This is a genomic window from Phenylobacterium sp., assembly GCF_031181185.1.
Classification (GTDB): Bacteria; Pseudomonadota; Alphaproteobacteria; order Caulobacterales; family Caulobacteraceae; genus Phenylobacterium.
Genome location: NZ_JAPSKZ010000005.1, coordinates 1 through 45,658 on the forward strand (window position 1 = coordinate 1; position 45,658 = coordinate 45,658).

At 69.4% G+C, this 45,658-nt stretch carries 48 protein-coding genes, 1 tRNA gene and 1 riboswitch; of the genes, 17 read left to right on the top strand and 32 right to left on the bottom strand.

The window, feature by feature from the left end:
- On the top strand, nt 1-921 hold a 921-nt coding region (locus tag RIF93_RS01040), incomplete at its 5' end, for a serine hydrolase domain-containing protein (protein WP_309087563.1).
- Here RIF93_RS01040 and pgsA read toward each other — a convergent pair.
- The 3 genes from pgsA to RIF93_RS01055 all read right to left on the bottom strand — a co-directional run bounded on the left by pgsA (nt 918) and on the right by RIF93_RS01055 (nt 5,422).
- Nucleotides 918-1,538 carry a CDP-diacylglycerol--glycerol-3-phosphate 3-phosphatidyltransferase gene (gene pgsA / locus RIF93_RS01045; RefSeq protein ID WP_309087564.1) on the bottom strand — a complete coding sequence of 207 codons (621 nt, stop codon included), beginning with the start codon at nt 1,536-1,538 and terminating at the stop codon, nt 918-920. The two genes, RIF93_RS01040 and pgsA, sit on opposite strands and share 4 nt — an antisense overlap.
- A 65-nt stretch (nt 1,539-1,603) precedes the next feature.
- The gene (gene uvrC, locus RIF93_RS01050) at nt 1,604-3,463 is read right to left on the bottom strand and encodes an excinuclease ABC subunit UvrC (protein WP_309087566.1); all 1,860 of its coding nucleotides are present in this window, start codon (nt 3,461-3,463) and stop codon (nt 1,604-1,606) included.
- A gap of 117 nt (nt 3,464-3,580) precedes the next feature.
- Nucleotides 3,581-5,422 (bottom strand): long-chain-acyl-CoA synthetase, encoded by a 1,842-nt coding sequence (locus RIF93_RS01055; protein WP_309087568.1) that lies wholly within the window; start codon nt 5,420-5,422, stop codon nt 3,581-3,583.
- A 336-nt stretch (nt 5,423-5,758) separates the two neighbouring features.
- Between RIF93_RS01055 and RIF93_RS01060 the strand changes: the two genes are divergently transcribed.
- The 3 genes from RIF93_RS01060 to RIF93_RS01070 all read left to right on the top strand — a co-directional run bounded on the left by RIF93_RS01060 (nt 5,759) and on the right by RIF93_RS01070 (nt 8,002).
- Nucleotides 5,759-6,712 (top strand): hypothetical protein, encoded by a 954-nt coding sequence (locus RIF93_RS01060; protein WP_309087570.1) that lies wholly within the window; start codon nt 5,759-5,761, stop codon nt 6,710-6,712.
- A gap of 149 nt (nt 6,713-6,861) precedes the next feature.
- Nucleotides 6,862-7,566, top strand: a complete 705-nt coding sequence (locus RIF93_RS01065) for an aspartate/glutamate racemase family protein (protein WP_309087572.1) — start codon at nt 6,862-6,864, stop codon at nt 7,564-7,566.
- Between the two features lie 214 nt (nt 7,567-7,780).
- Nucleotides 7,781-8,002 carry a hypothetical protein gene (locus RIF93_RS01070; RefSeq protein WP_309087574.1) on the top strand — a complete coding sequence of 74 codons (222 nt, stop codon included), beginning with the start codon at nt 7,781-7,783 and terminating at the stop codon, nt 8,000-8,002.
- A 79-nt stretch (nt 8,003-8,081) separates the two neighbouring features.
- Here the strand turns inward: RIF93_RS01070 and RIF93_RS01075 are convergent, their stop codons facing one another.
- The 5 genes from RIF93_RS01075 to thiC all read right to left on the bottom strand — a co-directional run bounded on the left by RIF93_RS01075 (nt 8,082) and on the right by thiC (nt 12,802).
- Nucleotides 8,082-8,519 carry a calcium-binding protein gene (locus tag RIF93_RS01075; protein ID WP_309087576.1) on the bottom strand — a complete coding sequence of 146 codons (438 nt, stop codon included), beginning with the start codon at nt 8,517-8,519 and terminating at the stop codon, nt 8,082-8,084.
- A gap of 286 nt (nt 8,520-8,805) precedes the next feature.
- A complete protein-coding gene (locus RIF93_RS01080) occupies nt 8,806-9,864 on the bottom strand; it encodes an acyltransferase (protein ID WP_309087578.1) in 1,059 nt (352 codons plus the stop codon).
- A gap of 65 nt (nt 9,865-9,929) precedes the next feature.
- Nucleotides 9,930-10,232, bottom strand: coding sequence for a hypothetical protein (locus RIF93_RS01085; RefSeq protein WP_309087580.1), 303 nt, complete (start codon nt 10,230-10,232; stop codon nt 9,930-9,932).
- A 190-nt stretch (nt 10,233-10,422) separates the two neighbouring features.
- On the bottom strand, nt 10,423-10,947 hold the full coding sequence (locus tag RIF93_RS01090) for a hypothetical protein (protein WP_309087582.1): 525 nt from the start codon (nt 10,945-10,947) through the stop codon (nt 10,423-10,425).
- A gap of 19 nt (nt 10,948-10,966) precedes the next feature.
- On the bottom strand, nt 10,967-12,802 hold the full coding sequence (gene thiC / locus RIF93_RS01095; protein ID WP_309087584.1) for a phosphomethylpyrimidine synthase ThiC: 1,836 nt from the start codon (nt 12,800-12,802) through the stop codon (nt 10,967-10,969).
- Nucleotides 12,803-12,856: 54 nt separating this feature from the next.
- Nucleotides 12,857-12,964: riboswitch (TPP riboswitch) on the bottom strand.
- A 102-nt stretch (nt 12,965-13,066) separates the two neighbouring features.
- Here thiC and RIF93_RS01100 point away from each other — a divergent pair.
- The 4 genes from RIF93_RS01100 to RIF93_RS01115 all read left to right on the top strand — a co-directional run bounded on the left by RIF93_RS01100 (nt 13,067) and on the right by RIF93_RS01115 (nt 15,925).
- Nucleotides 13,067-13,492, top strand: a complete 426-nt coding sequence (locus RIF93_RS01100) for a DUF6491 family protein (protein ID WP_309087586.1) — start codon at nt 13,067-13,069, stop codon at nt 13,490-13,492.
- A 24-nt stretch (nt 13,493-13,516) separates the two neighbouring features.
- Nucleotides 13,517-14,533, top strand: coding sequence for a D-cysteine desulfhydrase (locus RIF93_RS01105; protein WP_309087588.1), 1,017 nt, complete (start codon nt 13,517-13,519; stop codon nt 14,531-14,533).
- Entirely contained in the window at nt 14,530-15,240 is a 711-nt protein-coding gene (locus RIF93_RS01110) for an amino acid racemase (protein ID WP_309087590.1), read from the top strand. Before RIF93_RS01105 ends, RIF93_RS01110 begins: the two co-directional genes overlap by 4 nt.
- A gap of 112 nt (nt 15,241-15,352) precedes the next feature.
- On the top strand, nt 15,353-15,925 hold the full coding sequence (locus tag RIF93_RS01115) for a PAS domain-containing protein (protein WP_309087592.1): 573 nt from the start codon (nt 15,353-15,355) through the stop codon (nt 15,923-15,925).
- A 3-nt stretch (nt 15,926-15,928) separates the two neighbouring features.
- On the opposite strand, the gene RIF93_RS01120 is transcribed toward RIF93_RS01115, so the two are convergent.
- From RIF93_RS01120 to RIF93_RS01160, 9 genes are all read right to left on the bottom strand, one after another.
- A complete protein-coding gene (locus tag RIF93_RS01120; protein WP_309087594.1) occupies nt 15,929-16,765 on the bottom strand; it encodes a neutral zinc metallopeptidase in 837 nt (278 codons plus the stop codon).
- A gap of 59 nt (nt 16,766-16,824) precedes the next feature.
- Nucleotides 16,825-17,178 (bottom strand): hypothetical protein, encoded by a 354-nt coding sequence (locus RIF93_RS01125; RefSeq protein ID WP_309087596.1) that lies wholly within the window; start codon nt 17,176-17,178, stop codon nt 16,825-16,827.
- Nucleotides 17,179-17,209: 31 nt separating this feature from the next.
- Nucleotides 17,210-17,770, bottom strand: coding sequence for a hypothetical protein (locus tag RIF93_RS01130; protein ID WP_309087598.1), 561 nt, complete (start codon nt 17,768-17,770; stop codon nt 17,210-17,212).
- Between the two features lie 65 nt (nt 17,771-17,835).
- On the bottom strand, nt 17,836-18,792 hold the full coding sequence (locus RIF93_RS01135; RefSeq protein WP_309087600.1) for a DMT family transporter: 957 nt from the start codon (nt 18,790-18,792) through the stop codon (nt 17,836-17,838).
- A 13-nt stretch (nt 18,793-18,805) separates the two neighbouring features.
- A complete protein-coding gene (locus RIF93_RS01140; protein ID WP_309087602.1) occupies nt 18,806-19,897 on the bottom strand; it encodes a histidine kinase in 1,092 nt (363 codons plus the stop codon).
- Nucleotides 19,898-20,063: 166 nt separating this feature from the next.
- The gene (locus RIF93_RS01145; protein ID WP_309087604.1) at nt 20,064-23,144 is read right to left on the bottom strand and encodes a TonB-dependent receptor; all 3,081 of its coding nucleotides are present in this window, start codon (nt 23,142-23,144) and stop codon (nt 20,064-20,066) included.
- Nucleotides 23,145-23,325: 181 nt separating this feature from the next.
- Nucleotides 23,326-24,075 carry a LytTR family DNA-binding domain-containing protein gene (locus tag RIF93_RS01150; RefSeq protein WP_309087650.1) on the bottom strand — a complete coding sequence of 250 codons (750 nt, stop codon included), beginning with the start codon at nt 24,073-24,075 and terminating at the stop codon, nt 23,326-23,328.
- Between the two features lie 157 nt (nt 24,076-24,232).
- Nucleotides 24,233-24,307 (bottom strand) — tRNA-Gly (locus tag RIF93_RS01155).
- Nucleotides 24,308-24,366: 59 nt separating this feature from the next.
- Nucleotides 24,367-24,765, bottom strand: coding sequence for a hypothetical protein (locus tag RIF93_RS01160; protein WP_309087606.1), 399 nt, complete (start codon nt 24,763-24,765; stop codon nt 24,367-24,369).
- Nucleotides 24,766-24,840: 75 nt separating this feature from the next.
- On the opposite strand from RIF93_RS01160, the gene RIF93_RS01165 reads away from it, so the two are divergent.
- Nucleotides 24,841-25,632 (top strand): tryptophan 2,3-dioxygenase, encoded by a 792-nt coding sequence (locus tag RIF93_RS01165; protein WP_309087608.1) that lies wholly within the window; start codon nt 24,841-24,843, stop codon nt 25,630-25,632.
- Complete coding sequence (locus RIF93_RS01170) at nt 25,608-26,789, top strand: aminotransferase class V-fold PLP-dependent enzyme (protein WP_309087610.1); 1,182 nt, start codon at nt 25,608-25,610, stop codon at nt 26,787-26,789. Before RIF93_RS01165 ends, RIF93_RS01170 begins: the two co-directional genes overlap by 25 nt.
- On the opposite strand, the gene RIF93_RS01175 is transcribed toward RIF93_RS01170, so the two are convergent.
- The 6 genes from RIF93_RS01175 to RIF93_RS01200 form a co-directional block, all read right to left on the bottom strand.
- Nucleotides 26,786-27,673, bottom strand: a complete 888-nt coding sequence (locus RIF93_RS01175) for a TraB/GumN family protein (RefSeq protein ID WP_309087612.1) — start codon at nt 27,671-27,673, stop codon at nt 26,786-26,788. The genes RIF93_RS01170 and RIF93_RS01175 overlap by 4 nt on opposite strands.
- Nucleotides 27,674-27,707: 34 nt before the next feature.
- Nucleotides 27,708-27,905: a helix-turn-helix transcriptional regulator gene (locus RIF93_RS01180; RefSeq protein WP_309087614.1), complete on the bottom strand. Its 198-nt coding sequence runs from the start codon at nt 27,903-27,905 to the stop codon at nt 27,708-27,710.
- The gene (locus RIF93_RS01185; protein ID WP_309087616.1) at nt 27,902-28,027 is read right to left on the bottom strand and encodes a hypothetical protein; all 126 of its coding nucleotides are present in this window, start codon (nt 28,025-28,027) and stop codon (nt 27,902-27,904) included. The genes RIF93_RS01180 and RIF93_RS01185 overlap by 4 nt, the downstream gene beginning before the upstream one ends.
- Nucleotides 28,024-28,446, bottom strand: coding sequence for a hypothetical protein (locus RIF93_RS01190; protein ID WP_309087618.1), 423 nt, complete (start codon nt 28,444-28,446; stop codon nt 28,024-28,026). The genes RIF93_RS01185 and RIF93_RS01190 overlap by 4 nt, the downstream gene beginning before the upstream one ends.
- Nucleotides 28,447-28,530: 84 nt before the next feature.
- On the bottom strand, nt 28,531-29,406 hold the full coding sequence (locus RIF93_RS01195) for a TraB/GumN family protein (protein ID WP_309087620.1): 876 nt from the start codon (nt 29,404-29,406) through the stop codon (nt 28,531-28,533).
- A 49-nt stretch (nt 29,407-29,455) separates the two neighbouring features.
- Nucleotides 29,456-30,475, bottom strand: a complete 1,020-nt coding sequence (locus tag RIF93_RS01200) for a 2'-deoxycytidine 5'-triphosphate deaminase (RefSeq protein WP_309087622.1) — start codon at nt 30,473-30,475, stop codon at nt 29,456-29,458.
- A gap of 132 nt (nt 30,476-30,607) precedes the next feature.
- Here RIF93_RS01200 and metZ point away from each other — a divergent pair, with 132 nt between their 5' ends.
- A complete protein-coding gene (gene metZ / locus RIF93_RS01205; RefSeq protein ID WP_309087623.1) occupies nt 30,608-31,792 on the top strand; it encodes an O-succinylhomoserine sulfhydrylase in 1,185 nt (394 codons plus the stop codon).
- Here the strand turns inward: metZ and RIF93_RS01210 are convergent.
- From RIF93_RS01210 to RIF93_RS01235, 6 genes are all read right to left on the bottom strand, one after another.
- Nucleotides 31,789-33,171: a cytochrome P450 gene (locus tag RIF93_RS01210; protein WP_309087625.1), complete on the bottom strand. Its 1,383-nt coding sequence runs from the start codon at nt 33,169-33,171 to the stop codon at nt 31,789-31,791. The genes metZ and RIF93_RS01210 overlap by 4 nt on opposite strands.
- 79 nt (nt 33,172-33,250) lie before the next feature.
- The gene (locus tag RIF93_RS01215; protein WP_309087627.1) at nt 33,251-34,147 is read right to left on the bottom strand and encodes an Hsp33 family molecular chaperone; all 897 of its coding nucleotides are present in this window, start codon (nt 34,145-34,147) and stop codon (nt 33,251-33,253) included.
- 54 nt (nt 34,148-34,201) lie between these two features.
- Entirely contained in the window at nt 34,202-35,788 is a 1,587-nt protein-coding gene (locus tag RIF93_RS01220) for a serine hydrolase domain-containing protein (protein WP_309087629.1), read from the bottom strand.
- A gap of 52 nt (nt 35,789-35,840) precedes the next feature.
- The gene (gene argF, locus RIF93_RS01225) at nt 35,841-36,779 is read right to left on the bottom strand and encodes an ornithine carbamoyltransferase (protein ID WP_309087631.1); all 939 of its coding nucleotides are present in this window, start codon (nt 36,777-36,779) and stop codon (nt 35,841-35,843) included.
- Nucleotides 36,776-37,960, bottom strand: a complete 1,185-nt coding sequence (locus RIF93_RS01230) for an aspartate aminotransferase family protein (RefSeq protein WP_309087652.1) — start codon at nt 37,958-37,960, stop codon at nt 36,776-36,778. Before RIF93_RS01230 ends, argF begins: the two co-directional genes overlap by 4 nt.
- 299 nt (nt 37,961-38,259) lie before the next feature.
- On the bottom strand, nt 38,260-38,760 hold the full coding sequence (locus RIF93_RS01235) for a hypothetical protein (RefSeq protein ID WP_309087633.1): 501 nt from the start codon (nt 38,758-38,760) through the stop codon (nt 38,260-38,262).
- A gap of 166 nt (nt 38,761-38,926) precedes the next feature.
- On the opposite strand from RIF93_RS01235, the gene RIF93_RS01240 reads away from it, so the two are divergent.
- On the top strand, nt 38,927-39,778 hold the full coding sequence (locus RIF93_RS01240; RefSeq protein ID WP_309087635.1) for an AraC family transcriptional regulator: 852 nt from the start codon (nt 38,927-38,929) through the stop codon (nt 39,776-39,778).
- 6 nt (nt 39,779-39,784) lie between these two features.
- Here the strand turns inward: RIF93_RS01240 and RIF93_RS01245 are convergent, their stop codons facing one another.
- Entirely contained in the window at nt 39,785-40,606 is an 822-nt protein-coding gene (locus RIF93_RS01245; protein ID WP_309087654.1) for an ABC transporter permease, read from the bottom strand.
- A 249-nt stretch (nt 40,607-40,855) separates the two neighbouring features.
- Between RIF93_RS01245 and RIF93_RS01250 the strand changes: the two genes are divergently transcribed.
- The 3 genes from RIF93_RS01250 (at nt 40,856) to RIF93_RS01260 (ending at nt 43,204) form a co-directional block, all read left to right on the top strand.
- Nucleotides 40,856-41,359: a GcrA family cell cycle regulator gene (locus RIF93_RS01250; RefSeq protein WP_309087637.1), complete on the top strand. Its 504-nt coding sequence runs from the start codon at nt 40,856-40,858 to the stop codon at nt 41,357-41,359.
- Between the two features lie 137 nt (nt 41,360-41,496).
- The gene (xseA, locus tag RIF93_RS01255; RefSeq protein WP_309087639.1) at nt 41,497-42,954 is read left to right on the top strand and encodes an exodeoxyribonuclease VII large subunit; all 1,458 of its coding nucleotides are present in this window, start codon (nt 41,497-41,499) and stop codon (nt 42,952-42,954) included.
- 28 nt (nt 42,955-42,982) lie between these two features.
- Nucleotides 42,983-43,204, top strand: a complete 222-nt coding sequence (locus RIF93_RS01260) for a DUF2093 domain-containing protein (RefSeq protein ID WP_309087641.1) — start codon at nt 42,983-42,985, stop codon at nt 43,202-43,204.
- Here RIF93_RS01260 and RIF93_RS01265 read toward each other — a convergent pair.
- Entirely contained in the window at nt 43,201-44,112 is a 912-nt protein-coding gene (locus RIF93_RS01265) for a lysophospholipid acyltransferase family protein (protein WP_309087643.1), read from the bottom strand. The genes RIF93_RS01260 and RIF93_RS01265 overlap by 4 nt on opposite strands.
- An 89-nt stretch (nt 44,113-44,201) precedes the next feature.
- Between RIF93_RS01265 and RIF93_RS01270 the strand changes: the two genes are divergently transcribed.
- Both RIF93_RS01270 and hisN read left to right on the top strand, forming a co-directional pair.
- On the top strand, nt 44,202-44,576 hold the full coding sequence (locus tag RIF93_RS01270; RefSeq protein WP_309087645.1) for a helix-turn-helix transcriptional regulator: 375 nt from the start codon (nt 44,202-44,204) through the stop codon (nt 44,574-44,576).
- Between the two features lie 32 nt (nt 44,577-44,608).
- Entirely contained in the window at nt 44,609-45,436 is an 828-nt protein-coding gene (gene hisN / locus RIF93_RS01275) for a histidinol-phosphatase (protein ID WP_309087647.1), read from the top strand.
- Between the two features lie 6 nt (nt 45,437-45,442).
- Here hisN and RIF93_RS01280 read toward each other — a convergent pair.
- Nucleotides 45,443-45,658 (bottom strand): hypothetical protein (locus RIF93_RS01280; RefSeq protein ID WP_309087648.1); only part of this gene is annotated, 216 nt, incomplete at its 5' end.

A 45,658-nucleotide genomic window follows, 5' to 3' on the forward strand; every position in this document is an offset into this window, starting at 1 on the left:
AAACTGCGGCTCAACGAGCCGGTGGACCGCCTGCTGCCCGAACTCGCCGACCGGCGCGTGCTGAAGACCATGGCTTCCCCCATCGACGACACCGTGCCGGCCCGGCGGCCGATCACCGTCGATGACGTGCTGACGTTCCGCCTCGGCTGGGGGGTGGTCTTCGAACCGACGCCGATCGGCCAGGCGGTGGCCGACCTGCCCGGATTCGGCATGCCCAATCCGGCCGCGCCGTTCACGACCGACAGCTGGCTGTCCCGCCTCGCCAAGCTGCCGCTGATGGCGCAGCCCGGCGAACGCTGGCTCTACACCGCAGGCTCCAACGTGCTGGGCGCGCTGATCGAACGTGCGTCCGGCCAGACGCTGGATGTCTTCTTCGAAGAACGCATCTTCAGGCCGCTGGGCATGAAGGACACCGGCTTCGCGGGGCCCGCCGACCGGCTGCCGACCGGCTATCTCGCCCAGGGGGGCAAGCTCACCGTCTACGACCCGCCGGACGGCGCCTACGCGCGCAAGCCGTCCTTCCCCGCGGGCGACTCGGGCCTCGTCTCTACGGTGGACGACTTCGACGTGCTGGCGCGGTTCCTCACGACCGGGACAGCGCAGGACGGACGACGGCTGCTGTCGGACGCGGCGCTCCGCCGGATGACCACCGACCAGCTCACCTCCGAGCAGCGCAAGGGCGGCCAGCTCATCCTCGGGCCGTATCGCGGCTGGGGCCACATCGGCGTCTATGTCGAGCCGAGTCCAGAAGGCATTCCCAAGGGCGCCTACGGCTGGGGCGGCGGCTTCGGCACGAGCTGGTTCAACGACCCCTCGCGGGATTTGACCGCCATCCTGATGACCCAGCGGTTCTTCGACGGTCCCGACGAGCCCAGGATACACAAGGACTTCTGGCGAACTGCGATCGCTGCGGCTGCCTAGTCGGTCAGCGCCTTCCGGGTCTGCTCCCAGTACTGGACGCCGGTGATCAGGGTGACGATCGCCGCCAGCCAGAAGAGGCCGTGGGCCGCCAGAGCAAAGCCGCTGCGGACTGCGGTCTCCTCGGGCAGGGAGAACGCGCCCCAGGCGGCGACGAACAGCTCCATGGCCAGCGCCGTCAGCTGGAGGGTGGTCTTCCACTTGGCGAGCAGGGTGACGGGCAGCTTCACGCCGCGGCCGGCGCCCACCTCGCGCAGCGCGCTTACGGTGAACTCCCGGAACAGGATGAGGCCGGCGGGCAGCACCACCATCGGCTGCGGGCCCAGGGACAACAGGCCCAGCACGGCGCCGCAGACCAGCACTTTGTCGCCGATCGGATCCAGGATGGCGCCCCAGACGCTGGTGGCGTCCATCTTGCGGGCCAGCCAGCCGTCAAAGAAGTCGGTCACGGCGGCGACAACGAAGGCGTAGACCGCCCAGCGCTGCAGGGCGAACTGCTGCAATGGCTCGAGCCGCTCGGAGATGTAAGGGACCGCGCCCGCCGCGGCGGCGAGCGCCACGAACATAAAGAGCGCCAGCGCCAGGCGCAGCGAGGTCAGGATGTTCGGCAGGGCTTTCATGGCAGAATCGAGCGTCCCGTCTCGAGCTTCGTTCCCGCCAGCTTAGCCTTACGACGCGTTCCGCGTCAGGCCTTGTGGAAGTGATCGTAGATGCGTTGCGCCAAGGCCTCGGACACGCCCTCCACCTTGGCCAAGTCGGCCACGGACGCCCGCGACACGCCGCGCGCCGAGCCGAAGGTGTGAAGCAGCGCCCGTTTGCGGCCAGGTCCCACGCCGTCGATCTCGTCCAGCGGGTTCTTCTTCATGTCCATGGCGCGCCGGGTTCGATGGCTGCCGATGGCGAACCGGTGGGCCTCGTCACGCAGGCGCTGGAGATAGTAGAGCACGGGGCTCTTCGGCTCGAGCATGAAGGGCTCCTTGCCCGGCATGAAGAACCGCTCGAGGCCCGCATCGCGATCGGGCCCCTTGGCCACGCCCACCACCGCAATGTCGTCCACGCCCAGGTCGGCCATGACCTCCATCGCGGCGTCCAGCTGCCCGCGGCCCCCGTCGATCAGGACGAGGTCGGGTCGGATCGCCTCGCCACCCTCCTCCTCTTCCTTCACCAGGCGGGAGAACCGCCGGCGCAGCACCTCCTTCATCATCCCGTAGTCGTCGCCCGGCGTGAGCTCGGTCGAGCGGATGTTGAACTTGCGGTACTGGCTCTTCTGGAAGCCCTCGGGACCGGCGACGATCATGCCGCCGACGGCGTTCGTCCCCATGATGTGACTGTTGTCATAGACCTCGATGCGCTCAGGCCGAGCCTCCAGGCCGAAGGCCTCGCAGACGCCGTCCAGCAGTTTGGACTGGGCCGAGCTCTCCGCCATCTTGCGGCCCAGCGCCTCGCGGGCGTTCGTCAGTGCATGCTGCACCAGCTGGCGCTTCTCGCCTCGCTGCGGCTGGCTGATTTCAACCTTGCGTCCGGACTTCTGGCAGAAGGCCTCTGCCAGCAACTCGCATTCGGACGGGGTGGTGTTGACGAGGATCAGCTTGGGAATGGGCTTGTCGTCGTAGAACTGCCCGAGGAAGGCGCTCATCACGTCCGCATCCTCGTCCGACTTGTCCACGCGCGGGAAGTAGGCGCGGTTGCCCCAGTTCTGACCGCCGCGGAAGAAGAACACCTGCACGCATGCCTGACCGCCTTCCGCGTGCAGGGCGAAGACGTCGGCCTCTTCGACCGTCTCGGGATTGATCTGCTGCTCCTGCGCGACCGAGGCCAGGGCGCGGATGCGGTCACGCAGGCGCGCGGCCCGCTCGAACTCCAGGTCCTCGGACGCCGCCTGCATTTCCTTGGCCATGCGGGCCATGACCGCCCGGCTCTTGCCCCGCAGGAAGGCGCCGGCCTCGTCGACCAGGGCGTTGTAGTCCTCGAGGCTGATCAGGCCTGTGCAAGGCGCCGAGCAGCGGCGGATCTGGTGCAGCATGCAGGGCCGCGTGCGGGTCTCGTACACGCTGTCCGAGCACGAGCGCAGAAGGAACGCCTTCTGAAGGGTGTTCAGCGTACGGTTCACCGCCCAGGCGCTGGCGAAGGGCCCGAAGTAGTCGCCCTTGATCGCATGGGCGCCCCGGTGCTTGCGCAGCTGCGGCGCGGCGTGGTCGCGCCGGATGACGATCTCGGGGAAGCTCTTGTCGTCGCGCAGCAGGACGTTGAAGCGCGGCTTCAGCTGCTTGATCAGGTTGATCTCGAGCAGCAGGGCGTCCGTCTCGGTCCGGGTGGTGACGAACTCCATCGCCCGGGTGAGGTCCACCATGTGGGCGATGCGCTGGGTGTGGAACCGCCCCTGCGCGTACTGCAGAACCCGCTTCTTGAGCGAGCGGGCCTTGCCCACGTACAGCACCTCGCCGTCCTCGCCGATCATGCGATAGACGCCGGGCCGGTCAGGCAGGCGCTTGACCTCGTCCTTGATGAGCTGGGCGCCCTTCAGCGGCGCCTCGGTGTCGAGCATGGCCTCCCATATAGGCTTCTTCGAGCCCGCTGGCAGTGCGGCGAAGGAACGAGCGGAACTCTGCCGCGTCGACGGCAGACGTTCGGGGCAGATCGGCCTGCCGCTCTCTGGCGCGATCTAGACCTTCACCGCGCCGGTCGCGATCTTCTCGAACACTGACTTGGTCACCTTCACATACCCTTTCTTCGGGTCGTGGAAGTAGAGCGGACCCTTGATCTTCGCCGGATCGTATCCGTCAGCCACCAGGTCCATCTTCCGCACCTTGAAGGTGCCGGTCGTGTCGATGGCCGGCAGGATGCGTACGAACAGCGGCTGGGCGTAGCCGGGCAGCTCACGCGCCACGTGCTCGCCGAACAGCTTGATGTCGAAGTCGGCATCCACGACCAGCGCGGCCATGCCGGCCCGGCCGTCCGCGCCATCCACTGCGACGCCGTACACCGTGGCCTGGGCCACGCCGGGACAGGCCTGCAGCCGCTCGGCCACCTCGTTGGTGGACACGTTCTCGCCCTTCCAGCGGAAGGTGTCGCCGATGCGGTCCACGAAATACAGATAGCCGTCGGCGTCCATGCGCATCAGGTCGCCGGTCGCGAACCAGGCGTCGCCACGTTCGAAGACATCGCGCAGGACCTTCTTCTCGGAAGCCTGGCGGTCGAGGTAGCCGGAGAACTCGGCGCGGGCGTCGCCGCCGATCTTGCCGATGCATTGGCCGATCTGGCCCGGTCCGCACTCGACGCAGAAGCCGTCAGGCCCGCGGACCACCTGCTCCTTCTCCACGTCGAACTGGACCAGCCGGACGTTGAAGCGGTTGCGTAGCCACTTGGGCGCACGCCCGATGGCCCCCTCGCGGCCGTCGAAGTTGAACAGGCTGACATTGCCCTCGGTCGAGCCGTAGAATTCGAGGATCTCCGGGACACGGAAGCGCTGCTTGATCACCGGCCAGACGTCGGGCCGCAGGCCGTTGCCGAACGCCAGCCGGATCTTGTGCTGGGTCTCCTCCGGAACTTCCTCGTGGTTGATGAGGTAGCGGCATAGCTCGCCGATGTAGACGAACATCGTGCAGCCTTCGGCGACCACCTCGGGCCAGAAGTGGCTCCCCGAGAACTTCCGGCGCAGGACGACCGAGCCGCCGTTCAGCAACGCCGCGCCCATGGCGCAGAGGCCGCCAGTGGCGTGATAGAGCGGCAGGGCGACGTAGATGCGGTCCGACGCCTTGGCCCCGGTCGAGCCCGCAAAGCCCCGCATGTAGAGTTGGGCCCGCATGTGGGTGATGCGGGCGGCCTTCGGCATGCCGGTCGTGCCCGACGTAAAGATCAGCAAGGCGGTGTCGCCGGCCGTCATGTCGTCGCGCACCGATCGGTCCGGCGGCAGCTGGCTGCAGCTCTTGAGGGCTTGGGCCAAGTCCCGCTGCCCGCCGTGCGCCGGGCCCAGGATCCACTGCTGAGGCGGCTTCTCGATCAGCGCCTTGGCCTGTTCGAACACGGGCGAGGTCTCCGAATCGACGATGACGTGGGCCGCGCCCGAGATGTTCAGGCAGTGCGCCAGCGGCAGGCCCGACAGCTGGTTGTTGATTAGGGCGGTGACGACGCCGACCTTCGAAAGGCCGTACCAGACGGCGAGGTACTCCAGCCGATTCGGCATGAAGAGCGCGACCGTCTGCCCGCGCCGGAGGTTCACGCCCTTGGCCCAATGGGCGTAGCGGTTGGCCATGGCGTCAAGCTCGCCATAGGTGACCGTCCGGCCCTCGAAGGTGATGGCGGGGCGGTCGCGGTGCGCGTCGACGGCCGCCTGGATGTCGTCGCAGATGAGGTTCGGGCTCTCCTTGGAGATCGACTTCACCCGGCGCAGCGTCCGGTTCAGCCCCTGCAGGAAACGCCACTCGCGCTGGAGCTTGGCCTTAAGGCGCATCAATTCCTCCGACTTGCGGGCGCGAGCTTGGGGACCAGCCCCCTCGCGGGTCAAGCGAGGCCTTGGGCGCGGATGGCCGCACCGTGTGCATAGCGCGCCGCCGCGGCGTGGCTGCAACAGACGAACCCTACGCCTCTGGGCGGCGGGCTGCGGCGATTGGGGCAGAATCTAGGCAGCGCCTAGTCGAGATCTATCAAGTTGGTCGATGAATAGGGCGACTCTTCACGGGGCTTGGACTCTGCGCCACCAGTAATAAACCCCCTTTAGGCGCGTCCGAATTCGGGTACGCCTTGCCATTATTTCGCCACGGCGCAGCTTCCTCTCGCTCCTCTCGGAACCGTTGCCAGGATGCATCGTTTTGACTTCGCGACACTTCCTTGGAGGGACACTATGTCCATGGATCATACCGGACAGCGGGGCGACGGCGCCCAGGGTTCCGGTTCAACGAATTCCGTCACCGAAGCGCCCCTGATGGCGGCGACGCCGATTTGGGAAACCCGTGGCAAGAAGCGCCGGGGCCTCGGCCGCGCCAGCACGACCGGCGCTGCGGCCCCGACCGCCACGCCCGCGGCCGCCGAGCCGCGCAGCTTCGATGCGCCGATGAGCGCAGGTCACGAGCGGCCAATCAGTGAGACCCGCCCCATGACCGACATGCGCCCGAGCGAGCCCAGCATGGCCTCGAGCGCCGCCGTCACCGATCCGATGACTGGCCGCCCCGACATGACCGACCATACGGCCGGCCATGAGGCGGACTCCGGCCTGGTGGCGCCGATCGGCCGCGGCCACACCCGCGCCGAGCCCGGCCGCAGGAGCGGCATGCCCGCAGCGGCGATCGCCGCCGGCGTCGTGGCGCTGGGCGCCGTCGGCGCCGCGGGCTGGTACGCCAGCCGCTCGAACGACGGTGTGGCCGAACTGACGCCGGGCGCTGCCCAGGAAAGCCTGGCCGTGGCCCAGGCGCCCACGACCCCGGCCGCGACCACCACGGCCGCCGCTACCGCGAACAGCGAGCGCCGCGCCACGGTGCGTACGGCGAGTACGTCGCGCACCCGCCCCGCGGCGGCGATGTCGGCGCCCAGCGCGACTGAAGCCGGCATCAACGCGAGCGGCACGGCCACTCTGCCCACCGGTCCGCAGCCCTACTCCGCCCTGAACCCGGGCGCCTCGACCGACACCGCCACGACCGGCGCGACCGGCTCGTCGGGCGTCACGACCACTCCGTCGGTCACGCCGGCGCCGATTCCGAGCACGCCGCCGATCGCTTCGGATCCGTCGCCGACGACGTCTTCGCCGGCGACCCCGGACGCCGGTTCGGCCACGCCTCCGACCGGCGCGGCGCCGCAGTAGAAGCCTAGAGTTCCGTTGGGGCCCCTCGGCTGAGGGGAACAGAGGGCGGCGCTTCGGGAGAGACGCCGCCCTTTCGGTTGGCCGCACCTTTCGATGATGACCAACGCGCGCCCGTGGCGGAGCCGCAGCGGGATGCCTAGCTTGAGCGCATGACCCGTCACATCGGCATCGTTGCCTGCTCGGCCGAAGGCGCCGCGCTCTGCTACCGAACCATCGTCCACGAAGGCGCCGGACGGCTCGGCGTGGCGGACGCCCACCCGGAAATCTCGCTGCATGGCCATTCGTTGGCGGCCTACGTGGAGCGGCTGGAGGCCCCCGACGGCCCCGACTGGGCCGGTGTGGGAGAACTCATGCTCGACTCCGCCCGCAAGCTCGTGGCCGGCGGCGCCGAGGTGCTGATCTGCCCCGACAACACGATCCACCAGGCCCTGCCGTTCATTCGCGACCGGGCGCCTGCGCCTTGGCTGCACATCGCCGAGGTCGTGGCCGAGGAGGCCGCGCGGCGCGGCTTCCGCCGCATCGCGATCACCGGCACCCGCTGGCTGACGGAAAGCGACGTCTATCCAATCGCCCTCGAGGCGCGGGGCCTCGAATGGCGCCGGCCGGAAGAGGCGGACCGCGCCGAGATGGGTCGGGTGATCATGGAGGAGTTGGTCCGAGGCGCCTTCAGTCCCGGGGCCATGGCGTTCTTCCAGCAAGTGATCGGGGAGCTGGCCAGCGAAGGCTGCGACGCCGTGGTGCTGGGGTGCACGGAGATCCCCCTGATCATCGACGACGGGAACTCGCCGCTGCCGACGCTGGACTCCACGCGGCTGCTCGCGCGGGCGGCGCTTGAGTGGGCCGCCGACCCGTAAAAAAACGCCCGGAGTTCCTGGGGGACGCTCCGGGCCAGTACCATTTCGACAGCACCAGTAAATTCTACTTTCGGTGGAATTTCCAGTGCGTCCTAGCGCCACACGATAGTAACGACTGCAACCATTCGATGCGCGCTCGCGTCGCATCGCGCCGGCGCCGGTCTTTTGCCATTGAAGGGGCTCATCCGAACCAGTCGAAGTGGGGGCTTTCCGCATGCCTGAACAGATCACCAAGCAGCTTGTGGCCGAATGGACGTCGGCGGGCCTGGTGCTGCTCTCGGGCGCGACCGCGGGCCACTTCGCGGCGACCGGCATGAACCTGGTGCAGTGGGCCGGCGCGGCCGCCGCGGTGCTGGGATCGATCACCGTCGCGGTGGCCGTTCGGGTGTGGCCCGCGCCGCAGAAGGTGGAAGCGGAGGCTAAGAGCCGAGATTAGGCGGGTCGCCAGACCTGGAGAGGTTCGCCCGAAGGCGAGTTCGAGAGCCGCCACGTCGGACGTGGCGGCCCTCTTCACATCAGTAGAAGTTCAGTTCGCTGAGCTGGAAGTCGGTGACGCCTACCAGCACCACACCGTCGCCCTGGCCGAAGTCGATGTAGGTGTCGCCGTCGTCAACCACGACCGTATAGTCGTTGGTTCCGGCCTTCTTCACCCAGAGCTCGTCGCCCTGCTCGCGGTGGTAGTCGTAGATGATGTCCCACCCGCCGTTCGCGCCCACAACGAAGGCGTCGGCTCCGAGGCCGCCGGTCAGGTAGTCGGTTCCAGTGCCGCCATCCAGCGAATCGTTGCCGTCGCCGCCATCGAGGATGTCGGTGCCGTGCACGCCGTCCGCGGTGTCATCCCCCCCGTTGGCCCAGATCGTGTCGTCGGACGAGTAGCCGACCAGCCATTCGCCCTGATCCGTGCCGTATAGGGTGTGTTTCCAGCTTCCTTGCTGCGGTTGGAACTTGGCCATGTAGTTACGTCCTCCAGTGTTGGGGATCCCTCGCGGCGTCCCAACCAGCGAGGTCGGCCAAAGCTTCCTTCACATTTCCGGGAGTCCGGCCAAGCACGGCGCAGCCGCGTGAACCGCCGGAACATGCCGCGCCTCGGCCGGGTTCCTGATGTATCGGCAAGGAGGCCGTCATGCCGAAGCCCAGCGACAAGACGCCGGCGTCGTGGAGAGCCGCCCTCGGCGGCGTGCTGACGATCGTCGCGCTGATCGTCGGCTGGGGTGTCGCCGCCCTGCAGTAGGCCGCGGACTATCGCGCGGCCTCCGGCGCCTCGCTCCCGCGCCGGGCCGGTGTGGGCAACCCAGGCAGGCGCAGACGCAGCAGGACTTTCAGCATAGGACGTTCGAGCCAACGGTGGACGGCGACGCCGGCCAGCGTCGACAGCCCCATGCCTAGCGCCATCAGGGTGAGGAACTGAGGCCACCCCTCCAGGGGCAGCTTCCGGCCCAGCCACATCACGATGGCGAGCACCAGCGTGTGGAAGAGGTAGATGGCGTAGCTGGCGTCGCCGAGCGCCTCCATGGTGCGCCAGCGGCGCGCGCGCAAATGGGTCTCGAAGCCCAGGGCGCCGGCCACCACCGCGGCGCTGGCGGCGACGACCCACACCTTCTTCAGGTCCACCCACGGGGAAGCATGGACCAGCAGGATGGCTGCGCCAGCCAGCGCCAGCGGCCAGGCGCGGGTGAACAGGTCGGCCCAGCGGGCGTGCGCCCAGGCGATCAGCACGCCCGCCAGAAAGGCGAGCAGGATGGGTCCCGTGAAAGCGCGCGCCACCGTCTCATCGGGCTGGAAGACGAAGCCGGCGGCGACCAGCGACACGATGCTGACGGTGGTGACCGCCACCACCCGCCGGACGGCCAGGCCAACGGCGAAGAGAGCGTAGAACGCCATCTCGAACGTCAGCGTCCAGCCCGGCACCAACACCGGCCAGACGGTCTCGGGGTGGCCGGGACTGGCGTGGGGAACGAGTCCGAGCGACAGCCAGAGGTGAGAGGCGTGCGGCGTCGGCAGATCGCGAAAGGCGAGCCATGCCACCCAGGTGAGGGTGGCTACCCAGTAGAGGGGCGCGATGCGAACGACACGTCGGCGCACGAACTCCGCCGGCGCTTCATGACGGGCGGCCGCGTACATGATGAAGCCGCTGATCACGAAGAAGATGTCGACGCCCGTCGTGAAGTTCCAGCCGGCCATCGGCGCGAACATCCCCGGTCGCGGATTGCGCGCATGGTGCAGCAGCACCATCAGGCACGCGACAGCGCGGAGCACCTGGATCGAGACAAGGGTTGCGGGGCGCGGCGCAGGCTGCATCAGCGCCCCTTAGCACGACGCCGCCCGGATCACAGGCCCGTGATGTCGCCGCAGGGCGCGCGGCGTCAGTTGCGGTACCGCGCTGCGATGCGCTGGGCCTCGGCCGGACCGAGGCTGGGCGGCCAGGCGAACTGCATCCGCCACCGGATGCGCGAGCAGGCCGGGCAGTTCCACCCCACCCGGCGGGCGCAATCCACCAGCCGCGTGGCGTGCCCGCCAGCCTTCAGGTCCTGCAATCGCGCGATGATCCGCTCGGGGTCATAGACCTTCCCCCAGGAACAGAACGCGCAGCTGAGCAGCACACGGCAACCGGGATAGCGGCGGAAGTCGCCGATGGAATCCTCCGGCGCGGCGGGGATCGGACGCATCTTCCAGGCGGGCGCAGACGACATATGAGAACAAAAACAGAACTTATCTTGAGGCGCCACGATCCAGAAGTTGCGTTCGGCCATTCGTCGCCCCGGCGTTGGCGCGGGAGCTGACGTGCGCTAACGCGGGCCCGACGGGCCAGGCCTCCAGCGCGAACCTTTGGAAACAGGTCGGCGACGTGACAACGGCTCACGCGGCGATGCGCGACTGTTCGGCAAGGGCGGCCAGAACCTGCTTAGGGACGAGACGACCGCGGATGCCTGGCGCCCAGAGCTCGCCCTTCAGCGGCACGTCCCTCAGCCCCATCGCGTCGAGCAAGGTGGCATAGTAGCTGTTGGAGTTGCCGCGCCGGATCGCCGGCCACGGATAGCGCAGGGCCGCGGCGTTCACGGCGGCGCGCACGGCTTCAGCACGCAGCAGCTTCTCGGCGACCCCCGCCGCTGAGCCGTCGAACAGCACCCCTTGCGGATGGGCCTCGTCATAGAAGCCGGTCCGGTGGGGAAAGTCCTCGCCCCAGACGACCTCGCGCCGGAACGGCGCCAGTCCGCCCAGGAACGGCAGCTGGGCGCCGCCGGGACCACGGGCGATGCCGTGCAGCTCGCGCACGATGCGGCCCGCCTCATCTTGGATCGCGATGAAGGTATGAGCGCCGAAGCGCCAGCGCCCGCAGCGGACGGCGGGCGTCTGGACCTTCAGCAGGCGACGCGTGTCCACGCCGTGTCGGATGGCAAGCCTACTCCGCCGGCGCGAGCGGCACCTGGATCTCGCCCCCGGTCTCCCGGAATTTCTTCGACATCTCCTCCATGCCGGTAGCGACCTCGTTCTGGCCACGGGCCGCGTCGCGGATGTCCTGGCTGATCTTCATCGAGCAGAACTTCGGCCCGCACATCGAGCAGAAGTGGGCGGTCTTGAACGCCTCCTTCGGCAGGCTCTCGTCGTGGTACTCGCGCGCCGTCTCGGGATCCACGCCCAGGTTGAACTGGTCCTCCCACCGGAACTCGAAGCGGGCGCGGCTGATGGCGTCATCCCAGGCGCGGGCCGCCGGATGGCCCTTCGCCAGATCGGCGGCATGGGCGGCGAGCTTGTAGGTCATCACGCCGACCTTCACGTCCTCGCGGTTCGGCAGGCCCAGGTGCTCCTTAGGGGTCACGTAGCAGAGCATGGCGGTGCCGAACCAACCGATCATGGCCGCGCCGATGGCCGAGGTGATGTGGTCATAGCCAGGGGCCACGTCGGTGGTGAGCGGGCCAAGGGTGTAGAACGGCGCCTCGCCGCAGACGGCCAGCTGCTTGTCCATGTTGGCCTTGATCTTGTGCATCGGCACGTGACCGGGGCCTTCGATCATCACCTGGACGTTGTGCTTCCAGGCGATCTGGGTGAGCTCGCCCAGGGTTTCCAGTTCGCCGAACTGGGCTGCGTCGTTGGCGTCGGCGATCGAGCCCGGGCGCAGGCCATCGCCCAGCGAGAACGAGACGTCGTACGCCTTCATGATCTCGCAGATCTCCTCGAAGTGCTCGTAGAGGAAGTTCTCGCGATGGTGGGCCAGGCACCACTTGGCCATGATCGAGCCGCCGCGCGACACGATGCCGGTGACGCGGTTGGCGGTCAGCGGGACATAGGCCAGGCGCACGCCGGCATGGATGGTGAAATAGTCGACCCCCTGCTCGGCCTGTTCGATCAGTGTGTCGCGGAAGACGTCCCAGGTCAGGTCCTCGGCGACGCCGCCCACCTTCTCCAGCGCCTGGTAGATCGGCACGGTGCCGATCGGCACGGGGCTGTTGCGGACGATCCAGTCGCGGATGTTGTGGATGTTGCGACCGGTGGAAAGGTCCATGACCGTGTCGGCGCCGCAGCGGATGGCCCAGACCATCTTGTCCACTTCGTCCGAGACGTGGCTGAGGACGGCCGAATTGCCGATGTTGGCGTTGATCTTCACCAGGAAGTTCCGGCCGATGATCATCGGCTCGAGTTCGGTGTGGTTGATGTTGGCCGGGATGATCGCACGGCCGCGGGCGATCTCGTCGCGCACGAACTCGGGCGTCACGAAGTCGGGGATCGAGGCGCCGAAGTCCTCGCCGTCGCGGACGAACGCCTCCGTTTCCTTCCGTCGCATGTTCTCGCGGATGGCGACGTATTCCATCTCGGGCGTGATGACCCCGCGGCGCGCGTACTCCAGCTGGGTGACGTTGCCGCCGGGCTTGGCGCGGTAGACGCGACGCGGGGCGGTGAATTCTGGCGCCAGGTGCTCGCCGCGGGCGAAGCCGTTGTCCTCCGGCTTCACGGCGCGCGGATGTTCCACGACCTCGACGTCGCCGCGGGACACCACCCAGGGCTCACGCGTGCGCGGCAGCCCCCTGTCGATGTCGATGCGGACGGCCGGGTCGGTGTAGGGTCCGGAAGGATCGTAGAGCGTCAGCGGCGGCTCGCCCGCCGACGGATGCACCGCCACCTCGCGGAACGGCACCCGGATGTCCGGCCAAAGCACGCCAGGTTGGTACACCTTCTTCGAGCCCGGGCGCTCCCCGGTCGGGATGATGGCGGCTTCGAGGGTTCCGGCAGGCTTGTTCATCGCGTAGCTCCGTAGCGGCACGGATCGCGGGCGACGCCGAAGGACTCGGGGCGGGTCGTGTGAATGGCCCTTCCCTTCGCCGGCATGACCCGGATCAGGTTCGACGGGTCGTGGGCTCACCCACCTCTCAGCCGCTTGCGCGCGGCCCCCCGAGGATTGCCGCGGACGCTACGCCCGAACCAACGCCAGGGAAAGGCTCAAAAGCGAAGACGCGGAACGGGCGGAACCTTATTAGGTTGTGGGGTGGACCTCCGGAGGAACGCCATGAAGCCTGCGTCCTTGTCGTTGCTGGCGGCGGCAGGCCTGGCCGCCTGCAGCGCCTATCCCCTCTCTCCGCCGCCGGAACCGCTGCTGCCGCCGGCGCCGGCGGGCGCCTCCCTGGCGGGCGGCGACTGCTTTCGCACCAGCGACATCCGCAACCACACCATCCTGAACTCCCGCACCCTGTTGCTCCGGGTGAACCGCGGAGAGGTCTACCGGGTCACCATGGCCGGCGCTTGCCTGGCGGGCGCCATCTCGTCGGACCCGCTGGTGATGAACCAGCCGCCGGGTTCGCCCATCGTCTGCCGACCCCTCGACTTCGACGTCGGCGTCAGCAAGGGCGGCATCCCGAACCGGTGCATCGTGGAGTCGATCGACCGCCTGCCGCCCGAACAGGTGGATGCCCTGCCGCGGAAGTTGAAGCCCTAGGCATAAGCCTATAGCGGGTGGGGCATGCACTTCGCCCGCTACAACCCCGTCCGCTTCGCCCATCTTCCCACGCCGCTGGAGCCCCTGCCCGGCCTGGCGGAGGCGCTGGTCACACCGGGCGGCGGCGGCCCCACGCTGTGGATCAAGCGCGACGACTGCACCGGCCTCGCCGGCGGCGGAAACAAGACTCGCAAGCTCGAATTCCTGCTGGGCGACGCCCTGGCCAACGACGCGGACACGATCGTGACCCAAGGGGCGGTCCAGTCGAACCACGTCCGGCAGGCGGCCGCGGCGGCGGCGCGCTTCGGGCTGAAGTGCGAGGTGATCCTCGAGCATCGCACTGGAAGCCAGGCGCATGACTACAACCGCTCGGGCAACGTGCTCCTGGATGAACTGCTGGGCGCCAGGATCCGCCATGTGCCGGCCGGGACCGACATGAACCAGGCGCTGGGCGACGTGGCCCAGGAGGTCGCCGACGCCGGCGGCCGGCCCTATGTCATCCCGGGCGGCGGCTCCAACTGCGTGGGCGCTTTGGGCTATGCGGAATGCGCTCTGGAACTGGTCGCCCAAGCGAACGAACTAGGCCTCGAGATCGACCGCATCGTGACGGCGACCGGTAGCGCCGGCACTCACGCGGGCCTTGTGGCGGGCCTGGCGGTGATGGGGGCGGACATTCCGGTGCTGGGCATCGGCGTACGCGCCCCGAAGGACGTGCAGGAGGCCAACGTATTTAAGCTGGCGCGCGAGACGGCGGCCCTGCTGGGCTTCGAAGAGCGGGTCAAGCGCGACATGGTCGTCGCCGACTGCGACTACGTGGGCGAGGGCTACGGTCTGATCGACCATGTTGTGATCGAGGCGCTGAAGCTGGCCGCGCGCGCCGACGGGATCCTGCTGGACCCCGTCTATACCGGCAAGGCGATGAAGGGGCTGATCGCGCTCAGCCGCGCCGGCGCCTTCGACGGGGAGACGGTGGTGTTCCTGCACACGGGGGGCGCGCAGGGTCTGTTCGGCTACCAGACTGAGTTGGACGGCAAGCTATGACTGAGGACGCCGAGACCCTGACGCTGGGCGTTCTGGGGGGCATGGGGCCCGCGGCGACCCTGGAGTTCCTGGCCCGGCTCCAGGCCTATACGCCGGCCGAACGCGACCAGGACCACATCCGCGTGGTGGCCGACATCAATCCGCGCGTGCCCGATCGCAACACGCCGGGCTCCAACGCCGGCGGCGTGCTGGCGGAGATGGCCGGCGCGCTGCGTGGCGCGGGCGCCGAGGTGCTGGCGATGCCGTGCAATACGGCGCACGCCCACGCCGACCTGATCCAGCGGGCCTCGGGCCTGCCGCTGATCGACATGATCGACCTGGGCGCCGAAGCGGCCCAGCAGAGCGGCGCGCTGCGCGCCGGCGTCCTGGGCACGAAGGGCGCGCTGAAGCTCTATCGGGAGTACTTGGCCGCCCGGGGCATGGGCCTCGTCTCCCTCCCGTCCGAGCGGCAGGAGGCCTTTATGGAGACGCTCTACCGGATCAAGGCGGGCGACGACGGCGAACAGGCGGCCGCGGCGATGCAGGGCTTCGCCGCCGAGCTGGTCAAGGCCGGAGCAGAGGTCGTGGTGGCCGGCTGCACCGAAGTGCCGCTGGTGCTGGCGCCCGAAGACGTCAGGGTCGAACTCGTCGATCCTGGCGACCTCCTCGCCCGTCGCTGCGTGGCCGTTTGCCTGGGCTATGAGCCCACGCCGCAGGTGGGCGGCTGAGACGGCTACCTTCCGAGGGGGCGCCTGTGTTAATGAGGCTGCCCGTGGAGCGAACGCGCTCGCCAGCCGTTCCACTCAAGCTTCGATCTTCCGGAGCCAGTACGAAGACCGAATGCACGCCTCTCCCGCCATAGCCGACGAGATCCTGAAGCGCGCGGTCAAGGCCGTGCCGAGGGGCGTCGACGAGCTGCGGCGGGTACTCGCCGACGAGCCCTTGCCGATCTACGTCACCGATGCCGAGGGGCTGGTCACCTACTTCAATAGGGCCTGCGTCGACTTCGCGGGCCTCACGCCGCAACTGGGGCAGGCGCGCTGGTGCGTGACTTGGAAGCTCTACACCGACGACGGCGCATTCTTGCCGCACGCGGACTGCCCGATGGCGGTGGCGATCAAGACTCGGCGCCCGATCCGCGGTGTGACGGCTCTGGCCGAGCGTCCCGACGGCGTCCGTGTCCGTTTCATGCCGTTCCCCACGCCGGTGTTCGACGAGGACGGCGAACTGGTGGGCGCTGCCAATGTGCTGATCGACCTCAGCGATGCGCAGCAGGCGGAGTTGCTGCTGGCTCAGGCCCGCCGCTGCCGCTGGCTGGCCGGCACGGTGAAGGACGCCCAGACCGCCCTTACCCTGAACCGGATGGCGGAAGAGTACGAGCAGAAGGCCTTCCTCCTCGGAAGGAAGGCCTGAGCGTCACAGCGTCCTGGCGCTGAAGGTGTCGCAGGCCGCCGGATCGCCAGCCTCCACGCCCCTGCGGAACCAGCGCATGCGCTGCTCGGAGCTGCCGTGGGTGAAGGCGTCGGGCATGACCCGGCCCTGCGACTTGCGCTGGAGCGTGTCGTCGCCGACCGCGCTGGCGGCGCGCAGGCCATCCTCGATGTCGCGGGGATCGAGCGCCACCTGACCGTTCGAGACGCGCGCGGCGTGGGCGACCCAGACGCCCGCGTAGCAGTCGGCCTGCAGCTCCAGACGCACCGAACCGCTCGTCGGTCCCTTGGCGCCCATGCGCTGAGCCTCTTCCGAGGCGCCCGTCAGGTTCTGAACGTGATGGCCGATCTCGTGAGCGATGACGTAGGCCCGCGCCGCTTCGCCTCCGGCGCCGAACTTCGTCTCGAGTTCCTGCCAGAACGAGAGGTCCAGATAGACCCTACGGTCGGCCGGGCAATAGAACGGCCCCATCGCCGCCTGGCCCATGCCGCAGCCGGTGCCGGTGGCCTGATCGTAGATGACGATGGCGTCCGCCGGCCGGTAACCCTGCAGCTGGGTCTTCCAGACGTCGTCAACGTTGGTGGCCACTACGTCGACGAAGCGGCCGGCCTCATCGGCGGGGCCGCCGCGCACGCCTTCCTGCTGTTGCACCTGGCCGCCGCCCAGCACCTGAGTGGTCGTCGAAGGATCTATGCCGAAGACGAAATAGCCGATCAGCGCCAGGATCACCCCGCCTGCGCCGAGCCCCCCGACGGCGCCGGCCGGGCCAAGGCCCCGACGGTCCTCGATATTGCCGGAGCCCCGGCCGCCGGACCAGCGCATAGGTTCGCCTCCTAGATGATCTCAGGCGACGCTAACGCGACCGGGCGCACGGAAGTTCGTCAGCGGCGGTTCTGGGAAATCTCGCGAACGCGGCGGTCCGAGTCGGCCAGCGTCTTGTCAGGGATGCTAGGCAGCTTGGACGTGTCGATGTTCCCCACCGGCGCCGGATAGGGCAGCCGCGGCAGAAGGACCGGCGCGCGTTCCGCCTGGATCCGCGCTGCATGCTGCTCCGTACGCAGCCGGGCCTCCATCGCAACGAGTTCGTTGTGCTGCGCGACCTGCTGCTGTTGCAGAAGCTGCTGCTGAGCCCGCAGTTCGTCCATGCGGAGTTGATACTGGGCGGACTGGCCGAAATCCTGGGCGGCGGCTGGAGCGGCCGCGGCGGCAGCCAGGAGCATGAGGAGCGCGCGCATCCGGTCCATATGGGTTGCGCCGGTCAGAACCCTAGCGCCGCTGTACCGTGAACCGGGCGAGTTCGCGGCGCGGCGCGTCCCACTCGGGGCTGAGCTCGACGGCCTTCTGGTAGTCGAAGTAGGCCGACTTCATGTCGTCCAGGCCTTCGTGCGCCAGGGCGCGGTTGTAGTAAGCCTTCTCCGGTTCATCGACGCCCAGCTCCAGCGCCCTGTTCAGGTCGGAGAGCCCCGCAGCGTACTGGCGGGCGCCGACGAGGGCCGCGCCCCGATTGACATAGGCTTCCGCCAGGTCGGACTTGAGCTCAACGGCGCGATCGAAGTCGGCGCGGGCGGGTCCGAACTCCGAACGGCGGAGCTTCATGATCCCGCGGTTGACGAAGGTGCCGGCGCGGTCGCGCTGCGACAGCATCTCGGTCTCGATGGCCAGGGTGCACATGGCTTCGAACCGGCGCTCGGACTCTCCGGCGAGGGCGGCGTTCGAGCACTGACGGGCCATGCCGCCCCCGAGAACCGTCACCGATTGAGCGGCCGCCACCGACCCGGCCAGCAGGGCGCCGGCGGCGAAGCTGAGAAGCATCAGGGCGTTGCGCATCGGACCAGCCTTTCGCGTCCGGCGACAAGGCTCCGCCCGTAGCGCCGTTCTGTCAACGCGGGCGGTCAGGCCGGTTGTCGGAACCGGCGCAACTCGCGGTGAAGAATGTAGACCCCGCTGGCCGCCACCACGACCGCGCCTGCGATGGTCGCCGGATGCGGCAGCTCGCCCCAGATCACCAGGCCCAGCAGGGCGGCCCAGACCAGCTGGGTGTAGTCGAACGGCGCCACGACGCCGATCGGTGCGCAACGCAACGCCTCGGTCAGGAACAGCTGGCCCACGCCGCCGATAAGGCCCGCCAGCACGAGGAGGCCGAGCGTGGGCAGGTCCGGAACCCTCCAGCCGAAGAGCAGCGATCCGGCGAGGCCCAGCACCGTCCCGCCCAGAGTGAAATAGAAGACGATCGTCGGCCCGCGCTCCGTGTCGGCGATCTGGCGGATGGCGACCATGGCCCCGGCAGCCCCCATGGCGGACAGGAGCCCCAGCGTGACCCCCACGACGTTCATGTGGCCGGGGACGGGCCTGGCCATGATCATCACGCCGACGAAACCCACGATCACGGCGGCCCAGCGGTGCCGCCCCACCTTCTCCGCCAGCAGCAGGGCCGAAAGTGCGGTCATGAACAGGGGCGAGGCGAACTGCAGGGCGGTCGCTTCGGTGAGCGGCAGGTGCTGGACGGCGGAGAAGCCGCAGACCATCCCGGAAAGGCCGACGGCGGATCGCAGCAGATGACCGAGCGGGCGGCGCGTCTTCAGTACCTCGAACCCCGTCGTTCGCCAGATGTAGAGGCCGAGCGGGAGGAAGGCGAAGGCGTTGCGGAAGAAGATGATCTCGAAGACCGGCACGCCGCGGTCACCGCACCATTTCACCAGCGCCGAGAGCAGCGCCATGCAGGCCATCGCCAGGACGCGCAATGTGATGCCCAGGAGCGGGCGGTGGACGGGCGCGTGCGGATGGGCGGAAGACACGCCGGCGGTTTGAGCGGATGCGCCGCCCCGGTCAACGACCAGTTGCCGGGGCATGGCCCGGCCAATCTCAGGCCGCGCGGCGGGCGTCCTCGAACATCAGCGGAAGGCGCACCTGAGCCTCGAACCCTGGCGTCATCGGCTGGGTCGTGAGCCGGCCATCCGCCCCGAAGAGGGTTTCGAGACGGGCGGCGACGTTGGCGAGGCCGATGCCAGCGCCGGGCGCGGCCGGCGTGACCGCGGCCCCGTCGTCGCGAACCGTCAGCACAAGGCTGCGCCCGTCGGCGTACGCCGAGACGCGCACGGTCACGCGACGCTTCGAGGCCGCGACGCCGTGCTTGACGGCGTTCTCCACCAGCGGCTGCAGCAGGAAGTGGGGGATCAGCGCCGGATAGAGCGCCTCGGGCGCGTCGATCTCGACGGCCAGCCGCTCGCCGAAGCGCGCCGCCTCGATCTCCAGGTAGGAGCCCACGACGTCCAGTTCCTCCTGCAGCGGCAGCATCGCGCCGGCGGGGGCGCTCAGGGAGGCGCGGAAGAAGCTGGAGAGGCGGCTGACCACCGCCACCGCCTCCGGATTGCGCCCCGCGCCGACCAGCGAGGTCACGGCGTTCAGGGCGTTGAACAGGAAGTGCGGATTGATCTGGAAGCGCAGCGCCGCCAGTTGCGCCTCCTGGGCGGCGGCCCGCGCGGCCGCGAGGGTCCGCTCGCGCTCCTCGGCCTGGATGCTGGCGAGCGTCAGCGCCACGGCGCAGGCGAAGATCACGTGCACCGCCGCCAGCGAGGTGAAGTTGGTCAGCAGCACCAGGTCCCAGTCGCTGACGAAGCCGGGTTTCGCCCCTCCAGGCGAGCCTGGGCCCATCATCGCCATGAACAGCATCGAGTCGGTGATGGTGTGTCCGATGAGCGAGGCCAGGGTCGAGCCGATCGCCGCGGCGACGCGGGGGGCCTTCGGCAGGCCCCGGGCCTTCCACTGGCCGAGGAAGATGCTGAAGCAGAAGATGACGCCCAGGGCGGCGCAGCCGACGAAGTAGAGCGCCGTCAGGCGATCGATGCCGCGGGTCGTCAGCATGGGCGCCAGATAGAAGCTCTGGTTGACGACCCAGAGCACGATGCACCAGAGCATGGCCTGCCCGGCCAGGCGAACGCCCTGTCGGTCTCTCACGCGCAGATCCTCGCGCCGCGGAAAGCGCGAGCTTAGCACGGGCCTGCGGCGGAGGTCCGCCGCTCGTCGCAGAAAATCGGCCGCTCGTCGCCGAACGCGCGCATTCGTCGCGAAAGTGGGAGGGCCGCCTTCGGGGCGAGCGGCCCTCCCTTTCGCCCTAGCTAGCCTAGAAGGCGTAGCGCAGGGTGAACCGAACGCTGCGCGGCGTCTGGTACGAGCGCGGCAGGCCGTAGGATGGCACCGCCAGCCCCGGCGCGCCGCCCGTCTCGCCCTGCTCGACGACGCGGGTGACGTTCTTCTCGTCGAACAGGTTGAACACGTCGACGGCGGCGCTGACCGATCCGAAGCCCTCGCGCTCCTGGACGATGTCCCAGGTGACGTTCAGGTCGGTGTTGGTGACCCAGCCCGTGCGGCCGGCGGAGCCGCGCGGCGTCAGAGTGCGCGTGCCGTTGATGTTGCAATACCAGGCCGACGGCGAGTTGCCGGGGGTCGGGTCATCGGGGTGGTAGCCGATGCATCCGTAGGGGCGGCCCGACTGGGCGTAGAAGTTCGCGCCGATCCGCAGCCGCTCGGTCGCCTGCACGAAGCCGTACAGCTTGAAGGTATGACGGTGATCGTTCGGCAGGTAGCCATAGGCGCCGTCTTCGAGGAAGAAGGCGTCGAAGTCCTGGGTGATCGAGGCGTCGGTCTGCCCGGTGTCGGACTTCACCGCGCCTTCGTAGTTGCCCTTTGACTTCGCCCAGACGTACGAGCCCTGCAGCGCCCAGCGGCCGTCGAACGGACGCTCGAAGGTGAACTCCAGCGCGTCGTACTTCCGCTTGGCCTTGGAGAAGCCGAGGTCCTCTTCGGTGAAGGTGATCTCGCGCAGGTTCGTGCCGGCCGGGCCGCCCAGCAGGTCCAGCATGATCCGCATCTCGCGGCCGGGGTTGAACATCACGTAGTGGCCGGAGAAGCGGTCGTTAGCCGTCGCGCCATCGACGACCGCGCAACCCGCGTCGTTGGTGCGGGCGCAGTAGCGGTCCAGCACGGCGCCGTGACCGAGGTCGGTATCCTCGATCGTCGAGGCCAGGTTGCGGCGCACGTAGCGCAGGCCGGCCCGCCAGCCGTCGAACATGCCGCCGTCGAATTCATGCTCGTAGCCGAGGATGAACTCCTCCTCGTACATCGGCTTGATGTTCTGGCTGACGATCGAACCCGGATTGGGCGGCGTAGCCTGAGAGAGGATCGCGTCGGGCTGCAGGCGCTCGCCGAGGATCGGGATGCCGTTCGCGTCCCGCGCGATGCTGCCGTCGGGGTTCACCGTCACTCGCCGGTAGGTGATGCGGAAGTCCTCGCCCGAGACCGCCCGGATCGAGGTGTTCGTGGCGATCGGCAGGTAGTAGCGGCCAAACGAGCCATAGACCTTGTCGCGCCCCTCGCCGCGCGGGTCCCAGGTGAAGCCGAGGCGCGGCGCCAGCTGGTTATCGAGCTTGATGTAGCTGTCGCCGTCCCGGTTCTTGTAGTTGTAGGTGTCGAGACGGAGGCCCGCCTGGATCGTCAGGGTGTCGGTGACGTCCCAGGAGTCCTGGATGTAGGCGGCGCTCTGCTCGGCGTCGAACTCGCCGGCTGAACCCAGGTAGGTGCTCTGGGCGTAAACCGCGCGCGGCAGGGACGTGCCCGGGATCACCCGGTCGAAGATGTCCATGACCACGCCGCCGTTGTACCCGTGCGTGTCGGTGGACACGAGGTCCTCGCGGTCATAACCCACGCGGATGTGGTGCGAGCCGAAGAAGTTGGCGTAGAAGTCCGCGTCCACCCGATAGGTCTTGCGGGTGTCGAGGCCGGTGGGCTGCAGCGCCGCGGCCACGTTGGCCGGGGTCAGGAACACGGTGGTGGTGGTGCGGCGGTCACGGATGCGCGGCACGCCCACCAGATCACCCTCATCCTGCTGATCGGACTTCACCTCGCCGTAGAGGGCCGAGAGCGTGAACCAGTCGGTGAACGCTCCGGTGTACTTGTAGATCTGGTTGAAGCCGCCGGCGTTCTCCGTATAGCCGAGGCCCTCGCCGATGATCCCGCGGCGCGCGTCGAAGTCGAAGAACCGCTGCTCGTTCTGGGCCTCGTCCGAGAACAGGGTCGCCTCGAGCCGCTGACGGTCCGTGATGTTCAGGTCGAACTTGGCCAGCCAGCGCGGGCTGTCGCTCTTCGTATGCTGCTGCGTGCCGCGGTAGAGGTTCTCGCCGGTGAGGCCCAGCGAGGTCACGCCGAAGTACTCTTCGGTCTTGCGGTGATTGTAGAGGCCGAAGAAGAACAGCCGGTCCTTCAGGAGCGGGCCGCTCAGATAGACCGAAGTGTCGAGCGCCTCGTAGCTGGCGGCGTTGTTGTAGACGCGCGCGCCAGAGACGCCGACGCCGCCGGCCGAATAGGCGTCCGGCACGTTGGTCGCCAGGCTCTTCGGCGTGTAGGCGACGGTCGCGCCGCCGTGCCATTCGTTGGACCCCGACCGGGTGACGATGTTGACCACGCCGCCGGTCGCGCGGCCGAACTCGGCCTGATAGCCGCCGGTCTTCACGTCGATCGACTGGAGAGCGTCGAATGGCAGGTCCGCGTACCCGAGGAGGTGCCGCACGTCGGTGACGTTCAGGCCGTTGATGTAGTAGACGCTTTCGGCCGCCGAGGTGCCGCCGACCACCAGCGTCGACTGGTTGCGCCGCGAGCTGGCCGCGATGGTCGCGTCGGGACGCGACACGCCGGGGGCGAGCAGGGCCACGTTTGCGATCGAGCGGCCGATCGGCACCTGCTGGGCCAGTTCCTGGACGTCGATCACCTGCCCGATGTCGGTGCGCGCGAAGTCGCGCGTCTGGCGGGCGCCGGTGACCACCAGTTCGTCCACGGTGCCGCCGCCGCCCAGGGTGAAGTTGAACGACGAGCCGCCGGGCTGGACGCTGATCCGCTGGTTCGACAGCGAACCGGCGGGGCTGCTGATGGTGGCGGCGTAGGGCCCCACCGGCAGAGCGTTGATCTGATAGCGGCCGTTGGCGTCGGTGGTCGCCTCGCGCGAGACCCCCTGCCCGGAAACCACCGTGACCGTGGCGCCAGCGACAGGCGCGCCGTCCGCGGTCTCCACGCGGCCCGACAGATTACCCGAGGTATAGTCCTGCGCCGTTGCGGCGGTCGGCAGCAGCGCCGGAACGGCCAGCGCCAGCGCGCTCGCGCTGGCATACAGCGTCGAGGCCAGCAGGCGGCCCCGGATCGTCGAACTTTTCACGTGTTTGCACTCCAGCCCTGCGGAGGCGGCCGTCTTCGCGGCCCGCGCTCGCAAATCCCCAGGCGACGCCTCTGCGGCGCCGCTCCCTGGCTGGAACCTGGCAGCGCTGCGGCTCTTACGGTGGCGCTTTGCGACGAATGTGCCGGGGCATGCGGCGAACGGCGCCGCAGCTGGAGAGCGATCAGTCCAGCCCGAGGGCCTCGGTGACGCGCTTGACGTAGCTCACCCCGACCTCGACCGCCGCGCCGTCTTCTGTGTGCAGGCGCATGACGTTGCGCCCTGAACGCTCGACCCGCGCCACCGCGTCCGGGCGCACGAATGCCGAGCGATGGACGCGAAGCAGCTTGGCCGGATCCAGCCGCTCGGCCAGTTCGGTCATGGTAGCCCGGAGGATGTAGGTCTTGGTCGCCGTATGGATGAGGGCGTAGTCGCGTGCGGCTTCGATGCGGCGGATCTGATCCACCCGCACCCGCACATAGCCGTCGCGGCGCCGGATCCACAGCTCCTCGTCGTAGCCAGCCTTCTCCGCCGTCGGGCGAGCCGCCGCGTCGCGCTCGATCTTCTCGTAGGCGTCCAGCATCTCGCGTCTGCGGCGCGCGCGTCGGACAGCTTCGGCGAGGCGGTCCACCTGGACCGGCTTCAGAAGATAGTCGACCGCCTCGAGTTCGAAGGCCTCGGGCGCATGTTCGGCGAAGGCGGTGACGAAGACGACCTCGGGCCCTTCCCCCCGGTCGATGGCGCGCGCGACGGCCAGGCCGCTGCGCCCGGGCATCTGGATGTCGAGCAGCACCAGGTCGGGGCGCGCCGATGCGATCCGCTCCACGGCCTCGTCGCCGTCGGCCGCGACGCCGACCAACTCCACGCCCGGCAGATCACGAAGGCAGCGCGCCAGCCAGTCCGCGGCCAGCGGTTCGTCGTCGACAACAAGCACACGCAACGTCAGGCGACCCGCAAAGTACGGCGCAGGAACGGAACTCCCATTCCCGAGCTTCGAAATTCCCAACGCCAGCCTAGCAGCGTTGGTCGCCCGTCAAAGCAGGATCCGTCGCACCGAATCCGGTGTCCGTCGCAAGAAGGTGGGGCGAGACTGGAGCGGGTGAGGGGAATCGAACCCCTGACATTCAGCTTGGGAAGCTGACGTTCTACCTCTGAACTACACCCGCGGCGCTCCGGAGAGGCGCTCCCCCGATAGCCGTCTTGCCAGCCCCGGGCAAGGCTGGCGTCAGCGTCGCCGACGCGTGAGCTTCTGAGGCGGCATGATCGGCGGCTCGATCTGGACGATCTCCAGGTCATCGCCGACGACGCGCCCGCGGAAGTCGGTTCGGATCTGGAAATCCCGCCCACCGGTGACGTCGATCAGCGGCTCGATGGTGTGGAACGCCACCTCACCGCGCTCCCAACGGATGGGGCCGGAGACCGCCACGCGGCATTCGCCCTGGCAGATCAGCACCTCGGCCCAACCGGCGGCGCGAATGTCCACCGAAAGGCCGTCCCGCTCTCCGGTGAGAGGATCCTGGACGATGCTCGAAAACAGCGCGGCCGGCGGCCTCCCGACGTTGGGCTGAGCGTGCGCCTCAGCGGCGAAGAGCAGGACGGCGACCGCGGCGGGGTTGCGGAGCATCGGAGGGACTGTGGCACGAGCGCTGTGAACAGGCGACGCTTCTTCAGGCGCACGGTTCGGCCTAGGTTCCCCGCCATGTCCGAACCCATGACTTATGCGCGCTACCTGGCGCTCGACGAGTTGCTCGCCTGCCAGAGGCCGCTCAGCGACCGTCACGACGAAACCCTGTTCATCGTCATCCACCAGGCCAAGGAGCTATGGCTCAAGGAGATCATCCACGAGGTCGGCCTGGCCAAGCGGCTGGTGGCCGCGGGCGACGTCGAACCGGCCTACAAGGCCCTGGCCCGGGTGTCGCGCATCCAGACCATCATGACCCTATCCTGGGACGTGCTGGCGACGATGACGCCCGCCGACTACCTGAGCTTCCGCGAGAGCCTGGGGACCAGCTCAGGCTTCCAGTCCCACCAGTTCCGCACCCTGGAATATCTGCTGGGACTGAAGGACGAGAGCTTCCTGCGGTTCCACGCTGAACGCCCCGAGGCGCTGGCCCAGCTCAAGGCGGCCCTCGAACAGCCCAGCCTGTACGACGTGGCTATCGCACAGCTGCCCAAGCATGGGCTGGCCGTCCCCGATGCGGTGCTGCACCGGGATTTCTCCGCGCCCTACGAGCCCTCGCCAGCCGTGGAGGCCGCGTGGCTCGAGGTGTATCGCGACACGAAGCGCTACTGGGAGCTCTACCAACTGGCCGAGAAGCTCGTGGATCTGGACGACGCCCTCGTCACCTGGCGGCACAAGCACGTGCTGACGGTCGAGCGGATCATCGGCGGCCGCCCGGGCACCGGCGGCACCGACGGGGTCGGCTACCTGGCCCGAACGCTGCAGCGGCGCTGCTTCCCCGAGCTTTGGAGCCTGAGGACCAAGCTGTGAAAGCGCGGAAGGACCTCTTCTCCCGTGCGCTGGCCGCGGCGCCCTGCCGGCTGCACCTGGCGGCCCACAGCCATCACCTGTGGCCGGACGTCACCTTCGACGCCCAGCTCGAGGCCTGGCAGGACGCCGCGGCCCTCGCCGACCGCAAGTGGGACAAGGCGCTGGGCGAGATCTATCCGGCAGCCCAGGCGCTGGTCGCGCGCGAGCTCGGCCTCCCCTCGCCCGAAACGGTGGTGTTCGCGCCGAACACCCACACGCTGCTGACGGTGCTGAGATCCGCCTTCGAGACGCGTCCGCTTCGGGTCATGTCGACCGACGGGGAGTTCCACTCGTTCCGGCGGCAGGCGCAGCGCTGGGCCGAAGCCGGCGAGATCGAGCTGACGCTGATCGACAGCGAGTCGCCGAATTTCGTCGAGCTCTTCCTCGCAAGCGCCCGGAGCGGCGACTTCGACCTGATCTTCGTGAGTCACGTCTTCTTCAAGACGGGCCTGGTGTTCGACCGCGTGTGGGAGCTGGCCGAGCTCGCGAGGCCGCAGGGACCGTGGGTAGTCGTCGACGGCTATCACGGCTTCCGCGCCGTTCCGACCGACCTGTCCGAGGTCGCCGACCGGATGTTCTATATGGCCGGAGGCTACAAGTACGCCATGGCCGGCGAAGGCGCCGCCTTCCTGCACGCACCGCCGGGGTTCGGTCCGCGGCCGGCGCTGTCCGGCTGGTACGCCGAGTTCGGCGATCTGGAGGGGCCGCCGGGCGGGATCGGCTACACGCGCGACGCCGGCCGCTTCCTGGGCGCCACCTTCGACCCGTCAGGCCTCTACCGCTTCGTGGCGGCGGGCCAAATGCTGGAAGCCGAGGGGCTGAACACGGCGGCGGTCGCGGCGCACGCGACCGAACTGCAGACCCGACTGCTGGCGATGATCGCCGCAGGCGAGGCCGGGGCCCTTGCACAGGCCGTTCCGGTGAACCCGCCGGGAGACGGGCCGCAGGCCCGCTTCCTGGCGCTGCGGCATCCGAGGGCGCTGGCCTGGAAGCAGGCTCTTATGGAGCGGGACGTCATCGTCGATGTCCGCGACGACGTCCTGCGGATCGGGCTTTCGATCTACCACGATGCGGACGACCTCGCGGCGTTCTGCGAGGCCGCCGGCGCGCTGGACTAGCGGCGCTCGACCTTGAGGCCGCGTTTGGCGAGCTCGGCCTGGACGCTGTCGGGGCCCACGAGGTGGCCGGCGCCCACGGCGACGAAGCTCACGCCCGAGCCGGCGAGCTTGGCTTTGAGCTGGTCGGCCCAGGCGCGGTTCCGCTCGATGACGGCTACTTGGTACAGGGCCGGGTAGTCGCGGCGGGTCTCCTCGACGAACGCGGCTTCGAGGGCGGCGAGGTCGCCGCTGCGCCACGCCTCCACCATGCGGTCGAGCTGGGCGGCGCCGTCCTCCACGTCGTCGAGGGTGGCCGACAGGAAAGCCTTCTGCGTCTCCTCCGGCATGTCCGCGAAAAAACGGATCTGCTGCTCCGCGGTCTCCAGCGCCGTGATCTGACGGCCGGCCTTCTTGGCCTCGGCGGTCAGCACCAGTTCGACGCCGGACTGCGGGTCGTAGCCGGCCTTCACGATGGGCGCCATCGTCAGCGTGAGCGCCGCCAGCCAGGGGCGCATGGGCTCCAGCGCTGCCGGCGGCAGGCCCACCGTCTGGGCTGCGGCGGCGAGTTTCCGCCGATCGTCGTCGTCGAGCTTCGCGGACAGGGACGCCCCGGGATCGACGCCATAGGCCTTCAGGAGAGGCGCGAGCGCCTGCGGATCGTCCATGCCGACCACCTCGAGCACCAGTTCCGAACTCTCGCCCAGCGCGCGGTCGATCTTGGCGGAGCGCCACTGCGCGCCGGGCCGCAGCACATGGACCGTGCCGAACAGATAGATGGTGGAGTCCTCGTCGTTCAGGACCCACAGCGCCGGCTCGGCCGCGGCAGGTGCGGCCGCGGCGAGGGCGATCAGCGCGCAGGCTGCCGCCAGGGTCCGGCGGGCGAGCCGGAAGAGCTTGGAGATCATCTTGGAAGTCCTTCTAGGTCTCGGGCGCGCCGTTTCAGGCATCCTCGTCGTGGAAGATGTCCTCGATCGACAAGCCGAAGACGCGGGCGATCTTGAAAGCGAGCGGCAGGCTGGGATCGTACTTGCCGGTCTCGATGGCGTTGACGCTCTGGCGCGAGACCCCCAGCCGTTCGGCGAGGTCGCCCTGGCTCCAGTCGCGCTCGGCGCGGAGCACCTTGAGGCGGTTCTTCACGAGAGGAACCCCGCGATCAGCGTCTGCGGCGCGACGATCTGAGCGGCGGCGAAGCCTGCGCAGAACAGGCCGACGATCAAGGCGGCGACCACAAGGGCCAGGTTGGCGGCGAAGTCGCTCATCGCTTGCTCCACCACCAGAAGGCCCAGGCGAGGAGGAAGCCGGCGAACTGGGCGATCACCACGCCGAAGGCTCCGGCGTGGACGAGCTCGGCCGGCGTCGCGTTCGGCGGCAGAAGACCCAGGAAAGTCGGGTCGCGAACGGCGACGTACATCGAGGCGGCGAAGCCCACCCCCAGCCCGGCGCTGCCGCCCCAGAACCAGGCGGTCTTCTGGGCGTCGCGGGCCGCCTCGTCGATCCGGCGCCAGTAGAGCCACGTCAGCCACAGCGCCGGGATCAGCGACGCGAGCAGGATGAGCCCCCGATACTCGCGGAGCGCTTCAACGTCCTCGGCGCGCCCGATCAGGAGGCCCGCGATGGCGGCCAGCGCCCCGACGCCCGCGAGGATCAGTACCGGGCTGCGCGTGCGAGGTTTCCACATTGGCAAGCTCCTTTGTCTCTATGACAAGGAAACATGACAGCCCAGAGCTGTCAAGCATCCTGGACAGAATGTCGTGTGTGCTTGCTACTGGACGCGTGTGACGGTGAAGCCGCGCGCCGCCATCAGCGCCGGAAGGCCGTCGTCGCCGACGAGGTGAAGGGCGCCCACGTTCACGAGGTCGACGCCGGCGCCGTCCATCGCCTCGGCCAGCGCTTGAGCCCAGGCGACGTTCCGACGTTTCAGCAACGCCTCGTAGAAGGCCGGATTGGTCAGCTTCATCTCGCCGACCAAACCGGGCCCCAGGCGAGCGAGGTCGCCGGCGAGCCAGGCGGATTCCAGGTCCGGCTTCTGAAGCAGGCTGGGGAGCGGCAGCCGCGGCTGGCCGCGCTCGCGGATCACGTTCGTCAGGTACTTGACCTCGGCCGGCTCGGGCAGGCTCGCGAACATGCGCGCCTGATCCTCGAGCGTCTCGAAGGCGCGCAGGCGCTTGCCGCCCGCACGGGTCGCTCGGGTCATCGAAAGGTCGGCGCCTGCGTCCAGGGTGGCGCCTCGACTGGCTACGGGCTGCATCGAAAGCATCATCGCCGCGGCCCAAGGCCGGAGGTGGTCGATCCGGGCGAGGTCGGCATGCCTGGACAGCGCCTGCAGGTCGGCCGGAGCGAGCTTCTGAGACAGCCGCCGCTCGGGATCGACGCCGTAGCGCTGGAGGATGGACATGATCCGCGCGGGGTCGGCGCCGCCCATGTCGGCCTCGAACCAGACGGTCTCGGCCCGGGCGTAGGCGGCGTCGTAGGCCGGCGTCCGCCACTTGGCCGCCGGACTCAAGGCATGCAGCGTGCCGAACAGATAGATTTCGGAATCAGCGTCGGCGACCTTCCAGAGCGCGGGAGCGGCCCCCGCCGCTCCCGCCGCTCCTACCCCCAGGAAGAACGCAGCCGCGAACCCCGCGGCGCGACGCACCCAGCCCAAGATCCCCCCGATCTAGGCGCCGGCGGAACTCTCCGGCCGCCTACTCGCCCCAAACCTTGAAGTGCTTGGATAGCTTTAGACCCTGGCGCTGGTAATGCGACCCGAGGTCGCCGTAGAGCCGGGTGGGACGGTCCGTCAGCGGCTCGTAGACGAGGCGGGCCACGGTCTGGCCGTCCTCCAGGATGAATGGCGTCTCGTGGCTGCGCACCTCGAGCACGCCTTTCGAGCCCTTGCCATGCGCCTCGTCGGTGCCGAAGCCGGGATCGAAGAAGCCGGCGTAGTGAACGCGGAACTCGCCGACCGACGGATCGATGGGCGTCATCTCGGCGGCCTCGAGGACGGGGATCTCCACCGCCTCCTTGGACGCCAGAATGTAGAACTCGCCCGGATCGAGCAGAAGCTGACCATTGCGCGGGATCAGAGGCTCCCAGTAGTCGCGCGGGTCATGCCCGTCCTCGTGGTCGAGATCGACGACGCCGGCATGACGACGGCCGCGGAAGCCAGCGATCTCGCCGGTGAGGTCCACGCCCACGCTCTCGATCCGCAGGCGCTCGGGGACGCCCCGCTTCAGGCGCAGCTGGTTCAACCGCGTACCCGAGCGAACCAGCACGGAGAAGGTCTGCGGCGCGATCTCGATGTAGGTGGGACCGGCGTAGCCCTCGGACACGTCATCGAAGGCGCCGCCGGCATCGGTGAGCAGGCGGACGAAGACGTCGACCCGGCCCGTCGAGCTCTTGGGATTCGCGCGGGCCGACACGCCCGGCGGCAGGGTCAGCCGCTCCTGCAGCTCGGCGATGTAGACGCAGCCTCGCTCGAGCACCGCCCCCTTGGTGAGGTCCAGCTCGTGCATGGCCACCTCGCGGATGCGCTCGCGCACCGTGCTGCGGCCGGGCAGGAACGAGGCCCGCACGCGCCAGGCGCGGCCGCCAAGCCGCAGGTCCAGGCTGGCCGGCTGGACCTGGTCGGCGTCGAAGGGGGTCTCGGAGGCGATCGCGCCGTTGGCGATCAGGCTCTCGATGGATTGGCAGGGCAGGATGCCCGGGCGGTTCGTTTCGCTCATGGGCGGCGAAGACTTAGCCGAGAACGGCGCCGTGGCAAGCGCGATGGCGCCGCTCCGCGCCAACCGGCCCTTGACCCCGCCGGCGGGACGGCGTTCCTCACCGCAGCTTTTCTGTAAGTGATGGAGGCCGCCATGGCGGAAGACCCGCGGGATTGGGAGATCGAAACCCAAGCAGTGCGCGGCGGCCTGATGCGCACCGAGCACGGCGAGATCTCGGAAGCGCTGTTCCTCACGCAGAGCTTTTCTTACGACAGCGCCGGCAGCGCGGACGCCCGGTTCGCCGGCGAGGCGCCGGGCTTCATCTACCAGCGCTTCGGCAACCCCACGACTGAGATGTTCGAGCAGCGGCTGGCGCTGATCGAAGGCGCCGAGGCCTGCAAGGCGACCGCATCGGGCATGGCCGCCGTGCAGCTGGCGCTGATGGGCCTGGTCAGGGCCGGCGACCACATCGTGGCTGGCCGCGCCCTCTTCGGCTCGTGCCGCTGGATCCTGTCGGAATGGATGCCGAGGTTCGGGGTCGAGACGACCTATGTCGACGCTACGGACATCGGGGCCTGGAAGAACGCGGTCCGGCCGAACACGAAGGCCTTCCTGGTGGAAAGCCCGGCGAACCCGCTGCTGGAGGTGACCGACATCGCCGCCGTCGCACAGGTGGCGCGAGACGCCGGCGCCAAGCTGGTGGTGGACAACGTCTTCGCCACGCCGGTCTTCCAGAAGCCGCTGACGCTGGGCGCCGACGTGGTGGTCTACTCGGCCACCAAGCACATCGACGGCCAGGGCCGGGTGCTGGGCGGCGCGATCCTCGGAAAGACGGACCTGCTGACTGAGGCCTACAAGGATATGCACCGGCACACGGGGCCGGCGCTGTCGCCGTTCAACGCCTGGGTGCTGCTGAAGGGTCTGGAGACCCTGGACCTGCGCGTCCGGCGCCAGACCGAGAACGCCGGCAAGGTGGCTGAGGCGATCGCCGCCCACGCCAAGGCTCGGCAGGTGGTCTACTGCGGCCGGCCCGACCACCCGCAGGCGGCGGTGATCGCCCGGCAGATGAGCGGCGGCGGCAACGTCATCGCCTTCGACCTCGGCAGCCGCGACGCCGCCTGGCGCTTCCTGGACGCGCTACAGATCGTCGACATCTCGAACAACCTGGGCGACGCCAAGTCCATGGCCACGCACCCGTCCACGACCACCCATCGTTCGATGCCCGAGGCCGAACGCGAGGCCATCGGCCTTACGCAGGGCTGGGTGCGGATGAGCGTCGGCCTGGAAGGCGCCGGCGACCTAGTGCGCGACGTGAGCCGCGCGCTGGATGCGGCCTAGGCGGCCCGCCGGCCGACACGTTCGCGGGGCTCGATCAGCATCGGCAGTCCGCCCTTCGGCCGCAGGGTGACCGAGGCGGGCGGCGCGACCACATGCTCAGGATCGAGCCGGAAGCGGTAGCGCGCCAGCCATTCCGCGAGGATCAGCAGGCCCTCGTTCAGGGCGAACGTCGCCCCGATGCAGACGCGCGGCCCTGCGCCGAACGGCAGGTACTGGAAGCGGTGGCGCCGCGCCTTCGCGTCGGCCGAGAAATTCTCCGGGTCGAACCGGTCGGGGTTCGCCCAGAGCTGGCGGTGACGATGCACCTGCCAAGGCCAGACCGAGACCATGTCGCCCTTGCGGATGCGGTGGCCGCAGAGCTCGTCGTCGGCGAGGGCCACGCGGTCGATCCGGGGCACCGACGGATAGAGACGCATGGCCTCCTCCAGAACCTGTCGCAGGTAGGGCAAGCGCGCGACCGTCTCCGCTGGCGAGACGCCGGCGGCCAGCGCAGCCTGCGCCTCGTGGGCCGCGCGCTCCTGCACGTTGGGCTCGCCGCCCAGGCAGTACAGGCTCCAAGTCACCGCGTTCGAGGTCGTCTCGTGGCCGGCGACGAAGAACAGCAGGGCGTTGTCGAGGATCAGCGCGGCCGCCCGGTCCGGCGGATGCTGGGCCGAGAAGGCCTCGATGAGCCGGCCCATGAAGTCCTGCGGCGGCGCAGGATCGCCTTGCCGGCGGCGGATGAAGTCCTTGAGCTCGCGGCGCAGGTGGCGCTGGCTGACGCGACCGCGGCGCGCCACCTTTGACTGGTCCAGCCACGGCATGCCGAAGATCACGCCCAGCCGGTATTCGCCCAGGGCGGTAAGGACGGCGAGGATGTGCTCGCCGGCCTCGTCGGAGCCGAGCGCCGCATCACCCGAGAACAGCGCCCGCGAGATGACCTCGAAGGTGGCGCGGGTCGCCTCGTCCGAGACGTCGATGCGGTCCGCGTTCGCCCAACGGTCGGCGGCCTTCCGGGCCACTTGGGCGAAGATTGGCGCGAACTGGGCCACCGCATGCGGCGTGAAGATCGGCGCCATCAGCCGGCGCTGGTCCTTCCAGTCGGCGCCATGGGCGGTGAACAGGCTCTCGCGCAGCACCGGCGACAGCATCCGCAGCACCAGGGGCGGTTTCGGGTAGTTGTCGACGTTGTCGAGGAAGATCCGGCCGATCGCGTCGGGATCGGCGACCACGTGGTACGGCAGGGTGACGATGCGCCGGTACCTGTAGAGGTCGTCGAAGGCCGGATCGTCCCAGCCCAGCAGCATGTTGGTCGCGTACTCGCCGGTGAACATGCGCCAGATCGGCAACGGCGTGGCCCGGCGCGGCGGCTGGGCGGGTTCGAAGGACGTGGCGGGCATGGCGATCCCCTCGGCCTGACGCGCGCATCATACGCCCGCCAGGCCCGGGATCACAGCGTTATTTCACCGCCCCGTGAATTCAAGCGACTGCTTCAAGGGCCGCCGGCTCGACGGCGTAGACGCGGCTGCAGTATTCGCAGGTGACGTGGATCTTGCCGTCAGGTTCGACCATGTCGGCCCGGTCCTCCGCCGGGAACGACTTGAGCACGGTCTCGATGCGCGACTGCGAGCAGCGGCAGAAGGCGCGCAGCATCTTCGAGCCGAACACGCGCACGCCGTCCTCGTGGAAGAGCCGCCACAGGAGGGTGTTCGAGTTGAGCTGGGTGTCCAGCAGTTCGTCCTCACCGAGGGTCTCGAACAGCGCCTGGCTGCGATCCCAAGCTTCGATCGTGGAGCCGCGCGCCTCGTCCTCGGCGATGTACTGGATGAGGAAGCCGCCGGCGCGGTAGGCGCCATCGGCCTGCCCCACGGCCAGGCGGACGCGGGTCGGGGTCTGTTCGGATTGGGCGAAGTATTGCTCCGCGCACAGGGCCAGGGTCTCGCCCTCGATCGCGGTGATGCCTTGGTAGCGATCCATGTCCGCACCTTGGTCGACCGTCATGATGAATACGCCGTCGCCGAGCAAGCTGCGCGCGCCGGGGCGCTGGAAGCCCTGCGAGGCCGCCTCGACCTCGTCAGGATCGAACCGGCAGTAGCCGCGCAGACCGCCTGAGGTGTCGTAGTCCGCCACGAGGTAGCGCACGGCGCCCGAGCCGCGGGCCTCGACGATGAGCCGGCCGTCGAACTTCAGGTTCGAGCCCACGAGCGACGCGAGCGCGCAGGCCTCGCCCAGCAGGTTGGCGACGGGCTCGGGATAGTTGTGGCCGCGCAGGATCTCGTCGATCGCGGGCCCGAGCCGCGCCACGCGGCCGCGCACGGGTTCGCCTTCGATCTGGAAGGCGCCGACCAGGTCGTCGGGAACGGGAGGATTGGACATGGGCGCCAATATAGGATGCGCCGGCCCGTTTTCGAGCGCGGCGATTTGTTCGCGCTACCGCGTCCGCCGGAAGCGGAGGTCGCGGACACGGCCGGTGGTGAAACGCAGAGCCTCCACCTGGCCCTGGGCGTTGCGGACCAGGCGCACGACGCCGCCTTGGATCAGGAAGGTGTCGCGGGCCAGCGCCTCCAAGGTCTGACGGTAGCTCGGCCGGTCGGCCGGCTGCAGCACCAGGCGGCCCTGCCAGTAGCTGAGGCGGAGCGTGGCCTGGGCCTCGTCGCTGGCGAACGTGCCGGCGGCCGCGGCGAGCTCGGCGGGCGTGTGGGCATGGGAGGTGAGGCGGCGGAAGCGGAAGACATCGCCGGCCGGCGTCCGCCGCTCGTAGCCCTCGGGCGTGAAGACGATGACGTCCGAGCCGATCAGGTAGCGCGCCTCGCGCTCGGCGTAGATTAGCGGCCCCCCGCTGAGACGCAGCACGCCGCCGTCGCGGACGATGCGGCCCACCTGGCCGGTGCGCTCGTCCAGATAGACCCCGGGCCGGACGTCAAGCTCCGCAGCCGGAATGGCGGCGCCGACCGGCGACGGCTCCACTGAAGGGGTCAGGTGCAGGTCTGCGGCGCGGCGGCCGAGCGCGACGGACTCAGCCTCGGACGTGTTGCAGAGCACCGCCACCGAGAGGCGCCGTTCCGGATAATACGCGAGCCAGGTGCGATAGGCTGCGGTGGCGCCGGAGTGCGAGACCTCCTTCATGCCATGACGCGCGTCGACTACGACCCCCCGCGCATAGGGAACCCTGCGCCCGCCCGTGAGCACGGCCTGGACCTGCATCTCGGCGTAAAGCCCGGGCGCCAGGCGATCCTCGACCAGCGCGCGCTGCCACGTCAGCAGGTCCGAGACGGTCGTCAGCAGGCCGCCGTGGCCGTAGGTGCTCTCGAAAGGCATCTCCTGGAAGGGACCGGCGCGGTAGGCGACCGCGCGCCCCTTCACGACGCGGCGGAAGTCGTCGCGCCACTGGGTTCGGCTCATGCCCAGTGGCTTGAAGATCCGCTCCTGACTGAACTGGGCCAGCGTCTGGCCGCTGACCCGCCGCACCACCTCGGCGGCCAGGATGTAGCCGGTGTTGGTGTAGGAGTACTCCGCCCCGGGCGTGTAGTTCAGCGCCCGCTGGCGGAAGGCGATCGAGAGCGCCTCCTCGTTGGTGTAGGCGCGCGTCGTGCGGGGCCAGCCGGCCAGTTGGGCCACGTCGCCCCAGTCGCGCAGGCCGCTGGTGTGGTTCAACAGCTGCTCGATGCTGACGGGGGTCGGATAGGTCCAGAGCTCGGGGACGTACTTGCGGACGTCGTCTCCCAGCTGGAGCTTGCCGTCGCGGGCGAGGAGCAGGATGGCGGCGGCGGTGAACTGCTTGGCCACCGACCCGGACTCGAACACCGTCTCCGGCGTGTTGGCGACGCCGTGTTCCAGGTCGGCCATGCCCCAGGCGCGGGTGAGCGGCGCCTGGCCCGGTCGCTCAATGCCGATGGCGCAGCCCGCAGTGGCGCTGGAGAACCGCTGGAAGACGACGTCCAGCTCCTCCGCCGTCTGGGCGTGGGCCTGGGCAGCGACGAGCGCGAAGGCGCCCGCCAGATAGACGGCGAACTTCATGGATCCCCCGATCAGGTAGCGAGGCTAGCCGCCGCAGCGACCGCGGCGCAAATCAGATCGCGCCGAAGCACCAGGCCAGGATCGACTTCTGGGCGTGCAGCCGGTTCTCGGCCTCGTCCCAGATGAGGCTCTGCGGACCGTCAATGACCGCGTCCGTCACCTCTTCCCCACGGTGGGCGGGCAGGCAGTGGAGGAACACCGCGTGCGGATCGGCCTCGTCCATCAAGGCCTCGTCGACCTGATAGGGCTCGAGGGCGTCGAAACGCTCGTCGTGGTCGGTGTCGCCCATCGAGACCCAGGTGTCGGTCACCACGCAGTGGGCGCCGGCGACGGCCTCCCGCGGATCATCGGTGGTCTCGACGAGCCCCTGCTGTTCGGCCGCGCGCGCGAGGTCCACCAGGTCGGGGTGGTAGATGGCCGGCGTCGCGATCCGCAGCCGGTAGCCCAGCTTGGGCGCGGCGTGGATGAAGCTGGCGCAGACGTTGTTGCCGTCGCCCACCCAGGCGATGGTCTTGCCCTCCACAGGGCCGCGATGCTCCTCGAAGGTCATCAGGTCGGCCAGGATCTGGCAGGGGTGGCTCCGGTCGGACAGGCCGTTGATCACCGGGACCGACGAGGCGAGCGCGAAACGCTCGATGTCCTCGTGGACGTTGGCGCGGATCATCACCGCATCGACCATGCGCGAGAGCACGCGGGCGGTGTCCTCGATCGGCTCGCCGCGCCCGAGCTGCATGTCCACGGCGTTGGAGATGATCACATCGCCGCCCAGCTGGCGCATGGCCGCGTCGAACGAGAAGCGCGTCCGCGTGGAGTTCTTCTCAAAGATCATCGCCAGCGTGCGGCCATCGCCCGGTCGGTCGGCGTCGGCTCTGCCCTTCGGCCAGCCCTTCCGAGCCGCCTTGCGGGCCTTGGCGTCCTCGAGGATGGCGCGGATGTCCGCGCCGTCCAGCTTCCAGAGGTCGAGGAAGTGCCGGGGAGCCTGGGCGCTCACGCCGCGGCCGCCTTGGCCTTGGCCCGCGCCGTCTCGCAGGCGCGCTCCAGCTTGGCGATCGCTTCGCGGGCCTCCTCGAGCGACAGCGTCAACGGGGGCAGCAGGCGCACGCAGTTGTCGCCGCCCCCGGCGATCAGAAGCTTTTCGTCGCGCGCGTGCTGCATGAACTCGCGGTTCGGCGTCGCCAGCTTGACGCCGATCAGCAGGCCCTTGCCCCGGATGTCGAGGACGACCTCGGGGAAGCGATCCTTCAGGCCCGAGAGCTGCTGGCTGAAGTAGCCGGCGACCTCGCGCACGTGGGCCAACAGCTCGGGCTTCACCAGTTCTTCCACCGAGGCGAGGCCCACGGCCATGGCCAGCGGATTGCCGCCGTAGGTGGAGCCGTGCGAGCCCGGCGTCATGCCCTTGGCCGCCTCGGCGGTCGCCAGGCAGGCGCCGACCGGGAAGCCGCCGCCCAGGGCCTTGGCCACGGCCATGATGTCGGGGTTGGCCGCGCCGTCGGCCCACTCGTAGGCGAACAGCTTGCCGGTCCGGCCCAGGCCGCACTGAATCTCGTCGTAGATCAGGAGCACGCCCGTCTCGTCGCAGAGCTGGCGGATCTCCTTGAGCTGCGCCTCGGTCCACGAACGGGCCCCGCCTTCGCCCTGCACGGGCTCGAGCAGGATGGCGGCCGTGGTCGGCCCCATCAGCGCCTTCAGGCCTTCGATGTCTCCGAACTTGGCGCCGATGAAGCCGGGCGGCGGCGGGCCGAAGCCCTCCACGTAGCTGGGATTGTTGGCGGCGAAGATGGCGGCGATCGTCCGGCCATGAAACGAGCCGTCGAAGCCGATGATGTCGATGCGCTCAGGCTGGCCGTTGGCCCAGTGATGCTTGCGCGCGGTCTTGATCGCGCACTCGATGGCCTCGGCGCCCGAGTTGGTGAAGAAGCAGACGTCGGCGAAGGTGTGCCGCGTCAGCAGCTCGGCCAGCTTCTCCTGGTTCGGGATGCGGAAGACGTTGGACGTGTGCCAGAGCTTCTCGGCCTGGTCCTTCACCGCCTGCACGAGCTTGGGATGCCCGTGGCCCAGCGCGGTCACCGCAATGCCAGCCATGCAGTCGAGGTAGGCCTCGCCGTCGGCCGTGTAGAGTCGCGAGCCCTCGCCTCGCTCGAACGCCAGCGGGGCGCGCGCGTAGACGCCCATGATGTGGTCGCTGGGAACGGGCGCGGCGGTCTGGCCGGCGGTCTTATCGGTCAACGAAGGTGCCCTCCAAAACGGAAGCGTCCCCGCGCGTTCGCTGCGGGGACCGGAAGGCCTGGCCTTTTCCGCCTCGAATGGGGCGATGTCAATGTTTTGCGAGGGGAAGGACTGGGGCGGCGTTGTGGGCCGCCGCCCCCGCCCGGCTGCGGGAGCTCCTGTTGGGCTCAAGAAACAGCGCGTGGCCGCGCTGAGGTTTCGGGGCTGTTCAGCCGTTGGCGGGGCTCCGGCTGGCGGCCGCCCGCTCAGGGAGCGGCGCGGGTCCGGGCGCGAAGGACGAAGACGATCGCCAGCCCAACGCCAATATGCGCGAGCACATCAAACACCGAAGTCAGGCCATCCCACCTCGGGAACACCGTGGGCCACCGAAGCGGCAGCACGACGCCGTACATCACCGCATAGAGCCCAAGCCCGTAGACGGCGCCTGAAGTCCAGGGGCGGCGGTACAGCGCCGGCAGCCGCCCCGCGGCAATGGCGAAAGCCGCAGCCATGGCGGTGGCGATGGCGAGATGGATGACGATGCCCAACGTCGCGGAGGTCCAGCCCATCGAGAACGCCGGCTTGCCGATGACCGCCGCCGCGACGCTCTGCCAGACGCGCTCGACGGTGCGGCCCGTGGCGAGACCGATAGCGCCGGCGTAGACGAAGTCCACCGCACCACCGGCCAGACCTGCGAGCGCGACGCTCGCCAGCGCGGCTTGGCGGGATTTTGGAGGATGGAGGCTCGCAGCAGTGCTTACGGTCATCGTTCTTGCGCTCTCCGGTAGAAGATCCAGCCTGCATCGCCGCCTCCGCTGCGTCGCGCACGATCCGACACGCCAGAGCACATTCGGATGACGCCCGGACGTCCGATGGGCCTTGGGCTTTGACTTCGTCGTGAAATGGTCGCTGGCTGACGGACGGAAATTGCCGATGACCTACCCGTTCCGGTTCACCGACGTACCGAGCCCCACCCTGGAGAATGGCGAAGCGCGCGATTGGGGCGGCCTCGCGGCGCGGCGGCTGACGGCCAGCGCGGGCTTACACGCCGGCGCCCCGTTCCATGACCATCGCCTGCTGTTCTACCTCTCGCCGGGCGTGCCGGCGGAGTGCGCCTGTGAGGGCGTCAAACAGCGGCGCGTGCAGGGGCCGGGAGACTTCGATGTCGTGCCCGCAGGTGCCCAGGGCTCATGGGAGGACGCCGCGCGCATGGAGATGGTCTCGGTCCGGCTGTCGCCCGAGCTGCTGACCTCCACCGCCGAGGCGCTCGAGACGCCAGGCGGGCGCGCGGATCTCGCGCCGAAGCTGGGCGCGCGCGACGCGCTGGTGGACCATCTGGTCCGCGCCTTGATCGACGAGCTCGACGCGCCGCAGCCCGCCAGCCGGCTCTATGCCGACGGGCTGGCGGTAGCCCTGGCGACGCGCCTGCTGCATGAGCTGGGCCCGCGGGTCCCCGGCCGGCAGATCCTGTCCAAGCCGCAGCTGCGCCGGTTCGTGGACTACGTGGAAACACACCTCGACGCAGAGCTCACCCTGGCCGAGCTGGCGCAGGTGACGGGCATCAGCGTGCCGCACCTGACCACCCTGTTCCGCCGCACCATGGGCCAGTCCGTCCATGCCTATGTGATGGAGCGGCGGGTCTGCCGCGCCCGCGCCCTGCTGCTCAGCGGGCGTGCGGGCATCGCCGAGGCGGCGCTGGAGACCGGCTTCGCCCACCAGAGCCACCTCGCGCGCTGGATGCGCCGGCTGTTGGGCGTAACGCCCGGTCAGGTGCTGCGGGGCTGAGCGCCCCTAGGTCTTGATCTTGTATCCGACGCTGAACAGCCGAAGGCACGCGAAGCCGAGGACCAGCACCAGCACGGCCGTCATCACGCCGCCGACGACCAGGTTGCTCTCCGCCTGGCCGGTGAAGCCGTAGCGGAAGCCGTCGATCAGGTAGAAGAACGGGTTGTAGTGACTGGCCGTGCGGAACGGCTCCGGCAGACGTTCCACCAGGTAGAAGGTGCCCGAGAGGAACGTCATCGGCATGATGACGAAGTTCGTCACGGCAGCCATGTGGTCGAACTTCTCGCTCCAGAGGCCGGCCATGATGCCCACGAACCCCATGATCAGGGCCGCGCCCAGGCCGAAGTAGAGGATCGCCCAGGGCTGGGCGAGCGGCAGGCGTGCGAAGGGCAGCACCGCCAGCAGGCTGATCGCACCCACCACGACGCCGCGGGTCGCCGCGCCGGCGCCGAAGCCCGCCACGTGCTCGGCAGGCGTCAGCGGCGGGGTCAGGAAGTCGCCCATTAGCCCATTGAACTTGGCCTGCAGCAGGGACGACGACGAGTTCGCGAAGGCGTTGGAAAGGATCTGCATCATCACCAGGCCCGGCGCCACGAAGGTCCCGTAGTCGACGCCGTGCACCTGCCGGCCGCCGCCGACGGCGACCACGAACACCAGCATGTAGAGCAGCGCCGTGACCACCGGCGCCGCCAGCGTCTGCATGCCCACCTTCATGAACCGGCGGACCTCGCGCAGGTAGAGGGTCTTCAGGCCCTCCCAGTTTACGCCGGGATACGCGCGGGGCTGGGGCGGCAGGACAACTTCGGCGTCGGCGGGCAGGTCTCGCATGGCGCAGATGTGCGCCGCCTCGCCGCCCATCGCAAGGGCGGGGCCGGAACTCGCCAGGTACGCGACATTCGCGCGCATCCCGCACGCAACATCTAGTTCCTGTGGATGACCGGTAGGGCGCCTATTGTGGCCGTTTAGGAGTTGTTTACTACTGATAGTGGTTGGTGGGCGGCGAGAGAGCCGGGCGCCACAAGATGTTGAATCTGCGGGCGTGGGGACGTCCGCGAACCCTCTGGGTGGGAGGCGGTAATGGGCTGGACCGACGAACGGGTCGAACTTCTGAAGAAGCTCTGGCTGGACGGCCTCTCGGCCAGCCAGATCGCCAAACAACTGGGCGGCGTGACCCGCAACGCGGTGATCGGCAAGGTGCACCGCCTGGGCCTCTCGGGCCGGGCCACGCCCTCGAAGCCGCAGCGGACCGTCTTCAAGGCGCCGCGTCCGGCGCGCGTCGCGACGGCGGCCCCGTCGGCCCCGCGCCGCATCGCCGAGCCGGTGGCCGCGGCCCCCGCGCCGTCGCCGGTGCGCTACGTGGACGAAGCGCCGGGCATGGCCACGGTGCTGACCCTCGGCGCCCACATGTGCAAGTGGCCGATCGGCGACCCGGCCCTGGACAGCTTCACCTTCTGCGGCCGCCGCACCGACGAGACCGGCCCCTACTGCTGCGAACACGCCCAGGTGGCCTACCAGCCCGCCCAGGTGAAGAAGAAGTCGAGCGCCGCCGAGCTGGCCCGCTCCTTGCGCCGCTACATCTGACGAGATCCGCGAAAGCGGCCTGACCGATCCGTTGGGGATGGGGGGCGTGTCCGGTGCTTAGGGTGTGTATCGCCCGCGGCGCCAGGGCGCGCCCCTTTCCATTTGGGGCGCCGCCGGGCGGTGACTAAGTTGGGCTCATGAGCGAAGCAGCTCCCGCAACCGACGCCGGCGGCAACGCGCGGCCCTATTCCGTCTCGGAGCTGGCGTTCGCGCTCAAGCGTACGCTGGAGGACGCCTACGGCTTCGTGCGGCTGCGGGGCGAGCTGTCGAAGGTCACGCACCATTCGAACGGCCACGTCTATCTGACCATCAAGGACGACAAGGCCGCCATCGACGGCGTCGTCTGGAAGGGCCAGGTCCGCAATCTCTCCGTCCGGCCCGAGCAGGGGCTGGAGGTGGTGGTGACCGGCAAGATCACCGCCTATCCGCAGGGCTCCCGCTACCAGATCGTCATCGAGACGATGGAGGCCGCCGGCGTCGGCGCGCTGCTGGCGCAGCTGGAGCGCCTGAAGGCCAAGCTGAACGCCGAGGGCCTCTTTGCGCCCGAGCGGAAGAAGCGCTTGCCCGAGACGCCGGCCGTGGTGGGCGTGATCACCAGCCCCACCGGCGCCGTGATCCGGGACATCCTGCACCGCATCCGCGACCGCTGGCCGTGCCACGTGGTGGTCTGGCCCGTCGTGGTGCAGGGCGACGCCGCCGCCGGCCAGGTGTGCGCGGCCATCCGGGGCTTCTGCGGCCTCGATCCGAACGGCCCGGTTCCGCGGCCCGATGTGCTGATCGTCGCCCGCGGCGGCGGCTCGGTCGAGGACCTCTGGCCGTTCAACGACGAGACGCTGGCGCGCACGGTCGCGGCCTGCACGATCCCGTTGATCAGCGCCGTGGGCCACGAGACCGACACCACCCTCATCGACTTCGTCTCGGACCGTCGGGCGCCCACGCCCACCGCGGCCGCGGAAATGGCGACGCCGGTGCTGGCCGAGCTGAAGGGCCTGGTGGGCGATCTGGGCGCCCGCATCCACCGCTGCGCCGGGCGGATGGTCGAGGACCGCCGCGGTCGGGTGCTGCACGCCGACCGCGCGCTGAAGCGCGTGCCCGACCTGGTGGAACTGGCCGCCCAGAGATTCGGCGTCGTCTCGGGCCGATTGGGCGCCGGACTGGCGCGCAACGCCGCCGCCCACGAGCGCGACCTGGTTCGGGTGGCCTCGCGCCTGTCGCCGCTGCTGCTGCAACGGCCCCAAGCTGTGCAGAAGGACCGGCTGGAGGCCCTGTCCGCCCGGCTACGCCCCTGCATGGACCGCCGGCTGGAGCGGCTCTCCGAGCGACTTGATGGCCTTGGCAAGCTTTACGCCAGCGTCGATCCGGACCGGCCGCTGCAGCGCGGCTTCGCCCGCGTCACCCGCGCCGACGGATCGATCGTCCACGCCGGCGCGGCGCTCGCGAGCGGTGAGGAAGTGGCGATCAAGTTCGGCGACGGCGCGACGCGCCAGGCCGTGATCGACGGAGCGGCCGGCGCCGCGCCGCAGCCGCCACCGACCCCGAAGCCCACCGCCAAGAAGCCCAAGGCCGACGCGCCCCTGCAGGGCGACCTGTTCTGAGCCGCGGCAAAGGACTAAATAGGCGGCCATGAACGCCCACGACCGCGACTTCGCCGCCGGCGACATCGCCAAGCTCCACTACGGCGACGGCGACTTCGCCGTGCTGAAGCCCGGCCGCTATGTGATCTGCGCCGTGACCGGCCAGAAGGTGCCGCTTGAGCAGCTGCGCTACTGGAGCGCCGAACTGCAGGAGGCCTACGCCGGCCCGGCCGAGGCGCTGCAGCGCTGGAAGGAAACCCACGGCGCCTAGCGCGCCTGCTTGTAGACCTCGTTCGGCCAGCGCTTGTGGACCCAGAACCACTCGTGGGGCCGGGCGCGCACGCGATCTTCGATGAAGGCGTTCACCCGCGCCACGCCGGCGGCAATATCGGCGTCGCGGTCGCCGGTGTCCGTGAGCCGGATCGGCTCGTGCACGATCACCTTGAAGCGCGCGCCGGGTCCGACCCGCTGAACGCTCATGGGCTGCAGCGGGACGCCGAACCGCAGCGCGAAGGTGGACGGTCCCGGCGCCGTGTGGGCCATGACGCCGAACAGCGGCGCGGCGACGCCGCCATTGAACTTCTGGTCGTTCATCAGGGCCACGGACTCGCCCCGCGACAGGGCGCGCATCAGTTCCCGCGCGCCCTCCAGGCCCTTGGGCGCGAACAGGCGGACGCCGTAGCGGAAGCGGTTCTTCCGCACGCGGCTGTCGACGTGCGGATTGTTCATCGCGCGATAGGTGATCTGGCACGGCACACCGGCGCGCACGATCGCGGCCGCCATCACCTCGAACGCCGAGAAGTGGCCCGAGATGAACACCACGGGCCCCGCGCCCGCGGCGATCTCGCCCAGGCGTTCGCCGTTCTCGACGGTCACCCGCTCCGGATCCGCGGCGATGCGGTCGAGGATCGGGAACTCGGCGATCCAGCGGCCCAGCTCCTCCCACTGAAGCACCATCAGCCGGTCGATCTCGGCGTCGGATGCTTCGGGAAACGCGATGCGCAGGTTGCGCTCGGCCACCCGCCTGGCGCTGGTCAGCGGGCCGAGCGTCCGGAACAGCCAGGCGCCAAAACCGGACACCGCATCGATCGGGAACAGGCGCGCCAAGCCAGCCAGGGCGTCGAAGCCCAAGGCCTCCAGCCGCCAGGCGATGTCTTGCGCGAAAGCGGGCTTGGCCATGGCCCCTTCCATAGTGGCCCGCGACTTGCCGGGGAAGGCTCAAGGGGTCCCGATACGGGACGCCTGGGGATGAAGTGCGGGCGTAATCCATGGACGAGATCGACCTCCACCTGGGCCGCAAGCTGCGGCGTCGGCGTAAGCTGCTGGGCCTGACCCAGCAGGAACTGGCGGGCGCCTGCGGCGTGCGCTTCCAACAGATCCAGAAGTACGAATGCGCAGCCAATCGCATGTCGGCCGCCCGCCTCTGGCAGCTCGCCGAGGTGCTGGAAGCCCCCGTGAGCTACTTCTATGAAGGCCTCTCGGAGGCTCAGCGCCGCGCCCACGAGGCCGCCGGCGAAGAGACCGACGTCTTCGCCCGCAAGGAGACCCACGAACTGATCCGCGCCTACTACGCCCTGGGCGAGCGGCCGCGCCGGCGCCTGCTGGAGCTGGCCAAGGCGATGAACGTTGAGACCCAGGGTTAAGCGCGAGCCAAGTTCAGGCTAAAGCGGGGGCCATGCCGCTGTCCCCCGCCCTACTCGCCGAACTCGACGCCTTCGTGCTCGAGTTGAACCGCGCCGCCGCAGCCGCGATCCTGCCGCTATTCCGCGCCGACCACGGCCTGATTGACAAGGGCGTCGCCGGCGCCGTCGGCTACAAGGCCTTCGACCCCGTCACCGAGGCGGACCGCGGCGCCGAACGGGCGATCCGGGCGCTCATCGCCAAGCGTTACCCGGACCACGGCGTCATCGGCGAAGAGTACGGCGAGGATCGGCCCGACGCCGAGTTCGTCTGGGTCCTGGATCCGGTGGACGGCACGCGCGCCTTCATCTCCGGCCTGCCGCTCTGGTGCGTGCTGATCGGCCTCCGACACCAGGGCAGGCCGGTGCTGGGCTCGATCGGCCAGCCCTATCTCGACGAGGTCTATCTCGGATCGGCCGCAGGCTCGCGACTGGTGGCCCGGGGCGCCGAACGGCCGCTGAAGGTGCGGCCCTGCCCGAAGCTGACCGACGCCATCATCGCAACGACCGATCCCGAGGCCTGCTTCAGCGGGGCGGAGCTCGGCGCCTGGACCCAGGTGCGCGCAGCGGCCCGCCTGGCCCGGCTGGGCTGTGACGCCTACGCCTACGCCATGGTGGCGGCGGGCACGATGGACCTGGTGATCGAGGCGGGCCTCAAGGCGTGGGACATCGACGCCGCCATCCCCGTCATCGAAGGGGCGGGCGGGCTCACCACCGACTGGCGCGGCCGGCCGGTGGGACCCAACGGAGGCCAGATCGCCATCGCGGGCGACCGCGCCTGCCTGGAGGAAGCGCTGGTCGCCCTGAGGCGTTCGGCGGCCTGAGCCGCCTTACTTCTTGGCCGGAGCCTTCTTCGCCGCCGGCTTCTTGGCGGCGGGCTTCTGAGCGACCGGAGCCTTGGCGACCGCCGCCGGCTTGGCCGCAGGCTTGGCGGCCGGCTTCTTGGCGGCGGCCGGCTTCTTTGCCGCGGCCGGCTTCTTGGCGGCGTCGGGCTTGGCGGCGGCCGGAGCCTTCTTCGCAGCGGCGGGCTTGGCGGCGGCCTTCGG

Bases quoted from the DNA above. Each gene is read 5' to 3' on its own strand.
- pgsA (WP_309087564.1), bottom strand. From the start codon at position 1,538: ATGAAAGCCCTGCCGAACATCCTGACCTCGCTGCGCCTGGCGCTGGCG.
- uvrC (WP_309087566.1), bottom strand. From the start codon at position 3,463: ATGCTCGACACCGAGGCGCCGCTGAAGGGCGCCCAGCTCATCAAGGAC.
- RIF93_RS01060 (WP_309087570.1), top strand. From the start codon at position 5,759: ATGTCCATGGATCATACCGGACAGCGGGGCGACGGCGCCCAGGGTTCC.
- RIF93_RS01065 (WP_309087572.1), top strand. From the start codon at position 6,862: ATGACCCGTCACATCGGCATCGTTGCCTGCTCGGCCGAAGGCGCCGCG.
- RIF93_RS01070 (WP_309087574.1), top strand. From the start codon at position 7,781: ATGCCTGAACAGATCACCAAGCAGCTTGTGGCCGAATGGACGTCGGCG.
- RIF93_RS01075 (WP_309087576.1), bottom strand. From the start codon at position 8,519: ATGGCCAAGTTCCAACCGCAGCAAGGAAGCTGGAAACACACCCTATAC.
- RIF93_RS01080 (WP_309087578.1), bottom strand. From the start codon at position 9,864: ATGCAGCCTGCGCCGCGCCCCGCAACCCTTGTCTCGATCCAGGTGCTC.
- RIF93_RS01085 (WP_309087580.1), bottom strand. From the start codon at position 10,232: ATGCGTCCGATCCCCGCCGCGCCGGAGGATTCCATCGGCGACTTCCGC.
- thiC (WP_309087584.1), bottom strand. From the start codon at position 12,802: ATGAACAAGCCTGCCGGAACCCTCGAAGCCGCCATCATCCCGACCGGG.
- RIF93_RS01100 (WP_309087586.1), top strand. From the start codon at position 13,067: ATGAAGCCTGCGTCCTTGTCGTTGCTGGCGGCGGCAGGCCTGGCCGCC.
- RIF93_RS01105 (WP_309087588.1), top strand. From the start codon at position 13,517: ATGCACTTCGCCCGCTACAACCCCGTCCGCTTCGCCCATCTTCCCACG.
- RIF93_RS01110 (WP_309087590.1), top strand. From the start codon at position 14,530: ATGACTGAGGACGCCGAGACCCTGACGCTGGGCGTTCTGGGGGGCATG.
- RIF93_RS01115 (WP_309087592.1), top strand. From the start codon at position 15,353: ATGCACGCCTCTCCCGCCATAGCCGACGAGATCCTGAAGCGCGCGGTC.
- RIF93_RS01120 (WP_309087594.1), bottom strand. From the start codon at position 16,765: ATGCGCTGGTCCGGCGGCCGGGGCTCCGGCAATATCGAGGACCGTCGG.
- RIF93_RS01125 (WP_309087596.1), bottom strand. From the start codon at position 17,178: ATGCGCGCGCTCCTCATGCTCCTGGCTGCCGCCGCGGCCGCTCCAGCC.
- RIF93_RS01130 (WP_309087598.1), bottom strand. From the start codon at position 17,770: ATGCGCAACGCCCTGATGCTTCTCAGCTTCGCCGCCGGCGCCCTGCTG.
- RIF93_RS01135 (WP_309087600.1), bottom strand. From the start codon at position 18,792: ATGCCCCGGCAACTGGTCGTTGACCGGGGCGGCGCATCCGCTCAAACC.
- RIF93_RS01160 (WP_309087606.1), bottom strand. From the start codon at position 24,765: ATGCTCCGCAACCCCGCCGCGGTCGCCGTCCTGCTCTTCGCCGCTGAG.
- RIF93_RS01165 (WP_309087608.1), top strand. From the start codon at position 24,841: ATGTCCGAACCCATGACTTATGCGCGCTACCTGGCGCTCGACGAGTTG.
- RIF93_RS01175 (WP_309087612.1), bottom strand. From the start codon at position 27,673: ATGATCTCCAAGCTCTTCCGGCTCGCCCGCCGGACCCTGGCGGCAGCC.
- RIF93_RS01185 (WP_309087616.1), bottom strand. From the start codon at position 28,027: ATGAGCGACTTCGCCGCCAACCTGGCCCTTGTGGTCGCCGCCTTGATC.
- RIF93_RS01190 (WP_309087618.1), bottom strand. From the start codon at position 28,446: ATGTGGAAACCTCGCACGCGCAGCCCGGTACTGATCCTCGCGGGCGTC.
- RIF93_RS01200 (WP_309087622.1), bottom strand. From the start codon at position 30,475: ATGAGCGAAACGAACCGCCCGGGCATCCTGCCCTGCCAATCCATCGAG.
- metZ (WP_309087623.1), top strand. From the start codon at position 30,608: ATGGCGGAAGACCCGCGGGATTGGGAGATCGAAACCCAAGCAGTGCGC.
- RIF93_RS01210 (WP_309087625.1), bottom strand. From the start codon at position 33,171: ATGCCCGCCACGTCCTTCGAACCCGCCCAGCCGCCGCGCCGGGCCACG.
- RIF93_RS01215 (WP_309087627.1), bottom strand. From the start codon at position 34,147: ATGTCCAATCCTCCCGTTCCCGACGACCTGGTCGGCGCCTTCCAGATC.
- RIF93_RS01220 (WP_309087629.1), bottom strand. From the start codon at position 35,788: ATGAAGTTCGCCGTCTATCTGGCGGGCGCCTTCGCGCTCGTCGCTGCC.
- RIF93_RS01230 (WP_309087652.1), bottom strand. From the start codon at position 37,960: ATGGGCGTCTACGCGCGCGCCCCGCTGGCGTTCGAGCGAGGCGAGGGC.
- RIF93_RS01235 (WP_309087633.1), bottom strand. From the start codon at position 38,760: ATGACCGTAAGCACTGCTGCGAGCCTCCATCCTCCAAAATCCCGCCAA.
- RIF93_RS01240 (WP_309087635.1), top strand. From the start codon at position 38,927: ATGACCTACCCGTTCCGGTTCACCGACGTACCGAGCCCCACCCTGGAG.
- RIF93_RS01245 (WP_309087654.1), bottom strand. From the start codon at position 40,606: ATGCGAGACCTGCCCGCCGACGCCGAAGTTGTCCTGCCGCCCCAGCCC.
- RIF93_RS01250 (WP_309087637.1), top strand. From the start codon at position 40,856: ATGGGCTGGACCGACGAACGGGTCGAACTTCTGAAGAAGCTCTGGCTG.
- xseA (WP_309087639.1), top strand. From the start codon at position 41,497: ATGAGCGAAGCAGCTCCCGCAACCGACGCCGGCGGCAACGCGCGGCCC.
- RIF93_RS01260 (WP_309087641.1), top strand. From the start codon at position 42,983: ATGAACGCCCACGACCGCGACTTCGCCGCCGGCGACATCGCCAAGCTC.
- RIF93_RS01265 (WP_309087643.1), bottom strand. From the start codon at position 44,112: ATGGCCAAGCCCGCTTTCGCGCAAGACATCGCCTGGCGGCTGGAGGCC.
- RIF93_RS01270 (WP_309087645.1), top strand. From the start codon at position 44,202: ATGGACGAGATCGACCTCCACCTGGGCCGCAAGCTGCGGCGTCGGCGT.
- hisN (WP_309087647.1), top strand. From the start codon at position 44,609: ATGCCGCTGTCCCCCGCCCTACTCGCCGAACTCGACGCCTTCGTGCTC.